The sequence below is a fragment of the Nostoc sp. PCC 7524 genome (genome assembly GCF_000316645.1).
Classification (GTDB): domain Bacteria; phylum Cyanobacteriota; class Cyanobacteriia; order Cyanobacteriales; family Nostocaceae; genus Trichormus.
This window is the reverse complement of record NC_019677.1, coordinates 1-54669: the sequence shown is the minus strand read 5'-3', so window position 1 is coordinate 54669 and position 54669 is coordinate 1. Positions and strand designations below refer to the sequence as shown.

The 54669-nt window shown below is 40.8% G+C and carries 57 protein-coding genes, 21 tRNA genes and 2 CRISPR repeat arrays; of the genes, 50 read left to right on the top strand and 28 right to left on the bottom strand.

Annotation, left to right across the window (positions count from 1 at the left end; genetic code table 11):
• Positions 1-133: 133 nt before the first annotated feature.
• Positions 134-424 (bottom strand): hypothetical protein, encoded by a 291-nt coding sequence (locus tag NOS7524_RS27495; protein WP_015116167.1) that lies wholly within the window; start codon positions 422-424, stop codon positions 134-136.
• A gap of 117 nt (positions 425-541) precedes the next feature.
• Complete coding sequence (locus NOS7524_RS27490; RefSeq protein ID WP_015116166.1) at positions 542-925, bottom strand: helix-turn-helix domain-containing protein; 384 nt, start codon at positions 923-925, stop codon at positions 542-544.
• Positions 926-1176: 251 nt separating this feature from the next.
• Between NOS7524_RS27490 and NOS7524_RS27485 the strand changes: the two genes are divergently transcribed.
• From NOS7524_RS27485 to NOS7524_RS27460, 6 genes are all read left to right on the top strand, one after another.
• On the top strand, positions 1177-2001 hold the full coding sequence (locus tag NOS7524_RS27485) for a MarR family transcriptional regulator (RefSeq protein ID WP_015116165.1): 825 nt from the start codon (positions 1177-1179) through the stop codon (positions 1999-2001).
• A complete protein-coding gene (gene dnaB, locus NOS7524_RS27480) occupies positions 1998-3371 on the top strand; it encodes a replicative DNA helicase (protein WP_015116164.1) in 1374 nt (457 codons plus the stop codon). The genes NOS7524_RS27485 and dnaB overlap by 4 nt, the downstream gene beginning before the upstream one ends.
• A gap of 6 nt (positions 3372-3377) precedes the next feature.
• Entirely contained in the window at positions 3378-4496 is a 1119-nt protein-coding gene (locus NOS7524_RS27475; RefSeq protein WP_015116163.1) for a hypothetical protein, read from the top strand.
• A 78-nt stretch (positions 4497-4574) separates the two neighbouring features.
• On the top strand, positions 4575-4874 hold the full coding sequence (locus NOS7524_RS27470; protein ID WP_015116162.1) for a hypothetical protein: 300 nt from the start codon (positions 4575-4577) through the stop codon (positions 4872-4874).
• 201 nt (positions 4875-5075) lie between these two features.
• Positions 5076-5342, top strand: coding sequence for an HNH endonuclease (locus NOS7524_RS27465; RefSeq protein ID WP_015116161.1), 267 nt, complete (start codon positions 5076-5078; stop codon positions 5340-5342).
• 128 nt (positions 5343-5470) lie between these two features.
• Positions 5471-5845 (top strand): hypothetical protein, encoded by a 375-nt coding sequence (locus NOS7524_RS27460; protein WP_015116160.1) that lies wholly within the window; start codon positions 5471-5473, stop codon positions 5843-5845.
• Positions 5846-5926: 81 nt separating this feature from the next.
• On the opposite strand, the gene NOS7524_RS27455 is transcribed toward NOS7524_RS27460, so the two are convergent.
• The 5 genes from NOS7524_RS27455 to NOS7524_RS27435 all read right to left on the bottom strand — a co-directional run bounded on the left by NOS7524_RS27455 (position 5927) and on the right by NOS7524_RS27435 (position 9440).
• Entirely contained in the window at positions 5927-7192 is a 1266-nt protein-coding gene (locus NOS7524_RS27455) for an IS701 family transposase (protein WP_015116159.1), read from the bottom strand.
• 132 nt (positions 7193-7324) lie between these two features.
• Positions 7325-7738 (bottom strand): DUF6632 domain-containing protein, encoded by a 414-nt coding sequence (locus NOS7524_RS27450; protein WP_015116158.1) that lies wholly within the window; start codon positions 7736-7738, stop codon positions 7325-7327.
• Between the two features lie 508 nt (positions 7739-8246).
• Positions 8247-8498 carry a hypothetical protein gene (locus NOS7524_RS27445; RefSeq protein ID WP_327084614.1) on the bottom strand — a complete coding sequence of 84 codons (252 nt, stop codon included), beginning with the start codon at positions 8496-8498 and terminating at the stop codon, positions 8247-8249.
• 150 nt (positions 8499-8648) lie between these two features.
• The gene (locus tag NOS7524_RS27440) at positions 8649-8852 is read right to left on the bottom strand and encodes a hypothetical protein (RefSeq protein WP_144050963.1); all 204 of its coding nucleotides are present in this window, start codon (positions 8850-8852) and stop codon (positions 8649-8651) included.
• An 87-nt stretch (positions 8853-8939) separates the two neighbouring features.
• The gene (locus NOS7524_RS27435; RefSeq protein ID WP_015116155.1) at positions 8940-9440 is read right to left on the bottom strand and encodes a hypothetical protein; all 501 of its coding nucleotides are present in this window, start codon (positions 9438-9440) and stop codon (positions 8940-8942) included.
• A gap of 191 nt (positions 9441-9631) precedes the next feature.
• Here NOS7524_RS27435 and NOS7524_RS27430 point away from each other — a divergent pair, with 191 nt between their 5' ends.
• Both NOS7524_RS27430 and NOS7524_RS27425 read left to right on the top strand, forming a co-directional pair.
• Positions 9632-10120 (top strand): hypothetical protein, encoded by a 489-nt coding sequence (locus tag NOS7524_RS27430; protein ID WP_015116154.1) that lies wholly within the window; start codon positions 9632-9634, stop codon positions 10118-10120.
• Positions 10121-10140: 20 nt separating this feature from the next.
• The gene (locus NOS7524_RS27425) at positions 10141-10344 is read left to right on the top strand and encodes a hypothetical protein (protein ID WP_015116153.1); all 204 of its coding nucleotides are present in this window, start codon (positions 10141-10143) and stop codon (positions 10342-10344) included.
• A gap of 39 nt (positions 10345-10383) precedes the next feature.
• On the opposite strand, the gene NOS7524_RS27420 is transcribed toward NOS7524_RS27425, so the two are convergent.
• Positions 10384-10596, bottom strand: a complete 213-nt coding sequence (locus NOS7524_RS27420; RefSeq protein ID WP_015116152.1) for a hypothetical protein — start codon at positions 10594-10596, stop codon at positions 10384-10386.
• Between the two features lie 208 nt (positions 10597-10804).
• On the opposite strand from NOS7524_RS27420, the gene NOS7524_RS27415 reads away from it, so the two are divergent.
• Positions 10805-11113, top strand: coding sequence for a YciI family protein (locus NOS7524_RS27415; protein WP_015116151.1), 309 nt, complete (start codon positions 10805-10807; stop codon positions 11111-11113).
• Positions 11114-11140: 27 nt separating this feature from the next.
• Here the strand turns inward: NOS7524_RS27415 and NOS7524_RS27410 are convergent, their stop codons facing one another.
• The 10 genes from NOS7524_RS27410 to csx18 all read right to left on the bottom strand — a co-directional run bounded on the left by NOS7524_RS27410 (position 11141) and on the right by csx18 (position 28749).
• Positions 11141-13009 (bottom strand): 3'-5' exonuclease, encoded by a 1869-nt coding sequence (locus tag NOS7524_RS27410; protein ID WP_015116150.1) that lies wholly within the window; start codon positions 13007-13009, stop codon positions 11141-11143.
• Positions 13010-13238: 229 nt separating this feature from the next.
• Positions 13239-14768 (bottom strand): hypothetical protein, encoded by a 1530-nt coding sequence (locus tag NOS7524_RS27405; RefSeq protein ID WP_015116149.1) that lies wholly within the window; start codon positions 14766-14768, stop codon positions 13239-13241.
• A complete protein-coding gene (cmr6, locus tag NOS7524_RS27400; protein WP_015116148.1) occupies positions 14765-16681 on the bottom strand; it encodes a type III-B CRISPR module RAMP protein Cmr6 in 1917 nt (638 codons plus the stop codon). The genes NOS7524_RS27405 and cmr6 overlap by 4 nt, the downstream gene beginning before the upstream one ends.
• A gap of 5 nt (positions 16682-16686) precedes the next feature.
• Positions 16687-17082, bottom strand: a complete 396-nt coding sequence (locus NOS7524_RS27395) for a hypothetical protein (RefSeq protein ID WP_041556003.1) — start codon at positions 17080-17082, stop codon at positions 16687-16689.
• A gap of 20 nt (positions 17083-17102) precedes the next feature.
• Positions 17103-17882: a type III-B CRISPR module RAMP protein Cmr4 gene (gene cmr4 / locus NOS7524_RS27390; protein ID WP_015116146.1), complete on the bottom strand. Its 780-nt coding sequence runs from the start codon at positions 17880-17882 to the stop codon at positions 17103-17105.
• Between the two features lie 9 nt (positions 17883-17891).
• Complete coding sequence (locus NOS7524_RS27385) at positions 17892-18998, bottom strand: type III-B CRISPR module-associated Cmr3 family protein (RefSeq protein ID WP_015116145.1); 1107 nt, start codon at positions 18996-18998, stop codon at positions 17892-17894.
• Positions 18998-21958: a type III-B CRISPR-associated protein Cas10/Cmr2 gene (gene cas10 / locus NOS7524_RS27380; RefSeq protein ID WP_015116144.1), complete on the bottom strand. Its 2961-nt coding sequence runs from the start codon at positions 21956-21958 to the stop codon at positions 18998-19000. The genes NOS7524_RS27385 and cas10 overlap by 1 nt, the downstream gene beginning before the upstream one ends.
• A gap of 307 nt (positions 21959-22265) precedes the next feature.
• Positions 22266-26870: a CRISPR direct-repeat array (repeat unit 36 nt; unit sequence GTTTCCATTCAATTAATATCCCCAGCGAGTGGGAAT).
• A gap of 184 nt (positions 26871-27054) precedes the next feature.
• Positions 27055-27336, bottom strand: a complete 282-nt coding sequence (cas2, locus tag NOS7524_RS27375) for a CRISPR-associated endonuclease Cas2 (RefSeq protein WP_015116143.1) — start codon at positions 27334-27336, stop codon at positions 27055-27057.
• A gap of 8 nt (positions 27337-27344) precedes the next feature.
• The gene (cas1, locus tag NOS7524_RS27370) at positions 27345-28334 is read right to left on the bottom strand and encodes a CRISPR-associated endonuclease Cas1 (protein ID WP_015116142.1); all 990 of its coding nucleotides are present in this window, start codon (positions 28332-28334) and stop codon (positions 27345-27347) included.
• A 139-nt stretch (positions 28335-28473) separates the two neighbouring features.
• Positions 28474-28749 (bottom strand): CRISPR-associated protein Csx18, encoded by a 276-nt coding sequence (gene csx18 / locus NOS7524_RS27365; RefSeq protein WP_015116141.1) that lies wholly within the window; start codon positions 28747-28749, stop codon positions 28474-28476.
• 218 nt (positions 28750-28967) lie between these two features.
• Here csx18 and NOS7524_RS27360 point away from each other — a divergent pair, with 218 nt between their 5' ends.
• The 4 genes from NOS7524_RS27360 to NOS7524_RS27345 all read left to right on the top strand — a co-directional run bounded on the left by NOS7524_RS27360 (position 28968) and on the right by NOS7524_RS27345 (position 31876).
• A complete protein-coding gene (locus NOS7524_RS27360; protein WP_015116140.1) occupies positions 28968-30176 on the top strand; it encodes a helix-turn-helix transcriptional regulator in 1209 nt (402 codons plus the stop codon).
• Positions 30177-30278: 102 nt separating this feature from the next.
• Positions 30279-30716: an arsenate-mycothiol transferase ArsC gene (locus tag NOS7524_RS27355; RefSeq protein WP_015116139.1), complete on the top strand. Its 438-nt coding sequence runs from the start codon at positions 30279-30281 to the stop codon at positions 30714-30716.
• A gap of 62 nt (positions 30717-30778) precedes the next feature.
• On the top strand, positions 30779-31189 hold the full coding sequence (locus tag NOS7524_RS27350) for a hypothetical protein (RefSeq protein ID WP_015116138.1): 411 nt from the start codon (positions 30779-30781) through the stop codon (positions 31187-31189).
• 204 nt (positions 31190-31393) lie between these two features.
• Complete coding sequence (locus NOS7524_RS27345) at positions 31394-31876, top strand: DUF4174 domain-containing protein (RefSeq protein ID WP_015116137.1); 483 nt, start codon at positions 31394-31396, stop codon at positions 31874-31876.
• A 202-nt stretch (positions 31877-32078) separates the two neighbouring features.
• Here the strand turns inward: NOS7524_RS27345 and NOS7524_RS27340 are convergent, their stop codons facing one another.
• On the bottom strand, positions 32079-32405 hold the full coding sequence (locus tag NOS7524_RS27340) for a putative quinol monooxygenase (protein ID WP_015116136.1): 327 nt from the start codon (positions 32403-32405) through the stop codon (positions 32079-32081).
• Between the two features lie 287 nt (positions 32406-32692).
• On the opposite strand from NOS7524_RS27340, the gene NOS7524_RS27335 reads away from it, so the two are divergent.
• On the top strand, positions 32693-33043 hold the full coding sequence (locus NOS7524_RS27335) for a hypothetical protein (protein ID WP_041555994.1): 351 nt from the start codon (positions 32693-32695) through the stop codon (positions 33041-33043).
• 18 nt (positions 33044-33061) lie between these two features.
• On the opposite strand, the gene NOS7524_RS27330 is transcribed toward NOS7524_RS27335, so the two are convergent.
• Positions 33062-33541, bottom strand: coding sequence for an SRPBCC family protein (locus NOS7524_RS27330; RefSeq protein WP_015116134.1), 480 nt, complete (start codon positions 33539-33541; stop codon positions 33062-33064).
• Between the two features lie 566 nt (positions 33542-34107).
• Here NOS7524_RS27330 and NOS7524_RS27325 point away from each other — a divergent pair.
• On the top strand, positions 34108-34971 hold the full coding sequence (locus NOS7524_RS27325; RefSeq protein WP_015116133.1) for a DNA/RNA non-specific endonuclease: 864 nt from the start codon (positions 34108-34110) through the stop codon (positions 34969-34971).
• 76 nt (positions 34972-35047) lie between these two features.
• Here the strand turns inward: NOS7524_RS27325 and NOS7524_RS27320 are convergent, their stop codons facing one another.
• Positions 35048-35449 (bottom strand): nuclease A inhibitor family protein, encoded by a 402-nt coding sequence (locus NOS7524_RS27320; RefSeq protein WP_015116132.1) that lies wholly within the window; start codon positions 35447-35449, stop codon positions 35048-35050.
• Positions 35450-35736: 287 nt separating this feature from the next.
• Here NOS7524_RS27320 and NOS7524_RS31060 point away from each other — a divergent pair, with 287 nt between their 5' ends.
• From NOS7524_RS31060 to NOS7524_RS27300, 5 genes are all read left to right on the top strand, one after another.
• Positions 35737-35859, top strand: a complete 123-nt coding sequence (locus NOS7524_RS31060; RefSeq protein ID WP_268742015.1) for a hypothetical protein — start codon at positions 35737-35739, stop codon at positions 35857-35859.
• Positions 35860-35924: 65 nt separating this feature from the next.
• Positions 35925-36443 (top strand): hypothetical protein, encoded by a 519-nt coding sequence (locus NOS7524_RS27315; protein ID WP_015116131.1) that lies wholly within the window; start codon positions 35925-35927, stop codon positions 36441-36443.
• Positions 36444-36470: 27 nt separating this feature from the next.
• Entirely contained in the window at positions 36471-36992 is a 522-nt protein-coding gene (locus tag NOS7524_RS27310; RefSeq protein ID WP_015116130.1) for a DUF3122 domain-containing protein, read from the top strand.
• Positions 36993-37197: 205 nt separating this feature from the next.
• Positions 37198-38283, top strand: coding sequence for a tyrosine-type recombinase/integrase (locus NOS7524_RS28990; RefSeq protein WP_015116129.1), 1086 nt, complete (start codon positions 37198-37200; stop codon positions 38281-38283).
• A gap of 89 nt (positions 38284-38372) precedes the next feature.
• The gene (locus tag NOS7524_RS27300) at positions 38373-38612 is read left to right on the top strand and encodes a hypothetical protein (protein ID WP_015116128.1); all 240 of its coding nucleotides are present in this window, start codon (positions 38373-38375) and stop codon (positions 38610-38612) included.
• A gap of 227 nt (positions 38613-38839) precedes the next feature.
• Here the strand turns inward: NOS7524_RS27300 and NOS7524_RS27295 are convergent, their stop codons facing one another.
• Positions 38840-39151: a hypothetical protein gene (locus tag NOS7524_RS27295; RefSeq protein ID WP_015116127.1), complete on the bottom strand. Its 312-nt coding sequence runs from the start codon at positions 39149-39151 to the stop codon at positions 38840-38842.
• Between the two features lie 58 nt (positions 39152-39209).
• Positions 39210-39413: a hypothetical protein gene (locus NOS7524_RS27290; protein WP_015116126.1), complete on the bottom strand. Its 204-nt coding sequence runs from the start codon at positions 39411-39413 to the stop codon at positions 39210-39212.
• Between the two features lie 105 nt (positions 39414-39518).
• Between NOS7524_RS27290 and NOS7524_RS27285 the strand changes: the two genes are divergently transcribed.
• The 4 genes from NOS7524_RS27285 (at position 39519) to NOS7524_RS30345 (ending at position 43955) form a co-directional block, all read left to right on the top strand.
• Complete coding sequence (locus tag NOS7524_RS27285) at positions 39519-39698, top strand: hypothetical protein (protein ID WP_015116125.1); 180 nt, start codon at positions 39519-39521, stop codon at positions 39696-39698.
• Positions 39699-39714: 16 nt separating this feature from the next.
• Positions 39715-40062, top strand: coding sequence for a DUF6009 family protein (locus NOS7524_RS27280; RefSeq protein ID WP_015116124.1), 348 nt, complete (start codon positions 39715-39717; stop codon positions 40060-40062).
• 77 nt (positions 40063-40139) lie between these two features.
• Complete coding sequence (gene arfB / locus NOS7524_RS27275) at positions 40140-40553, top strand: alternative ribosome rescue aminoacyl-tRNA hydrolase ArfB (protein ID WP_015116123.1); 414 nt, start codon at positions 40140-40142, stop codon at positions 40551-40553.
• Between the two features lie 417 nt (positions 40554-40970).
• Positions 40971-43599: direct repeats of the CRISPR family, unit length 37 nt; unit sequence ATTGCAATTAACCTTAATCCCTATTAGGGATTGAAAC.
• Between the two features lie 203 nt (positions 43600-43802).
• Positions 43803-43955, top strand: coding sequence for a hypothetical protein (locus tag NOS7524_RS30345; protein WP_171815426.1), 153 nt, complete (start codon positions 43803-43805; stop codon positions 43953-43955).
• 19 nt (positions 43956-43974) lie between these two features.
• Here the strand turns inward: NOS7524_RS30345 and NOS7524_RS27270 are convergent, their stop codons facing one another.
• Positions 43975-44163, bottom strand: a complete 189-nt coding sequence (locus tag NOS7524_RS27270; RefSeq protein WP_015116122.1) for a hypothetical protein — start codon at positions 44161-44163, stop codon at positions 43975-43977.
• 61 nt (positions 44164-44224) lie between these two features.
• Here NOS7524_RS27270 and NOS7524_RS31055 point away from each other — a divergent pair, with 61 nt between their 5' ends.
• Positions 44225-44359, top strand: a complete 135-nt coding sequence (locus NOS7524_RS31055) for a hypothetical protein (RefSeq protein ID WP_015116121.1) — start codon at positions 44225-44227, stop codon at positions 44357-44359.
• Between the two features lie 242 nt (positions 44360-44601).
• Here the strand turns inward: NOS7524_RS31055 and NOS7524_RS27260 are convergent, their stop codons facing one another.
• From NOS7524_RS27260 to NOS7524_RS27250, 3 genes are all read right to left on the bottom strand, one after another.
• The gene (locus NOS7524_RS27260) at positions 44602-44886 is read right to left on the bottom strand and encodes a hypothetical protein (protein WP_015116119.1); all 285 of its coding nucleotides are present in this window, start codon (positions 44884-44886) and stop codon (positions 44602-44604) included.
• Between the two features lie 708 nt (positions 44887-45594).
• The gene (locus NOS7524_RS27255) at positions 45595-45984 is read right to left on the bottom strand and encodes a hypothetical protein (RefSeq protein ID WP_015116117.1); all 390 of its coding nucleotides are present in this window, start codon (positions 45982-45984) and stop codon (positions 45595-45597) included.
• The gene (locus tag NOS7524_RS27250) at positions 45981-46451 is read right to left on the bottom strand and encodes a hypothetical protein (protein ID WP_015116116.1); all 471 of its coding nucleotides are present in this window, start codon (positions 46449-46451) and stop codon (positions 45981-45983) included. Before NOS7524_RS27250 ends, NOS7524_RS27255 begins: the two co-directional genes overlap by 4 nt.
• 175 nt (positions 46452-46626) lie before the next feature.
• On the opposite strand from NOS7524_RS27250, the gene NOS7524_RS27245 reads away from it, so the two are divergent.
• Both NOS7524_RS27245 and NOS7524_RS27240 read left to right on the top strand, forming a co-directional pair.
• Positions 46627-46950: a hypothetical protein gene (locus NOS7524_RS27245; RefSeq protein WP_015116115.1), complete on the top strand. Its 324-nt coding sequence runs from the start codon at positions 46627-46629 to the stop codon at positions 46948-46950.
• Positions 46951-47462: 512 nt separating this feature from the next.
• The gene (locus NOS7524_RS27240; protein ID WP_015116114.1) at positions 47463-47834 is read left to right on the top strand and encodes a hypothetical protein; all 372 of its coding nucleotides are present in this window, start codon (positions 47463-47465) and stop codon (positions 47832-47834) included.
• A gap of 216 nt (positions 47835-48050) precedes the next feature.
• Here the strand turns inward: NOS7524_RS27240 and NOS7524_RS27235 are convergent, their stop codons facing one another.
• Positions 48051-49625, bottom strand: coding sequence for a GMC oxidoreductase (locus tag NOS7524_RS27235; RefSeq protein WP_015116113.1), 1575 nt, complete (start codon positions 49623-49625; stop codon positions 48051-48053).
• A 533-nt stretch (positions 49626-50158) separates the two neighbouring features.
• On the opposite strand from NOS7524_RS27235, the gene psb34 reads away from it, so the two are divergent.
• From psb34 to NOS7524_RS30315, 23 genes are all read left to right on the top strand, one after another.
• Positions 50159-50329 (top strand): photosystem II assembly protein Psb34, encoded by a 171-nt coding sequence (psb34, locus tag NOS7524_RS29760; RefSeq protein ID WP_015116112.1) that lies wholly within the window; start codon positions 50159-50161, stop codon positions 50327-50329.
• 587 nt (positions 50330-50916) lie between these two features.
• Positions 50917-51453 carry an HNH endonuclease gene (locus tag NOS7524_RS27220; RefSeq protein ID WP_015116111.1) on the top strand — a complete coding sequence of 179 codons (537 nt, stop codon included), beginning with the start codon at positions 50917-50919 and terminating at the stop codon, positions 51451-51453.
• 202 nt (positions 51454-51655) lie between these two features.
• Positions 51656-51729 (top strand) — tRNA-Asp (locus tag NOS7524_RS27215).
• A gap of 3 nt (positions 51730-51732) precedes the next feature.
• Positions 51733-51809, top strand: a tRNA-Glu gene (locus NOS7524_RS30340).
• Positions 51810-51814: 5 nt separating this feature from the next.
• Positions 51815-51889, top strand: a tRNA-Ile gene (locus tag NOS7524_RS27210).
• Positions 51890-51892: 3 nt separating this feature from the next.
• Positions 51893-51964, top strand: a tRNA-Trp gene (locus NOS7524_RS27205).
• 127 nt (positions 51965-52091) lie between these two features.
• Positions 52092-52190, top strand: a tRNA-Glu gene (locus tag NOS7524_RS30335).
• Between the two features lie 600 nt (positions 52191-52790).
• A tRNA-Arg gene (locus NOS7524_RS30330) sits at positions 52791-52885 on the top strand.
• Positions 52886-52891: 6 nt separating this feature from the next.
• Positions 52892-52965 (top strand) — tRNA-Phe (locus NOS7524_RS27200).
• 9 nt (positions 52966-52974) lie between these two features.
• A tRNA-Asn gene (locus NOS7524_RS27195) sits at positions 52975-53049 on the top strand.
• 5 nt (positions 53050-53054) lie between these two features.
• Positions 53055-53131 (top strand) — tRNA-Gln (locus NOS7524_RS27190).
• Between the two features lie 5 nt (positions 53132-53136).
• A tRNA-Gln gene (locus NOS7524_RS27185) sits at positions 53137-53212 on the top strand.
• A gap of 6 nt (positions 53213-53218) precedes the next feature.
• Positions 53219-53322, top strand: a tRNA-Leu gene (locus tag NOS7524_RS30325).
• Between the two features lies 1 nt (position 53323).
• Positions 53324-53400 (top strand) — tRNA-Pro (locus tag NOS7524_RS27180).
• A gap of 3 nt (positions 53401-53403) precedes the next feature.
• Positions 53404-53477: transfer RNA gene (locus NOS7524_RS27175), tRNA-Leu, on the top strand.
• A gap of 7 nt (positions 53478-53484) precedes the next feature.
• Positions 53485-53556: transfer RNA gene (locus tag NOS7524_RS27170), tRNA-Lys, on the top strand.
• A gap of 4 nt (positions 53557-53560) precedes the next feature.
• Positions 53561-53633, top strand: a tRNA-Lys gene (locus NOS7524_RS27165).
• Positions 53634-53637: 4 nt separating this feature from the next.
• Positions 53638-53711, top strand: a tRNA-Leu gene (locus NOS7524_RS27160).
• 102 nt (positions 53712-53813) lie between these two features.
• Positions 53814-53887: transfer RNA gene (locus tag NOS7524_RS27155), tRNA-Thr, on the top strand.
• A gap of 82 nt (positions 53888-53969) precedes the next feature.
• Positions 53970-54068, top strand: a tRNA-Val gene (locus NOS7524_RS30320).
• Between the two features lie 6 nt (positions 54069-54074).
• A tRNA-Arg gene (locus NOS7524_RS27150) sits at positions 54075-54149 on the top strand.
• Positions 54150-54152: 3 nt separating this feature from the next.
• Positions 54153-54226, top strand: a tRNA-Ala gene (locus NOS7524_RS27145).
• Between the two features lie 6 nt (positions 54227-54232).
• A tRNA-His gene (locus tag NOS7524_RS30315) sits at positions 54233-54307 on the top strand.
• The last annotated feature ends 362 nt before the right edge of the window (positions 54308-54669 follow it).

The following is a 54669-nucleotide window of genomic DNA, read 5'->3' as shown; positions in this document are numbered from 1 at the left end:
CCATTCCAAAAGAACTTGAGGTCAGGCGATCGCACCATTCAAAATAAGTAGATGAGATGTTTGGGGAGCGATCGCCAAAGCGGGGCATAGCCCATCGCCCCACTTCTCCCAGAACTAAAACCTGTTAACAGCTTTATTTTGAATGTTGATTTTTTTCCGATTTCATAAAATCGGCTAAAGCTTGAAAAACTGTTTCCGGGTCAAATTCTGAAGTATTTTGAATGATGGCAACACCAGAATTAAGACAGATAAGTGAACCTGCTACCACAGTTAATCCTGAGCCTGCAAGACCGAGAACCTTTGCCCTAGACTCCGCCGGCAGTGCCTGTAATTGCTCTGCTAGCAAAACTTCTTTCTCTGGAACCGGCAACATACTCAACACGCGGCGAACATCGTCTAAGCAAATACAAAATATCTCTGTCATACTAAGTATGATGTTAATGTCATGTTAATAACATGATACTGCGATGGCTTTATCAACATCCTCAGTATGAAGCTAGGGCAAACACTGATTTTTCTCAATGTTCAGCATAGCTAAAATCTATACTGCGATCGCTTGATCAACATCCTCGTTGTGGATGCGTCCAAGGCGCAATTGCTTCCACTTGCGACCAATGGCAATCATCGCCGCTTCCATTTCATCATCGTTAGCAGCTTCAATCATTTTCACCAAGCTTTTAGCAGCGTCTTCTTTTTCACCTAGCTGTTCCCCAGCAAGCAACTCACAAAAGTAGCGTTTTGAACCAGGGCTAAGTTGCTCCATGCCTTCTAGTAAGCTTGTCAAGGTTTCCTGGCTAACCCACTTTTTCCCGTTGCGAAAATCAGATAAGTGATTAGGACTAATGCCAACCATAGCTGCAAGCTCTTTACCCTGGACTCCATAACGATCCATTGCCTTTTTGAATAGCTGGTAAATCTGAGCCATAAGTTTTTTGTTGACCTACAATTAAGCTGTGAGTATTATTATATATTATATTAAGCTATTAGGTTAATCAAATTAATCTAATAGTTGATTTGATTATATCCAGACAAAATTGCCCCAGCAAGCAAACTTACTAGGGCATCTTGATAAACCTATTCAAATGTTATGACAATTGAGCATCTTCCACAAACGCTGAAAGACGGATTTTTAGCGGCTGATTATGTCACATTTGTAACTCTGGTAAGGGGGCAGATGTGAAGATAGACGGTAAATTCTACCCACTACAAAACTCTGAATGGGTAAAAATTTGTAAAAGCCTTACCAAATCCCAAATCAGTATTCTTTACTATGTGCGATCGCTTGATCCTTATGGCAATGGCATGAAAATTAGAGCCTCCAAGATTGCTGAGGATTTGGGAATTACTAAACGTGCTGTTAATGCAGCGATCGCAGTGTTAGAGGAAAAAGGCTACATCAATTTAGAAGACATTGATTACTCGGTAAAAGTTTCTGCTGGTGGGTGTTTGTGTCTTGAAAAGTTGGGAGCGGAGGAAACCTCTGAGCCAATTTTTGACTGTGACACTACGCCAACTGTCACACAAGTGGGAACAGAATTTCCCACCCAGGAACAGAATTTCCCACTTGAGAAAAAGAATTCCCACTTGGGAACAGAATTTCCCGACCGGGAACAGAATTTCCCGACCGAGAACAGAATTTCCCACCAAGAGCCTGAAGTGCCTACTGAGCAAGAACCGCAGGACTCTAAGATTAATAAGACTTATTCAGAATTTATAAATACTCTCTCAGAAGAAGAGCGAGCGAATTTTTTGGAATTTTGTGAGGAAAAAACCAAGAATTTGAGCAAGCCAGTAAACGATATTGAGGCTTGGTTAGCACACACCAATAAGGCTGGGAAAAACCGTTGGGAGGTTTATTACGAAAAATTTGTAGCGGCTACCCAAAAAGCGCAAGAGCCAGAATATAGAAGCGGTCGGGGTAGGGAAATGATGCAAAAGTTTCACGAGGAACTTGAAGAACAACGTCGGCAAGCTATGCGAATGTGTGGGAACACAGTATGACTGAAGAACTAAGTTTTCAACGGTTAAGTCATGACCGCCTGCCACCTCAAAACATTGAGGCGGAAGAGGCTATCTTGGGTGGAATCATGCTAGACCCAGAAGCGATCACTAGAGTCAGCGATCGCTTAATTCCAGAAGCTTTTTACATCAGCGCCCACAAAGATATTTATCAAGCAGCTGTGCTACTCCACAGTCAGGGTAAACCCACAGACTTGCTAGCGATTACCAACTGGCTTGCTGACCACGATTTACTTGTCCGTATCGGCGGCAGAAATAAGTTAGCAGCTTTGGTAGACCGCACTGTGTCAGCTGTTAACATCGATGCCTTGGCAGGGTTAGTAATGGATAAATATCTGCGACGGCAGTTGATTAAAGCCGGCAATGAAATTGTGCATCTAGGTTATGAGACGGAAACTGAGTTACCCAAAATCATGGATCAATCAGAGCAGAAGGTGTTTCAGGTTGCTCATCAAACCATTAATTCCAACACCGAACATAACAGCACAATTAATATTGCTGCCTACGAGCAATTAGATACAAATAACCCCATATACCCTACAGGACTGCATGAGCTTGATGATTTATTGCTGGGATTTGAAAATGGCACACTCACCATAGTTGGCGGCAGGCCATCAATGGGTAAAAGCCAGATTGCTTTATTTTTGGCACTCCAAATGATTCTTCTCCACAATTTACCAGTGGCTATTTTCTCCTTGGAGATGACTAAAAAGCAGTTAGAGTACAGGTTATGGAGTTTAATTAGTGTCACTGATGCCTACAAACATTTAGGTGTAACGCCACTAAGAAGCGATCGCATCCGCAGACATCGTTCAGGTAATAAACCCCTAGCAGACTGGGAATTCGCCACCATTGCCAAAATTGTTAACATTGCCTCAGAACTGCCTCTATACATGAATGACTCCAGAGGCATCACTGTTTCTGGAATTGCTAGTGAATGTCGTCAAATTAAAGCCAAACAAGGAAAGTTAGGTTTGGTTGTGGTTGATTATCTGCAAATGATGGCAGAGGACTCTGGTGGTAATCGCAGTTATGAACTAGGTGATGTGGCCAGAGGACTTTACAAAATGGCTGGGGATTTGGATGTACCTGTACTAGCACTATCACAAATATCCAGGGGAGTAGAAAGTAGGCAGAATAAACGTCCGATGATGAGCGACCTGAGCCAGTCGGGAATCCTAGAAATGGTAGCAGACAATATTATCTTGGCCTACCGCGACGAATACTATAACCCAGATACTACAGACCAAGGAATTTTAGAACTAATTGTGGCTAAGGCACGGCATGGTGAGACAGGTACAGCCGCCGTTTTCTTTGATAAGACCTACGGAATTATTAAAAATCTTAGGTGATGAGCCATGACTAAGACGCTTGTTGATTCAGCTAAAGTCTCTTCTAAAGTTAAAAGTTCTGGTGGCAACTATGAAATTGGCTCGTTTCAAGTAGGCGAACGCATTATTGCCCCTGGTGGTCATTTGGGTGAAGTCACGAGTGTACACAACAAGAAAATCACTATCACCTGGGAAAACGGTTTATCTGCTGAATACACCCCCAAGCAAATGCAGGCTTGGAATTACAAGAAATTAGAGCATAAAGAGACTTATTCAGTAGGCCAACGCGTAAAAGTCGCCCATCACAAGGAAAAATATTACTCAGATTGGAACTGGGGAATTATTACCAATATTTCCTCTAAGAAAATTGATGTAAAGATGGGCAATAAATTTATCATTGCCGTAGACATTGCAGATATACAGCCAGATACCGAGCAATTCTGGCGTGCTGCTTCTGGTTTGCATCCTGTACCCTCATCATTAGGGATAGATGAGAATGATCCGTGCTTTATTCGCTGTGATATTTTGCCTATTGAGGAGCAGATTAAATTATGCCAACAGAGGATTTCCCGACAGCAATGGCGCATTGATGATTTAATAGCCAATTGCAAGCATAAAAAAGAGAGGGATACTGCGATCGCTTCTTCTCAATCAATTATTGAGGAAGAAAATCTTAGAATACAAGTTTTACAATCCCACCAGCTTGAGTTGCAGCGTACACCGCAAATTCAAGATGTACATTGCCCTAGCTGTGAATCACCACTACTCAAACTTGAAGATGGTTGTGGCGTGTGTGGATGGACACCAGTGAATTTCTTAGAGGAAAGTCAGCCGCAGCCAGAAGCTGTGCAGAAGTCTAAAGGCAGACAGCGCAAGGGATGCTTGTACAAATATCTTGAAAATAAGAAGTTGAAGGATGGAACAATTGCCAGCTACCCCCGTGTAATTGGTAACAGAAAGCCTGATAATCCTACTCATTGGAGATGGGGCTTCAATTGGGAAGAGAAGATAGACGGTGAGTGGAAGGGCAGAAGTATTGGCAGTATTCCTGTGGGTGCGATCGCAATAATTCAATCAATGCAGAAAGAGGGTGTGCCACTTGAGGAGATTATTGGTTTTATTAGGAGGGCAAAGAGTAAGAAATAAATCCCTTCTGCCTTCTGCCTTCTGCCCTCTGCCTTTCTTTGATAATGTTAAAATCCCTTCAGAGGGATTGATTAAAATATGCAGACAGAAAGAATAATCGTAATTATTCCAGAGGCTTTGAGGCAAGGATTTCTCAAGCCTAGTAGAGAGTTGAATATTTGCTTTACTGATTCTCTAAATCAGGCTAATTTCTTACTCTGGATTTTGCAAGAAGGTGGTAGCAATGGATTATCTACAAGCCAGATGGTACACCGTTCTGGTTTGAATGATAATACTTGTAAATGCTACTTGAGAGAATTTGTAAAAGTTGGCTTAGTGAAAAAAGAAAAGGAACATCATAGCGAAGCAGTTTGGTTTTATAAGGAGAAAAGTAGATGATAAAAAACAAGGTAGTTCAAGTTACTTATTTTTATGGTATTTATTAATAATAGATGCTTTAAGTAAGTCGGTGGGAAAAAACAAAACTGAGTTAAGAAAGGTAAACAAAGCTATAACCCTCTTCCCTTCTGCCTTCTGCCTCCTGCCTCCTGCCTTACCATAGCGATAATTTTTAACACTGAGCTACTTATTTAATGCTTAATGTATCCTGACGATTGGAAAGAAATGGCAACCGAAATTAAGCAGCAGGCGCAATGGTGCTGTGAAAAATGTGGTTTGCAGTGTACTAAACCAGGAGAAAAACTATTAAGCAGAGTTTATACATTGCAAGTCCATCATTGGAATAGAAACCCTGCTGATAATCGGCGTGAGAATTTAATAGCTCTTTGCAGTGCCTGTCATCTTTATTATCACAGGGGTGGTAAATCTAATATTTCCCCTGGTCAATTATCATTATTTGATTCTTAGAGGATGAAGGGCGATGGCGTAACCGCCCGTTAGAGGCGATCGCAATCAATGGAGAAAGAAGCGATAGACCAGAATATGCTCAAGAAGTAGCCCTATTTTTTATATGGTATTTTTCTTAGAGGAAAAAAATGATGTTGCTAACACAACCTGAAATCCAACAAGTTTTAGAGCGGGTTAAAGTTGCTTTTCCCAACTTTACCAACTGGGAATACAACAATGAAAAAAACGGTGAATATTTTGGCTTCTCGGTGTGGGGTGAGTTTGAAATTAAGACCGAAGAACTAATGATACCCCGGCGGTTTTTTATCACACTTGATACTAATCATGAAGATAAATGGCAAGGATGTTTAACTATAGGGCTACACAGCTATCTGTGGTCAGGTGCTGATGTGGGTGATGCCCACTTAGTCAATACAGACCCTTGTGAAAGTCTAGAAGAAGCAATTACAGCACTCAAGGCAAAAATATCAGAACTATTCCAAGCTTTCTTGGCAGGAAATTAAAACGAGTAAGTAAAAAGCGATCGCCTCCGTAATAGCGTTACGTCATTGGTTGGTTTTCCTCTAACGGGACTTAGACAAAAATCAAGCCCAAATGTAACCCAAACTAGCTTTGTAAGCAGCAAACACGTCACGATTTAAGTTCAACCAATCAATAAATCGAAAAGACATGGCTGTTCTGAAAGCTTCTAAAGCTTCAGTAAAAGTATTTAAAGGTTTGTTTGCCCACCGTCGTCTTAATCCTCCAGTTAACTGATGCCAAAGAATAAAAGTATAGGCACAGAAAACCAAAATAAAATGGCGCAGTAAACTCCTTTTATCACGAACTTGATATTCTTTAAGTCCTAACCATCCTTTAGCTTCCCTGTAAAAAACTTCTACCCAATTCCTTTGAGAATATGTATCAACTATCCATTGTGGTGTAACAATTGATGAAGATATATTAGTGATGAAGTAGTCAATATCGGTGGCTGCTGAGAAAGTAGAAGCATTCATGACGATAGCAATATTTCGCTTTCCAGTTAAACTTGATATTTCCACTTCACAAGTTACTACCCATAATGTTTTGGGTTTATCCAAATCTGTTTGAATTTCTGTGAAAGCCTCTTTGGGTAAGCTCTGGGCTAATTCATCTAACCGAATTGTTTGTTGAATATTATCTGTTTGATTAACTGTTACTTTTCGATTTTTAGCTAATCCTCCTAAATATTTTAATTGCCGTTTTTCCAACTCTAATAAAAATGATGTATTGTTGCCATATCCAGCATCTACAATTACTATCCCAGGTTGATATTTTCTGTTTAGGGCTTGATCTATTAACTTGATTGCTAGTTCTGGTTTTTTCTCAAATAGAGGATCTTGTTTTCCTTGAGCTAAAGAATCAGCGTGTTGATATAACTCTATATCTAACGGTAAGCTTTTTCTGCCATCATATAAATGCGTTGTTACTACTACGATTCCATTATCTGTTTTGCCAATTTCTCCAATATACTGTCTCCCCACACCAGCAGTAAAATTACCACTTTTTCTATGACCAGAATCATCAATTATTAAGCTAAAACCTCTACTAATTCTCGTTTGACTGCACTTATTCATGATTTCCAATCGACGCTCATTCACCTGCCCACTAGACCAAGGTGCTTCGGTCAAAAAGTGATGTAATCGGTGGTAAGTTACACCTACAGCATTATCCGCCATTTGAAACAGGTTTTTTCTCTCACTTTCCCCCAGTAATCCCCCTATATAGTGTCTAAACTCTCTTTTTTGAGCTTTATGAGTAAACACATCATCAAATCTTTGACACCATCTTTCAAAGCACGGGGGCATCGCTGTGGGAGTGGTTTCTTTCATGAGCTTTTTCTAACGTGAAAGCTATGTTAGTTAAGCATTATACTCTTTTTGGGCTTAATTTTTGTTTAAGTCCCGCTAAGAATGGCATGGAGCGGTCGCGTTGTTGTAAGGCACTCCCCTAAACTATACTTTTCAGGGTAAATGAACCTTTGGGGCAGTTTCACTATCAATTACACTAGACACCACTTTGCGCGGCGTAAGGAAAGCAAGGACAATTGCCACCAATAACAATGCTGGAACATCACCAAAGAGGTGTCCACGTTCAGCAGGATCAATTACTGCGTGTACCGCCATAATTAGTCCGTGAACTAAACTTGACCAAACAGTGAACCAGATTAAACTGAGGTTCGCTTCTGGTTGCCTTGAAGCCAACAGCAAAAAGACACCAAGCGTTGCATAAACACCAATAATCATTTGTTCATATTCGTACTGACCAGGTTGCCATAACCAGCCTGATGGCCAGATTTTTGTTAGCGGATAGATAAGTAAAAAGGCAATTCCGACAAGAATGAGAGCGATTTGTAAGTAACGATGACGCTCATCCATTGCTCTAACCTCTGCTATTTATCGGTGTAGTCTCTATCAAAAAACCGCTTAGTTTGTAATGGTATCGCCACTGGTGATACTTCAGTTTTGGAGTGTTAGAAATTTTAATGCTATATTCATTGTTTTGGAGTTCGTTAACACTTCTTTTCGCTGTGTCTGTGTACACAGAATTTTATTCCATCAATTGAATGTGAATATATTTCGCATTGGCAGAGCTTTATTAGTTAACTAATAAACCTACCACCAGCACAATTTGAAGTTACAAATAAAAAGCTATTTATTCATCTAACAAAAGTTATAGGAAAATATCTGTGAATGGTTGGCTCACAAATTCAAGATTTATGCTTCTTGAGTTCCCCAGCCGGGGATAAACCAGTGCTTTCCTCGTTTCCTCGTCATCTTAGAACATAAATGTAAATTGTGTAAATTAATACTGGTAAATATCTTAGCGACAGTGTAGAGCGATGCCTACGGCGGTAAACTACGCTCAAAGCAAAAATTCTTTGCGTCAAGAGGAACTTGGTTCATCTCTACCAATACCTAATTCTCTTAGCTTGGTTTTGACATCTTCCCATTTTTGACCGCAGTAGTAGTATTTTTTATCTCGCAGGTTTGCTAAATAATACCCAGGCTTACCGCCATTAATACGGAACAATTCGATGGCTACATTCTGATCCGTTGTGCCAAATTGCTCGGCTCTATTGGTTAATTGCGTAGGCTCGTCAGTGGGGTTGTAAAAAACTCTCCCGTTTTCTTTCACAAACCAGTCAACACCCGATCTTCTGTAAATTAGGTAGTGAAACGGAAAAACAATTTTAGACATAGGCTAAACTAAAACTAAGAATTAAAAGAGAAAGGAGAAGCCCCCAAGGGCTAGTTGAGGGCTTCTTTGATTTAGTCTAGGTCGAGGTTAGGATTCTTCATCTTCATCCTCGATTCCTAGATCCTCACGGACTTCTTCGCCAAATACGATCCGGCGATCGCCTGTTTCCCCATCTTCCTCAACCCATCTGTCTTGAGTTGTCTGGGTATCCTCATCAAGATGTTCATAAGTTTTCTTGATGTCTGGATCTTGGCTGTGTCCGTTTCCACCTGATTGAACTACTTTTATCACCTCCCGAATTGAGGGTATCAATTTTGCCCTCATACTTGTAATTATCACTTATTTATCTAAATTCGTAAACCATTTTTTGAATAAACGTTAACCATAAATTGGATGAGATTGATTCATGATTTCTATGATTTCGGTAATAGGAACTTCACTTGTGAAACATTCAGTCCGACCATCAAAGTCGTTAACCGGTCGGTAAGAGAACTGTGCAAAGTGCTGTAAAATTAATTCCTCCTTTTGAAGAACAGAAGTAAGTAAATCTTCAACTTGATGTATTACATTAACTTGATAATTTTTACCAGGAAACCTTTTGTTGATGGGAAGCCCTGTAACACCAATCTTTATGAAAGTCTCATCAGGAAATATAAATTCTGCTAAATAAAGATATTTTCTGGTAGTCTTTTCAAGTTTTCGATCCTTATGAATCAAAATAATCTTTTCTGTTGCGATCGCATCTAGCAACTGTCCTGTAGAACCTTCGTTATCGTATATGTAGCCTAGCTTTTTAGCTATTTCTTTTAGTTTATCTGCTGTTCCAGGGTCTACCCTAGCATGAATATTAGTACGGTCAAGCTTCTTTCTGCCTACCATAAATTATCAATAAGTGGTTTACAGATATTGTAACAACATTTTTTTGCTTTGAGGTGATAGCGAACTGACAAGTCAGTTCTAGGGGATAATCTACAAGTTGGTAAGCTAGCCGTAGTACCTTGGAAGAAAATCAGCTAAACCTATTTTCAGACTTGACCCCTACACCAGCACGTAGAACAGAAACACTGGTGATGAGTGCTGATGCCTTGCTGAAGTGGAAGGCGCAGATTTTACAGTATCAGCAACGGGTGAGGGAAACCAAGCCAGTGCAGCAGGCGACATTATTTGACCTAGCTCCAGTGCATTGTGACCCAGACAGGATTGATCCGTTGCAGTTGGAAGTGCGATCGCTCTCTTTTTGGAGGATGCCAGCTGATAGCCCCGGCGATGCGTGTTTGTACTTTGTTGTTGACTCTGCGGCTGGCTTAATTTTGTATGTGGGGGAAACCTGCCGCAGTAACAAGCGGTGGAAAGGGATTCACGGCTGCAAGGATTACATTGCAAGCTATCAGGATTTACATTATCGCTATGAGATGAAGACAGCAGTAAACATCACGTTTTGGTGGGATGCTCCGGTGGAGCGACGCGCACGGCAGCAGCTAGAGTTGAGCCTGATTCAAAAGTGGCGCACTCCATTTAACAAAGAAAATTGGGAGCGATGGGGACAGCCGTTTAAATAGAATGTTTTGTGGTAATTACAATGTCTAATGATTTTCCTTTCCAAAATCCTGACCAACTACAGCAATGGCATCAAGGTATAAAAGACGCTAACCGCAATAATATTTTCTGTCACTGTCGTAGTTGCGGTTATGAATGGATGGATTCAGAATTTGATGTAACTTGTATTCAATGTGGTAGCAAAGATGTAGAAAGTATTTCATCTTGGCAGTTTCCAGATGATTAATCTGTTAGTTGAATAGGGCGATCGCACCTTCTCCTAAAACTAATCCTCCCAAACTGCCATAAATTCTTCCCACTCTTCATCAGTCTGGGGTGGTTTGTCTTGTGTCAGTCCCACCAGCCGCGCTATTTTCCTGGCTTGCTCTGGACTTTCACCAAGTTCTATCAACTGGTGTTCTAAGTTGGAGTCGTAGCCTTGGGTTAGTAACTGGGTGTATTCAGTATCGGTTATGCCCAGGTTGTGGATGTTTGTCATGGGGTGTTGGGGTGTGGGGGAGAGGGGGCGATCGCTCCTATATTTTCCTCTAAGAATAAAAAGCGATCACTCTTTTCCTCTAAGAATTTCAAGATTTTCATAATGGTGAGGAACGCAACTATTATGAGGATTCCCATTTGATGGGTTGCAATGGACTGCGCCCTAAAAATACCATTACACAAGCAGATAAATCATTTAACAAGAGCATATGTCTAAACTGTTTGCCGTTGTCGTAGCCACTGTTCCAGAGTATTACGAGTATAAAAAGGTTCACCCAGAACATGACCAAGACCAACTGGCTTGGTTTCGTGAGCAGCAGGAGAAAGGAACACTACTGTGCTGTGGCCCGTTTTTTCCTCACGATGGAACGGGGCTGTGGGTAATTCAGGCGGAGAATTTAGAAGCGGCTCAAGCCATTGTCAACAGTAGCCCCCGTGTACGCGATGGAATGTTAGCTGACTCTGCTAGAGTTGTGGAGTGGCAGGTTCACATTGGGCATGAGCGTTTTGAGAGGTAAAGCGATCGCTTACGCTTAGGTTTTCCTCTAAGAATTATGTTGTAATACTGCCTCCAAACGCCGAGTAAATTGGGAGGAGCGATCGCAAGTCAGAATCAACTGCTCAATCGCCCTTGTCATTCCCACGTAAAGTAACCGCGCTTCTTCTTCTGGTGTGCTGTGTCCGTACTGGTCAGGCATAAAACCAATGCCAGGAATTAACACCATTGGGAACTCTAGCCCTTTAGATGAGTGCATAGTCATGAGTTTAATGCTTGGCTCATCTGGGTGATAGTTGCGACTTTCACTGTTGGCATTTACCCATTCGATGGGGATTTGCATTTTTTGGAAGTGGTTGTATATGCGATCGCCCATGAATCTAAGGCGATAAATAATGGCTATTTCGTTCCAAGCTGTACCACGCTCATGCAATTGTTGCACCCGTTCGGCTAGATAATCTACCTCATGTTTAAAACTGGGAAGTTTAATTAAATCTGGTTTTGCTCCTTGTCTTCCTGCACTAGCTGGTTCTATTAATACCACTTGGTCATCATCCCCGGTGCTGGGGGTCATCACTTCCTTAGCAAATTCGTAGGCTACCTTTAACACCTGTTCTGTGTTGCGGTAGTTGAGTTTTAGTATGGTGGTGCGTCCTTGTGCCTGGATGCCTACACTCTTAAAACTAAATTTCTTGTCGCGTTTTTCGCCGTAGAGGTTTTGAGCATCGTCATAGAGAATAAGCAAAGAATTGGTTTCTGGATTGACCATCTGTGCAACCAGTTTTAACCACTCCCCTTTAAAGTCGTGGCCTTCATCTAGCATCACAGCGTCATAAGTTCCGGCTGGTATTTTTTGAGCGTCAACGGCGGCGATAACTCGGTTTACCAGTTCGTTGATGTAAGCTTCACCTTGATATTCTCTAAAGTCAGGTTTGGGGATACGGTATTTCTTGAGTAAATCCATGCACCAGCCGTGAAAGTGTCGTACTTTGATGCGGCTGATTTTGTTCGGGTCTTCTTGAACCACCTGCCTTAGTTTGGCAGCAAGAGAGACATTGAAACACAGTACCAATATGGGCTTATTACCAACTTGAGCAAGATGCTGACAACGGTAAGCTAAAATCATGGTTTTACCTGAACCAGCTACACCATGAATTACCCGATGCCCGTCTCCCAAACTCCTGGCTAACTGTTCCTGTTGCAAGTCCATAATTTTGAGAATATCTGGGATTTGCAACTGTGGTGATTCTTCAGTGGTGGTGTCTACATCAAATAAAGATAATTGTTTGGCACTGATGCGTAAATCTGGGAAGATATGCCACCGGATTCTATCTATTTGGCTGCTAGTAAGGGTCTTGCCAAATTGATATGCTGATAAATCCCAAAGCCGTTGTTGAAACTCACCTGCATCGGTGCTAGGTAGCATCTCATCTTTGCAGATAACCAAGTGTGACTCAAATACGGCTGGTAGTTCACTTTCATTGAATGCTTTGCGGGTAATGTTAGTCAATACCACACCGTAACCGTAGGGGATGATTAGTTTACCTTGATAATTACCTGCTTGCTGCACCAAAAGAGCATCTTTTTCTAGCATCTTGTTGACTGCTAGGGCATAATCTCTGGCCTGTTGTAGTGGGTGTTGAACTTCCTTGACCCCATCCTCAGTAATGATGGTGACTGTGGAGGGGTTGATACTTTTAATAGTGTCGAGTTTCCAGTCTTTCACCTCAAGGATGAACAAGCCCCGGCTGGGGTGCAGCACAATAAAATCTGGATGTAGCTGCTTTTTACCAACTGGTACGTCATACCATAGCAGGTAATCATCCTCTAATTTTTCCTCCAAACGCTCGGCTAACCTCCTCTCGCCGGGGGTCATTCGCATTGAGCAGCTATTAAATGAGGGAATTAGGGTAGCCATAGGTAGATGTTTACAGGGGCGGTTCTACTGGTAGTTTGCCCTTTACAGGGGCGATCGCATACTTGATTTTTCCTCTAAGAATTTGGTTGGAGGCGATCGCTTATTGTTATAGTTGCGTTTTCTCAAGATGCAGCATGGGAAATGTCTAAACTCAGGTTGACCCTTAATCTTTGATAAATTTGCAATGTACAATTAGTAAAACTAACTCTATGAGCATTCAGGTAAAGTATTAACTAGCATCTTGAAGATAATTCAGCCCCCATTGATATAGCGATCGCATCAACAATTGATCCAAGCTAGGAGGTGTGCTAATTTCTTTGAGTACATCCATCATCAAGTTCTTAATGACTTCTGCTGTTTCTGGGTATTGAACAGGGAAACCATTATTAGCCCAGATAGCACGAATTATTCTTGGTGTGATAGATTCACCTTTATGAATAATTTGATTACGGTTTTGCCGAATATCGTACAACAGTTTAGACCATTTACTATCTTGATTGAATCTTTTATACTGACACCAACCTTGCATTAATTCTGCTAGCGATGGGTCATTACTTTTAGCTAATATCCAACCTTTAGCAATCCAATTGTGTGTTATTGATTGGATATATAATAATCGTTCTAAGAGTTGAGCAAACTGAATAAATGCTGTTGTATAAGTTTCTCGTTTCAGACACAGTTCTAAGATAATGGTAGATTCCCATAGATTAATAGTTTTGTCAGCTTGCATTTTTTGAATTTGGGTTTTCCAAGTTGTAACTTGTTCTGCATTAACTAAGTTACTCACATCATTAGAACCTATCCAATCTTTGAGTTTGCTGTAAAACTCATCATTTGATTCACAATTGCTATATTGTGCTAAAAAACCAGCTAATTTATATAAAACTTTATGACGATTTTGGTGGACTGATAACCAAATTTGTGCTTCAGAAAAATCGCCTCTTTCCCAAGCTGATTTAATACGTAGTTTTTCCAATGACCAAAAATATTCTGCCATTGGAATTAATGTAAAACTCTGAGAATGATTAGCAGTTACTAAACCATTTTCTAATTTAGTAAAAAATTCCTTTGGTTCATCAGGACTGGCATTAAATACTTGATATTGACGGACTAAAGCTGCTGCACAAATTTCTACATTAGAAGCAATTACAGGGGTACATCCTTTTGTTTGTATCCAGAGTACAAATTCTTCATCTTTAGTAGGTGAAAAAGCATTGATAGCTTCTTTTAAAACTAATTGTTCTAATTCTTGCCGAATTGCTTCGCTATCATTAGCGTTGATTTTTGGTGCATGAATATCAACTCTAACATCAGGAAATAAACTTTTAATTTTACCTGCCATTAATTCTGCTATCCACAGTGTATCAAGGCGGCGATAATTCCAAGGAATGTTTTCTGGTTGGTCTGTACCCCAAAGAATAATATGTTTTAATCCTTGTTTAATTCCTGATCCAATAATTGTTTTATCTAGCAATAATTCAATATTATTAAAATCACCACCTAGCCATTCTTTACAATATTCATAGTAGCGTTGTCCTAAATCTCGACCACTCCAAGGATAGGTTGTATCACCTTCTAGATGATTACCTCGTTCTATTCCTAATTCTTGATATAATTCCTTGATATGGGCTGGATAGCCAATATTACCATCTGCACCAAAGGAACGGATGATGCCATCTTTACAACGCCAACCTATTTGCCTAGTTCCTACGGTGATGATGAGAGTATTAACATGATTCGTGCTATTTGTTGTTTTCATAGGGGAAAGATTTGGAGTTTGTTTTGTAATTTTTCTAAATAATTTCTACGGGGATTTTCACTAGCACCAAATACGGTGACTACTTGGTAATCACCTAAATCTGCAATCCATACAGGGGAAGGTTTGACTTCTCTACCTACTTTTCCGCAAAGATTACCGTCATAATTATCATTGAACTTTAATTCTTTGCTATGGAGAACTGCTAACGCATAAGGTTTACCCAACACTTCTTTTCCAGAACAGACAATTATCCGACAATTAGCATCAATAGCTTCTGTCCATTGGTGATTACTAACTAAACCACAATTTCTTGTCTGACGATAGTTAAAATTTATGCCTAAACCTTGTATTGCTTGATAGAATGCTTCTATTCTTTGTCTGAACAATCTTTGAAATTTTTGAGTATTTTCAGGTAATTCCCAAAATGAATCTTGACTATCAGCTATCAAATTTGAACCACGCCACCAGGGGGCATATTGGCGATTTCTGCGAGAATAACATGGTCTTCTTGCTCCTTGCCCAATACCACCTAAATGAAACATTAGCCAAGTAAGATTTGTAATTAATTTTTGGAAATTATCTTTTTGATTATTGGGTGTTCCGGGTGAGTAATTTAATGTTAAAATTCCGGATTGTTCACCAAAATCATCATCTCTGTTTAGAGAATTATCTCTAATGGTTTTACCTTCTAAAACTCTGACCATTAACCAGCCATATTCTTTACTAGGATTAATTCCACCAAAGATTTGATTTTCCCAGTATTGAACTGTTTCAGGTTCTAAAACTCCTAATGCAAAAGTTCTAAACCAATAACGTAGCATTGATTTGAATGCAACGGGACGGACTTCTGCATGATTAATTGTATCTGGTTTTAAGTTTCCCTTGTTATCAGTTCTCAATTTACCTTCTTTGTCTTTTTGATAAGGCTGGTTAACATTTTTAAACTTTTGATGACCATGAATTAATTGACCTTCTACAATAAAATCGATTCTGAAAAATTCACTTTTAGGAGTAACTTTACCTGCGGGGTTTAATTGACCATACCCAGTGTTAATCTGAGAGCCTACTCCAGCTTGTAAACCTCTAATTAACCAATGTTTAACTTGTTCTAGAATTTGTTGATTTTGGTAACCATTGGCTAACCTTAATCCAATAATAAACATGGGTTTTTCTAAATTTAGAAATGGATTGGGATTAGGACTGTATTTTGGTGAATTATTCTCCCATTGCCAAATATTATTAGCCATATCTACAGCTAATACATTTTGATTTTGATTGGCTAAAGGATAAGCATCTAAAAATACAACTTTCCCTGAGCGATCGCTTGGATTTTTAGCATCTAAAGACCCAAACCAAGGTGCAATTTGTTTTTCTGCATCTTTCCATTCAATATTTTTTTGTGCCATTATTTCCCTAATAGCTTGCGTTCTGGCCACACCGCGCAGGGTGCTAGAGGGAATATAAGGAATACCCAAAGCATCAAAAGCAGGTAATAAGATACTTTCTGGTCCTCGGTGTCCTCCAACTCTAATTCTCCAAGGACATTGAACCCTAAAACTATTTTGGGCTATTAATTCTGTGCGTTTTGTGAGTTCTTGTAATCGCTTTGAATATTTTGCCCCCTGTTCCGCCATTTGCAATATTTGCACTTTCGTTGGATCTTTGTAGTGACTATCGGGCGATCGCATCCAACGCAAATATTCTACAAAACTGGCTTCTGAATGTGGCTGAGGTGGGTTTTCTGGATTCAACCAGGGAGACGGTATAGGAGGTTGATTGTTATTACCATTACCACGATTACCACCACCGTTATCAACCCCAACATTAATTACTCTTCTGGGTTGATTTATATTTGGTGTTGCATTTGCAGGTGATTGAGGTTTTTTAGGTTGATTAGGTCTTTCAAATACCATAATTTTTAGTCTCCCTCAATACCTGTATAAATTGCAGTAGCCCAAAAACTAAACTCTTGTGCTAAAGCTAGCCCCAAACCCGTTAAACCTAAATATTCATCTGTATTAAGATTCCTCAAAGTTGTTAAACCTTGTTGACCAGATAGATTTGGTATTCCTGAAATAGTTTGTAAAGATTCAAAAAATTTTTCTACTACTTGTTTTTTACCCTTCATTCCTTCAGGTAATGCCATCTCTTCAGCTTTTAACCGCATCATTCCCCAAGTGGAAAGATAAGTATAGAGTTCCACTGCTTGACTTTTTTGTTGTTTCAAACGAGTGTCATCTTGATTGGGTAGAGAACGCAAATTATTTAAAGCATCGTAGATAGGTGTGGCAATTGTTCTAGGGTCAAATGTCATATTAATTTCCTTAAATACTTTTACATCCATTGTTGGACAAATCCCCGCCCTAAACTTTCTTGTCCCCCAATTTGTAGTATTTCATTGGCTGCTAATAAGTTTTTGAAATTATTGTAAGATTTTTGTGATATTCCATTAGCTTGAGATGTAATTCCCCAAGGTAGATACATTAATGTATCTGGTGGAATTGCTTCTTCATAACGGAAACCACCATCTACTGATTTGTGTTCATCTAATTTGATTTTTACTTGTCGCCATAAACTCATTTGAATTAATGTGGCACAATGCTTATCAGGTAAAACTAATAAACGATTTACAGAACTGGTTGCTGAAGATTTAGGTACAAATTCTTCTGATGTTGCCCAAGTTTGTAATTGATTAGCTTGAATAATTGCATCTTTGAGATAAACAGCAGAACCATTGGCAAAGTTACAACTATATTCAGGCGGTATGGGTAATCTACCACCTTGTAAACGTTGCCAACGTTGTAATAACATGGGGCAACTAATCCAAACTACGCTATGACTTAATGATGGTACTGGCAACCATAATATAGAAGCGTCACCAATCCAAATATTTCCTTGTTCTAATTGTTGACCATCCTTTAAGTCATTGCCAAATAGTTGATATTGTGTGTCTTTATCTGTGACAATTGACCGCACTTTACCACGAAAGGTACTGGAAGGAATATACGGAAAATTAGTATGAGATTCACGGGCAATCCCTAATAAATTACCTTCTTGGGTTGTACCCCCTGTATGTAATGGTGAAAGCAGATATAAGTAGATGTATTCAATCATGTATTTTTCCTAATTCTTTTGATATTTAATCCACAACATTTCTGAATAACCCAGTTTTCTCCAATTATTTACAGGAGATTCTGGATTATCCTGAAACAATCCTTGAGGTTTATTCAAATAGTATAAACTTCCCGGCGGTGCTGCAAATACTTGCGGTGCAGGAATACTTTTATTATCCTCACCCCTAATTCGGCAACTAATTGGCACTGGTTTTTCTGTGGACATACTCACAAAATTACCATCTTTTATTTTCCATTCCCACGGATAAGGACGACATAAATTGATTCTTTGCTCGTGCTTATCTTTATGTGGTCTTTCAAAGACTCCAGGGGTCACTAAATAAGCTATTGATGTACTATTAGCTTGAAAATTATTATTTGATATTGTCTGTAGTTCTTGCCATTGTTCTTTCAATTCTGGACAAGATTGTACAATTACTCTGTGTCCTTCTCCCCCTAACCTAATTGTAGTAGGTGCTTCTATCTTATGGTTAACTCCTAGAGCAAAACTCCAATTTTGATGTAATCTAATAGCATTTTCTACAAAGTAACCATCGGCATCTTTGACTTGTTTCGTTCCTTCCTGAATACTATTATGTGAACGGGTTTCTATTGTCCAGGGTTTATCTTCATGAACCCCATCAATTACTACCCAATTATTTTTATCAATTTCTCCAGTTTCTAAATAGTCTTTAACGACAGAAAAAGGTAAATATTGTCTAAATTTTTTCTCAGAAATAGCCTCATATTTATTATCTTCCTCATCTTCATCTTTAGAATTATGAGGTTTAACTAATGGGCAAGGTTGGCTTTCATCACGCAAGGCATTATATAGATAATGAGAATCTTGTTCCCAAGCTAAAGGTACAAGGGGAGTTGATTTCACAAACCCCAACGGACGCGGAAGATATAAGGTGTTTTCTGTGCTTTGATAACATAGAAATGGCCCAACAATGCTAAAGTGTTGCTTTTCTCCCAGTAAACCCCGCAATGCTCCGGCGATAGTATGACCATTGGGAGGAAATACACTACCCGCCCACGCCCTTTCCTGTGGTGAAAATGGTTTGGCATCCCTTAACATCAGTATGTCTAATGGTGTCAATTTGTACCAATACATTAATTAACACCTCCTAGTTTGATTTCACGGTTGCGTTTAACGAAAGCTGCAAGTTTTAACCAGCTTTGAATTTCATTGTCTAGGTCTTTGGTTTGGGTGGTGATAAACAATGCTTTTAGGAAGTCTGCGAGGTTTTTCTGAAACTCTTGTTTAGCGGATTCGTTGTTTTGGAATTGGTCGCGGCGATCGCAAAATACTTTAGTCCAAGGTATGATGGCTTCTAAGCTGGGTGCTGGGTGTTGACTCCACAAACTCGCTGCTTGTTCAAATATCGCGCTATCTAATTCACCTGTGATTAATTGTTGCCACTGATAGAAAACATCAAATTTGGCGGTTGATTGTAAGGTGTTACCGTTGCCGTATAGTACCCGCACTTGTACAGCGTCTTTTTGATCACCATTAGGGGATGTATGTTCTTTGGCTTTTTCTTCAGCTTCCCAGAGACTTTCCAGAGCGATCGCTAACGGTACGGAATGATGAGCAATAACGATACCAAAGCTGATAGTGGCTGCGCTGCCCATTGTGAATAGGGGACGGTCTACTAATTGATCACTTTTACCTTTATATTTCCAGTAGTCCCCATCATTACTAAATTCATTGTGTGGGTCTTCAGCACCTCTAAAACATTGACGAATATCCCACAACCAGTTATCCCATTCCCATAGATTAGGATATGCTAAAACATCATCACCACCACTATAAATTAATCTACCAGCATAACGGGTTTGAGTGAGGTAAGGAACAAGTTGATTAGAAAAGTCCAATAATGCCCGACTTAATGCGCTATGGGTACTCGGACCCATTCTTTTAGTTAGTTCTAAGAAGTCTCCAAATTTGGTTAATGGTCTTCCACTTTTAGCAACTTTTTCGGCAAAACCATCGGGAATATAATCACCATATTTTTTGAGTTTTGTCCCTTTTAACCATTCACTCATACTATCACCATCTCCGGCTGCTAACACATACCAGTTCGATGGGTTGTTATTGGGATAGTATTGACTAATAACGTCATTAATTAATTTGGTATATTCTTCCTTTAGTTCGTCACTATTTGGTAAATCTTCCAATATCCAACCAACATTTAGTAAGCGGGGATGATATTGTTGAGGAATAGTTTGATTATCTATCCAAGGAATACCCCATTTTCCCTGCATTTCTGCGAGTATTTTCTTGGCTTCTGGAAATTTATCAACTATTGCTTTACAAGCATTTTCAAAGTTGCGTTTGTGTTTAGTATCTGTTTGATTAGCTTTCAAATACCCAGCCACACCAGAAGTTAAATCTGGATAAGATACTGTAATATTTTCCTCTCGTATCCCTAGCAGATCAGGTAAAATTTTGTGTAGACCCCGCTTCACTACTTCGGTCGCGTTTAGCTGTTCTCTACCATCAAATAAACCTGCATGATGTTTCCAGTAGTTCTGAGTTTCTCCTTCAGTAATCCAGTCTTTTCCATCCTTACCAGGATGAATAACCGAACCAATACCAGAAATCGTAGAACGTGGTCCAAATGCTGTGGGCATTTCCCAATTTCTCGCGTTTTTAACTGATGCTAAAGCAGCACGGGTAGCATCAAAAATATAACCCCACCACGAACCAACGTTAACACTAAACTTTCTACCTTGTTCTTCTAAACGTTTATTGTAGGCTTCTCGTAAAAAGTCTAATTCTTTCTTTTGGAATAGTGCTTGTTGTTTACTAACATTATATGCTTGATTTTGCTGGGTTAGCCACGGTTGTATCAGTTCATCCAAATCTTCAGGAATTGCTGCTGTTTTAAATTCTTTACCTTTGCCAATTGGTAGTGCTGTCCAGTAAAATTGCCACTGGGATTTTAACCAACCTTTCCAGGTGGTATGATTAGGGTCTAAATCTTTCATCCAATGACGTTTATTTTGTAATTCTTTTAATACTAAATCCCCAATTTTTAACCATTCCTCCAATAAAGCTTGCTGGGCAGTTTGCATAGCTGCTTGTACTCTGCCTTCTGGTAACACCAATACTATAATATTAGGGAATCCTGCGGTTAACAATGATTCTGGTGATACTTTTCCAATAAATTTTTCAAATTCTGGGTATTTCTGTAATAACCAATGGTCAATTAATGGTTGTTGATAAAGACTAGGATAAAGTAAAGTATCCGGTCCATATTGGTTAGCTAAAACCCAACAAACTTTAGCTGATAGATAATGGAGTAACCAAGAACCTGCCCAAAAATCGCGCATTTTGCGACTCGATTTAATTAATTCTTGTACTGGAGTAAAGCTGAATACTGCTAAATATGGATGAGAAATATCTTTGTTGCTAGGCCATTTTTTCACTTCCTCTAATGTTAAATCATAGCCAGCAAAACCACCTGCTAATGCTGCGGTCATGCTAACATGACTCCAAATGGAAGCGTCGGGAATGCGGGTTTCTGCTGGCATTAACATTAAGGAGCTATCACCAAATAATTCACAGGTTGCTTGGGGTAAGCAACGCCATAACCACCAATATAGTTGTTTAATTTTAGGCAGATTTTCCTGAATGATAGGGTCTTGTAATTCTGCTGGTATTATTTTTAATAATTCTTCTTCTTTACCAAATAGAAAATCTGCACGTTTACTACTAATTAATTGCTCATGAAAATTAACTTTAAAATTCTGCTTTTTTGCAGATAATAAATGTGTAATTTGTAACCCTTGTTCTGGATTTGTACTGGGAGCATAGTTAACAAAGGTGGTGGTACTACCTATGGCGGATCTATCACTCGCTGAAGTTAAATAATCTGCTATTAGCAAGTGTTGACACAAAAAGCTTTGTGATGACCCCGGTATTCTGCCAGCTTCAATCCAAGGCTGCATTACTTGTAATTGTTCAAAAAAGCTGTTTCGTCCCCGTCCACTATTATTGTGTAGTGCTTTTAACATCGGGTCATGAAGTAAACCCCAGATTTTAGCCCGCCAATATTCTTCTGACACCAGTAATTTCCTTATGTAGCTGATATGTGCATTGTATTAAGGGATTTCAGTATTTGTCTAGGAATATAAAATATCTCAACATTTGCCAAAATCATCCTGAAATCATTGATTTGTAAGCTTTACCTCTTTATATGAGTTCTATCACAAATATTTTCTTATGTTTGACATCAGTTATTATTTATGAATTGACCAAACTATAGGTTTTCCTTGTTCATCTGTGATAGTTCATGTGTATTTCTTTGATTTTGTAAGTATGTTTTTATACTTCAAAAGTATATACTCCTTTTTAGGAGTCATATCTAAAAGCGTTTCCATTCAATTAATATCCCCAGCGAGTGGGAATAGCTAAATTTGTGCGCCAAATCATTGAGCGGGAACACGAATCTCCGTCATTCAAGTTTCCATTCAATTAATATCCCCAGCGAGTGGGAATGCCACTTTTGGGCGAAGTATCAGCACCACCGCATGGTTGTTTCCATTCAATTAATATCCCCAGCGAGTGGGAATAAACAAGTAACAAAAGTAGAATTGTTAGAACGTCAAAAGTTTCCATTCAATTAATATCCCCAGCGAGTGGGAATCAGCTAGGCAGAGAACTCTCCTAGCTGATCTAAGTAAAAGTTTCCATTCAATTAATATCCCCAGCGAGTGGGAATAAGGATGATGGCATGACCCAAAGCCACCTGGTCATTGGTTTCCATTCAATTAATATCCCCAGCGAGTGGGAATCATAAAATGCTTCTGGCTTGTGCTACAGGGCATGATAAAGTTTCCATTCAATTAATATCCCCAGCGAGTGGGAATTTAAGTTAAGCATAGGAAAGTTGTAGTCTATCTCCCAACATGTTTCCATTCAATTAATATCCCCAGCGAGTGGGAATTCTAATCTAGGAGTTTGTCATGTTTAACTTCACTGAAGAAAGTTTCCATTCAATTAATATCCCCAGCGAGTGGGAATATTGACGATAACGGACGAGACGAGCAAGGCAACCAGTGTTTCCATTCAATTAATATCCCCAGCGAGTGGGAATTTGGTTCGTGGTATGTTCCCGACACTTTAGTTGATGAGTTTCCATTCAATTAATATCCCCAGCGAGTGGGAATCTGGATGAAGCTTAGGATGATGCGATCGCCCTTCCTCCAGTTTCCATTCAATTAATATCCCCAGCGAGTGGGAATCAGCTTTGCATGAGTTTTTGTATGTTAGTTATTAATGCGATGTTTCCATTCAATTAATATCCCCAGCGAGTGGGAATTTTATCAACAAGTTCAAGGGGCGCAAAACAAATGTTATGGGTTTCCATTCAATTAATATCCCCAGCGAGTGGGAATATGATGCCATTATTGATGCCTTAGATAACCATCTAGTTTCCATTCAATTAATATCCCCAGCGAGTGGGAATGATTTGTACTCGCGATCTAAACCTTGAAAACTTAATACCAGTTTCCATTCAATTAATATCCCCAGCGAGTGGGAATAGGAATTATATGCTAAAAGTTCAAATCTTTGTCGGTTTCCATTCAATTAATATCCCCAGCGAGTGGGAATGGTAGAAAAAATAAAGATGGAGGTTTTAAGTAGAGAGTTTCCATTCAATTAATATCCCCAGCGAGTGGGAATTGTAGTGCTGCTTGATCCGAGAAACAGAATAGCCCCTGTTTCCATTCAATTAATATCCCCAGCGAGTGGGAATAGAGTTAACCATTTGGTTAGCGGCACTGAGAGAACGGTTTCCATTCAATTAATATCCCCAGCGAGTGGGAATTAGAACTTATTGACCAGGGTGAATTTGTTAGTGATTTGGTTTCCATTCAATTAATATCCCCAGCGAGTGGGAATTATACACTCGATTCGACAAAAAGAATCAGCCGATGTGTTTCCATTCAATTAATATCCCCAGCGAGTGGGAATGTAACACTGGTAGATAGATTCTAGTATCACAGATTCTGTTTCCATTCAATTAATATCCCCAGCGAGTGGGAATTAAAGTCCTTCTCCCGTGGTGCGTGTATCCTCTGTACGTTTCCATTCAATTAATATCCCCAGCGAGTGGGAATGGCCAGCGATAACCTTTAATCTCAGGAGAATAGTAAAGTTTCCATTCAATTAATATCCCCAGCGAGTGGGAATGCTCTGTATCTTATAGCTCATAGGTTTTTTCCTTTGAGGTTTCCATTCAATTAATATCCCCAGCGAGTGGGAATTTTCTAGGCGACGGTAATCCCATGTTTTCCGGTCAAGTTTCCATTCAATTAATATCCCCAGCGAGTGGGAATCCCCGTATTGCATTCCGTCAATGACAAACTCTAAGTTTCCATTCAATTAATATCCCCAGCGAGTGGGAATCAGAAAGAGAGGTAAAACAGTGGCTATCTAGTGACATTGTTTCCATTCAATTAATATCCCCAGCGAGTGGGAATAGAACAATTAGAAATTCCTTTCTTCATTAATACTGAAGTTTCCATTCAATTAATATCCCCAGCGAGTGGGAATATATCGTTAAAGCAACTGTTGATGATTGGGTAACGGCGTTTCCATTCAATTAATATCCCCAGCGAGTGGGAATCTCAGTATGTTACTTTAATTCTTTTTATGGTTGTTTTGTTGTTTCCATTCAATTAATATCCCCAGCGAGTGGGAATCTGAATTAACCATTACTTATTCATTTATTTCTAATAAGTTTCCATTCAATTAATATCCCCAGCGAGTGGGAATATTTTAAAAGGAGAAAGCTCTATGGATATTTATGATGTTTCCATTCAATTAATATCCCCAGCGAGTGGGAATTTATCAAAATCAAATTAGAGAAAAAACAATGAAAACATCAATGTTTCCATTCAATTAATATCCCCAGCGAGTGGGAATGGGGCTATTAGGATAGGCTCTTTGCGCCCATTTGCGTTTCCATTCAATTAATATCCCCAGCGAGTGGGAATCTGCTGCCACACATCATAAGGAGTAGTGCCAGGAGGTTTCCATTCAATTAATATCCCCAGCGAGTGGGAATCGATCGTGATGAGCTAGACGGTAGCAGCCTTGAGCTAGTTTCCATTCAATTAATATCCCCAGCGAGTGGGAATGTATGGCAAACAAAGCCCCCGGTCTTAGTTCTGAATGTTTCCATTCAATTAATATCCCCAGCGAGTGGGAATCGGGTATACCTTTAGTAAAGATGGGATACCCTTGAAACCGTTTCCATTCAATTAATATCCCCAGCGAGTGGGAATTATCTTAACTATCCTTGAGGAGTTTATGGAATGATAGAGTTTCCATTCAATTAATATCCCCAGCGAGTGGGAATGCTCTAGGCAACCTCCAGGCACAGCTAGACAAGATTGAGTTTCCATTCAATTAATATCCCCAGCGAGTGGGAATGTGTACGGCGTGCAGCACAAAAGTGAAACAATTATTTTGGAGTTTCCATTCAATTAATATCCCCAGCGAGTGGGAATGTCGGGGTGAATTGCTCTATCCATACTTTTACCCCTCATTTTGTTTCCATTCAATTAATATCCCCAGCGAGTGGGAATCCGATGATCAAAAAGTTGAGCAAATGCAGTTAAGTTTCCATTCAATTAATATCCCCAGCGAGTGGGAATGCAAAGTTTGCATGAGCGACTTATTTCTAGAAGTAACGTTTCCATTCAATTAATATCCCCAGCGAGTGGGAATTCGCCAACGTTTAGCGGCTTTGGTTGGCGATTCTAGGTTTCCATTCAATTAATATCCCCAGCGAGTGGGAATATCGCACCTCTAAGATAAAAGATATGCGAGTAACTGCGTTTCCATTCAATTAATATCCCCAGCGAGTGGGAATAAAGAATTTATTGATGGTAATAAGGAAGAAGGGTATTCATGTTTCCATTCAATTAATATCCCCAGCGAGTGGGAATGCGTGAACGCATTCATTACTACCCGCACGAGGAACAAAGTTTCCATTCAATTAATATCCCCAGCGAGTGGGAATATTTGATCCTGTAACAACCGAGATTACTTTCCCTGAGTTTCCATTCAATTAATATCCCCAGCGAGTGGGAATTTTTAAATCCTGCTGGAACACATACTGTAATTGAACTGTTTCCATTCAATTAATATCCCCAGCGAGTGGGAATTTTGCTCAATGATCCAACCTTCCAAGATGCTGACAGGATGGTTTCCATTCAATTAATATCCCCAGCGAGTGGGAATAAAAATATGCGATCGCCTATCACTTTGATTTGATTAACGTTTCCATTCAATTAATATCCCCAGCGAGTGGGAATTTGACAACACTAAATCAAATTTACGCGCAAACATCAGGTTTCCATTCAATTAATATCCCCAGCGAGTGGGAATTGTTAGTTGCATAGCCATCTACTTAACTCTCTTTCGTTTCCATTCAATTAATATCCCCAGCGAGTGGGAATTTGTATATGGCAATGAACCTTATACAGACTTAAGGAGTTTCCATTCAATTAATATCCCCAGCGAGTGGGAATTTGGCTAACCACTCGGCAACATCTAGGGATATTTGGTTTCCATTCAATTAATATCCCCAGCGAGTGGGAATCAGTTAGATAAAGGAGTCAGGGATAACATTGTAAAGTTTCCATTCAATTAATATCCCCAGCGAGTGGGAATGCAATGGCTGCTAAAAACCTCCTGACTGGAGAAGCAGGTTTCCATTCAATTAATATCCCCAGCGAGTGGGAATTTGAAATCCATCAAGGTAAAATCCTGTTGATAGGAAAGTTTCCATTCAATTAATATCCCCAGCGAGTGGGAATTCTTCTATTGTCCAAGAATTCTCTTGTAAGTTATCTGTTTCCATTCAATTAATATCCCCAGCGAGTGGGAATAATCATCGTTTTTACCTTATCGACCTGAAGGTATTTTGTTTCCATTCAATTAATATCCCCAGCGAGTGGGAATCCCTAGATTTTAAATCATTACTCCGTAAGAAATCCAGAGACGGTTTCCGAAGGTCAGGAAAAACCACCGCCAAACAGCCCACAAAGCAACCATTTAAAACCCCGTAACCTTTATCCAACAAGCTACCGAAGGTCACAACCAAAAAATCAATACTCCAGCTACTTCACCCAAACCTCGGAAACAGCTAGATAATAATTGAACTAGGTGGTTCAATCACGGGTATTCCTACACCCCAAGTTTCCACCTGAGACAGAGTATGCCTAGATAACGGATAAAACCTTACGTTATCCTCTTCTAACTTCAGTTGTTTTCTTAACCGACGACGCAAATCTTGATACTTTTCTGTATTTAACTGACATTCAAACACGGAATACTGCACACGCTGTCCATACCCTTCTAATAAGTCAGCCACCTTTTTACGACGTTTATCACAAGGAATATCGTAGGAAATTACATACAAAAACATAGTAAAATTTAATCAATTTTGTAAGGCTGATAATGATGACTAGGATTGTAGACAAACTGTTTAAAAGCTTTGACTTGTTGAGTTAGTAAATCCCATTTAGGCTGGGTTCCATCCTCAGTTTGTATTTGCTCAGTCATTCGCTGTACAAAAGCCCGTAGAAATTTCTTTCTCCCCGAATCATTCAAATAGCACCCACCATTTTTGAAATCGAAATCAGCTTCAGCACTAACAATTTTGCGATTAATTAACCACATCACTAAAGAATCTACTAAAGGTGCGCGAAATTCCTCAATTAAATCAGAAGCCAATGCCGCATGACCATCGTGACCTTGATGTAGACAAGCATAATAGGGGTCTAAACCTTGAATTTCAATTAATGCTAATAGATGATTCCACAGAACTTGATAACCAAAACTCAGCATAGCATTTACTGGGTTTCCAGGAGGGCGACGACTACGACCAGAAAACACAAAATCAGGATTAGTTAAACATTCACTAAAAGCAGAGAAATATTGAGCAGCACCAGCACCTTCAAACCCCATTAACCTCTCCCAAGTATCAGCTTCGGCGGCTTGGCTAGCTAAATAATCTAAACTTTGTAAAACCCGTTCTAAAATCTCTGACTCTTTCTTTTTCCTCTGTCTTCGCAACAGTACGCGACTGTTTTTCAACTTGCCTTTTACAATAGCCCTAGCAGTAACCAATCTTTCAATAGGGGACAGCTGTTGTTGATAACGGGATAACTGCCTATATCCCCTAGAAATTGGCAAAATTCTACCATAGCAATAACCCATCCGTGATAAATAAGCAATGGGAATATCTCGCCATAAACAAGCACGAATGACTTGTGTAGTCACCTGAGAGCGCCCAAAAATCAGAATTTGCTCTAGCAAAGGTAACTGCACTTCCACATATACAGTTTCCCCTTGTTTAACTAGCAAAGTTTCTTTCTGTAAAGACACATAGCAGTTTTGCTCAGAAACATAAAGAGTTTGCATGAAATTACTAATGATGAAGGAACTGTTAAGACCAATGCGTAATAGCCTGTGGCAGTTTGCTACGCCTATGTAATTTGTAATTCAAAAACTTCTTCATCAGTCCCTATTCCCTGTTGCCTATTCCCCAATCAATATATTATTAACGCCACCATCGTTGTAAATGAGACTTGCGTGTAGAACGATGTTCATCTTCTCCAGAAGAAGCTAATTCTGCCCTTTGTTCCGGTTCTAACCACAAAACTATCCTATCCGCCATACTAGAAATTATATAAGTAGAAACTGTAACTAATAAAGTATTAATAATTACTGCTGCTAAACCCAGAGGCGCAATTAACAAAATTACTAAAGTAATACCACCATTAACAGCAGATACAGAAATATTTCTGGCAGTAGCAGCACGTCGAGAGATATACATAGTGTAGATAGGCCTGACTTGAAAGTGATGATGTTGACTACGATAAACCCTGAATTACTGAAAAGCCAGAAAAAGGAGATAAACTAAATTATTACAGCTATCTGCTATAAACCAATATTGACAATACTTGCAGCTAATTTCCACTAGCAGTCCAAATATTTTCTTTTTGTAATCGGATGAGTTTCCTGTAAATACAAACCTGCGTAATTACTTGAACAATGCCTAAAAAACCTGCTCACCCTTACACAGAACGTTTAGCTTTTGAACGTTTGCTACTGTTAATTGCTACCTTTTTAAAATATCCAGGTATAGGTAGTCCTGATTTTATTGACTCTAATAATAATGAAAATCATGATGCACTTAGTTCGGTACGGATATATTTACAGGAATTAGCGAAAGAATTAAATATACAATTACCAGATGGTTATCCGGCAACTCCTACCTTACGAAAAGATTTAGAAACTCTCAGAAATTACGGTATTCTTGACCGTCGGATGTATCGCTGGGGATATTATTTAGGAACTGGTGCGCTTTCTACCACAGAATTAAAAGTAGCCTTTAACGCACTAGCGTCTCAAGCGCAATATCAAGGTGATGCCCAAGTTAGACGCATTTATGAAACTCTCAGTAAAAGATTACGAGGGTTAGATATGGAACTCAAAGGCGAATTTTTTTACCCTACTCGTCAACATCTCAACCGTGCCATTAATTATACAGATCCAGAAGATATGGCAGCAAGGGGACAACACCAAGATACGCTATTTCATCAATTACCATTATTAGAACAAGCCGTTAATCAAGGACAAGCAATTGAAATTTCTCGCAGTCGTGACCTTTATAATTCCAATCGCATTGGACGTTTTCAAGTCTTTCCTTTACAGTTAATTTACTATGATATTGCTTGGTATTTACTATATGAAATTTATGAAACCGGGCATTTAGTAATGGGACGTTTAAATCGTTTCAATAGCCACTGCTACCCGTTGAAAATACAACCACGGGGGTTAGAAAAACAAAGAGAAAGTTTAGCCAAAGCCTATAAATTATTTGAAAACGGTTGGGGTTTTAATTTAGGAGAACCAGAACCACAACAATTAGAATTAGCTGGGAAACTGGCATTCATTCCTGTTAAAGTGCGATTTTTTTCACCAGTATCAGCTTTTATTTTAGAAGGAGAGCGTCGTCATCTCCGTCAAAAAATTACTAAAGGACCCATAAACAAAATCACTGGAGAATATACATTTGTAGAATATGCTGTAGATTTACCACCTCGTTCTTTAGATGAGTTTAGTTTGTGGGTTTATCGTTATATGGATAAGGTAGAAGTCTTATCTCCTCCTGAATTAGTGGAAAAACATCGTCAGGCTGCACAACTTTTATTTTCCCGCTATTTTCATGAAATAGGCGATCGCCCCTCCGATTCTTAGAGGAAACCCCATTGCAACCATGTGAAAAGTAGCCTAGATATCTTGCCAATTACCCCATTTACCAGTAAAAAGCTCGTAGGCTTACTGAATTTGGTCAACTCAATGAATAAAATCTTATTCTTGTGTACAGGCAACTACTACCGCAGCCGCTTTGCCGAACATCTTTTTAATTGGTTGGCTACCAAACAGGGTTTAGATTGGCAGGCTGACTCTAGAGGGTTAGCACTTGAGCGCGGTGTTAACAATGTGGGGACAATTTCCCGGTATGCGGCTGAGGCTTTAGCAGTGCGATTGGTAAACCTACCTGATGATGAACGGTTTCCACTAGCAGCCAGTGAGCAAGATTTTCAATCAGCTACTAGAGTTATTGCATTAGATGAGTTGGAACATCGTCCATTGATGAATGAACGCTTTCCCCAATGGGCAGATGCAATTGAATACTGGTTAGTCCATGATATCGATCAAACCTCTGCTACAGTTGCCCTTGGGCAAATTGAGAAGCATATACTGCAACTTATAGAACAATTAGCTCAAAGTTAGTAGCTGCAAAGTTACTTGCACAGACTATCAACTCAGTTAAAACTACAGATAAAATCGTAATCATGAGCGTAGAAACCCAACATTTAGATGTTCTACAGAATATAGAGTTTGTCATCATGCAAGTCTATCAAGAAAGACCGGATTTGATTGATGCTGAAGTCATGACAGCAATTGAATCATTAATCCGTGTTTATAGTGCCGAAGCTCAAGGTAGGTCAGGCGCATCACGTCCAATTAGAGGAATATCAGCCCAAGTCGCTACACAAGTAAAGGCAATTTGTGAATTACACTTAGGACGAACCTCCATTTCAGACAACACAATTCAAACACTTGACGAACAGATAACACCCAAGACTGTGGCAGAAATCGTAGACTGCCTCAAACGAATTCAATCGTCAATTAAACTGTGGACTAATAGAGGTGGACGACAAGGATATCTCAACTTCATCAAGCAGTTTTTTCAATCTCAATGACGCACCCCCAGAAAATTCTTAGAGGAAAAACCAAACTATAAGCGATCGCCTGTCTCCTGAAATTCTTAGAGGATAAACACCAAAGCAGCGATGCCGTCTATGCTCTTGTGGGTAAGCATTACACTTATTCAATCATCAGGTAGAGTCAGAGCGGGGAAACTAATGATACTTTGAAATGATGGAAAGTTCATCTCAAACGCCGAAGTGAATAACTCAGTATTAATCGCCCTGACCCTCACCGCGTCTATAGCCCTATCGCCAGTCAGCATTGGTGGTACTGCCCAAGGTTCAACCCAAGCCATCAAAATGTCTTCATTTAACCTCAGTTCCCAAAAATGGCAAAACCGCGTGCTATTAGTATTTGCACCGTCTGTTGATAACCGTACATATCAGCAACAGATGCAGTTATTTGAGCAGCACCAAAACGGTTTTACAGAACGGGATTTAGTTCTGGTTCAGGTTTTGGCAACAGATAAAAGCTATGCCAACGGACAGTTAATAGATGAATCTTCTGTGGCCAATTTGCGCGATCGCTTTGGAGTTGACAAAGATAATTTCCGCGTTATTTTGGTAGGCAAAGATGGTGGTGTTAAGCGCAGTGATACTACACCAGTCGAAGCGACAGCAATTTTTGAGCAAATTGACGCTATGCCCATGCGCCAGCAAGAAATGCGCTCTTCGAGGTAGAAAGTAGCTATAAAATCAAATTCTTAGAGGAAAAGTCTCCACTGTGCGATGCCTACGGTGGACTATCGCCTACGCTTGGGTTTTCCTCTCTTCTCCTGTCGGAGACGCTCCGCGAACGAGACGCTACTTGCGATCGCTCGAATTAAGAGTGTAGTTTACCGCCGTAGGCATCGCCCTCAAGCCCCGACAGTGTTCTATACAACTATTCCGCCAGTGGGATACTAGGAATCCCAGCCAAAAGAGAATAACGGCGGATATCTGGGGGCGTAGCTATTAATCCTTCTAGCTTGGCTATTGGTACTTGCAGACGGCGTGACGCTAAATGAGTATCCAGTGCTGCCTCGGATTCCCACTCTTCTACAAAAGTAAAATCTGTTGGATCTGATTGATTTTGTAAAAGTTGATATTTAATCACACCTGCTTCTTGCCCAGTTGGTTCAATCAGTCCCAATAATAAAGCTTTGAGTTCTTCTACTTTATCGGGTAAAGCCACAAAACGAGCTACAACATGAATGGTTTGGTTAGTCATTAGTCAATGCTTATTAGTTATTAGTCATTAGTCCATAGCCAACAGTTCATAGTCAATAGCTACTGTGAATGCACCCCCGCCAACAAAATAAAATCCCCACACTTTCGGTAGGGACTCTGTATGGCTTACTCTCAGCAGTTCAGTAAATACAAATGTACTAAAAAATAGTATCCAAAGCAAGCGAACGCTTATCTTGTGGGCAATTCGTCATTGCTTGGCGATATTCTTAGAGGAAAAATTCAAAGAGTGCGTAGGCATCGCTTGTGATAAAGCAGTACACTGGTACTATGCCAAAAATCCCAGAGTGCGATCGCTGTCTCCTATATGCCCATAACCCCCACCTCGTCTGTGCCGTTCACCCAGATGGGGTAGACGGTGATAGTTGCCTAGATTTTCGAGAAGACCCCAACGCCGAAGCAGAAGAACTATGGCAACCAGAAGGGGCAACCTATTACAATGGCGAGTTGATTTTGCAGCCCCAACAGCAATGGACACAACAGCAACAGCTAGAATTGCTAGATACCCATCCTTTATTTACTGGCAAGTGTCCCCAATGCGGCTTTACGTTTGACCGAGATTACACAGCACGGGTACATTGGGATTGCCCTGAGTGCGGCTGGATGGATGATAGCGTGTAGAGCGATGTCATGTTTTTTCTAATATGATTCATTCCTTAAAAGACGTGCATTCAAGAGTTGAGCCATTGCTTTGCCGCCTTGGTGCATGATGACGTTGTGATTCCATTCCATCAAGGGGCGAATGAAAATTGCTAGTAGATTCATCCAAAGTTTGGTAGTTTTCACAGTCCAGGTATAGCGAACAATTGTGCCATTTTCGACTGCTTCTAATTCCCATAAACCCACTCCTTCTACTTCACCGTGGGCAACTGCTTCCATTAAAACAGGAGCATCAATTCTCTGAATGCAAGTGTCAAAGGCCAGTTTATAGGACAGGGGAGTTTTCCAAGTAAAACGCCGAATGTTCCCTACCCCACTCGGTTCACCTACCTGTAGCTCAACTACGCTTTCGACCGCTTTCCAGTAATCTGGCCAGCGTTCAGAATGGATAATTGCATCCCAAACCTTCTCAATAGGCGCATCTAATTGCCAAATAGTCAAAAAGCGGTAGTTTGCCATACTTTCTAGATGAGCCTTACAAGTAGCGATCGCGATTATTTTAGCTGATAGTACAGCCTATCTCTTGATGAGTATAATCATGAACCTCAACTTGAGTAAATCCTGCTGGGAAATTTAGTTTCTAGGCGTTAGCGTAGCTTACCGTAGGTATCGCTGACTTTTCCTCTAAGAAAAGAGCTTACGCCCTAAACCCTGGCGATCGCTCAGGAGTAACAAAGCGATTGCTTCCAGCACTGCGGTTTGCGCGTTGTCCCTGCCTCTCCAAAGGAGAATCGCCGCAACTCTCACTCTACTTATTGCTGACTTCCCTCTAGAAAAATTAGCAATAGGCTACTAGATAATCATCATTTTTTGGACTAAATAACACATAAATTTCTGATAGTTTTTATTATTTTAATTTAAAGCAATCACCTAAATGATTACTAAACGTTAATGTGGCGTTTACTGCTTATTTACCTATTCTTATAAAACCCAAGCTACATTGCAATTGCTAAATTTTACTTAATTTCTGTAACTTTAGCGCAAACAATTGTAGTTAAACAAATAAATACATATAACACTCACAAATGAAGAAGTCTAAGCTTTTCAGAGCTATTCTAGCTATTGCCGTACCAGCAACAGTATTTTTCGCTCTGCTTAATTATCTTCAAAAACCTCTAACTGCCCAAACTTCAAGTGTTCATTTGACAATGGGAAATCCTACGGGTGCTAACACTAGCTTCAGTAATTTATTACTAAGCAAAGCTCAGTATGCAACCTCTCATAACTGTTTTCGAGGAACACCAAATTGGGTGAGTTGGCAGTTAAACCGATCATGGCTCGGAAGTGCGCCTCGTCAAGATGATTTTCGTGCAGATGCCTTACCTTCTGGCTGCTATCGAGTTGTGACTTCCGATTACACAGGTAGCGGCTTTGATAGAGGACATATGGCTCCTTCGGCAGATAGAACAAATACTATCGCCAATAATTCTGCTACATTCTTTATGACAAATATAATTCCTCAAGCCCCAGATAATAATCAGGGAGTATGGGCGAATCTAGAAAATTATTCTAGAAGTTTAGTAACCGGACAGAATAGGGAACTCTACATCATTTCAGGTTCCTATGGCACTGGTGGTACAGGGTCGAATGGTGACAGAACCACAATTGCTGGTGGCAAAGTTACCGTCCCAGCCCGAACTTATAAGGTGATTGTAATTTTAGATAGACCAGGTTTGGGAGTGAGTGGTGTAACTACTAATACCAGGGTAATTACTGTTGATATACCCAATACGCAAGGTGTGAGAAATGCGGATTGGAAAGATTATAGAATTAGCGTTGACACTCTAGAAGCAAGACTTTTTAAGACAACTGGAACTACCTATGATTTTCTTTCTAACGTTTCTTCCTCTATTCAAAATGTAATTGAGGCTAGAGTTGACAATTTGTAAGGTTAAAAGATAGTTATTTCAAGTCAAACCTAAAGCCTGTCTGTATTTGCAGACAGGCTAATAATTAAAGAATAGATTAGGTTTCTATAACTTTAGTAGAAATTCCTGCTAAATCACCAGATGGAGTTTTACCAACAATATAGACATCAATATCTATCGTACCTAAACGATAAACTTTGATGTCTGTGAGATTATCCTTTAGTGTTGTAACAAGTGTTTGAAATTTCTGCACATTTTGTTTTTGCACTTCATCGTGCCATTCTTTTTCTACAGCACAGTTACGAAAGAAATAATCGAGGTCTACGGTTTCAACTGATGTTTCTGGGGAATGTCCTGTTAATTGCAGCAGTTTTTGATTTGTCAACGGTTCTTGTGCCTCACCAGACCACAAAAACACTTCAAAAGGATATTCTGATTCACTCATCATTAACAAACCATCGGAGGCTTGTTTAAGTTTTTCCACAATCTCGTTAGTCATAAAATTTATTGCGATCGCTAGGGGAGATTTAACATAATCAGCCTAAAAAAACTACGACATCATGGCAAAAAGTTACTGAAATCGTAACACCAGCCCATTCGCCAGTCTCGACAATAAGACAATTATCCCAATACTTTCTACAAATCAATAACCGCTCTGGGTTAATCATGTCCCAAAGCGGTTGCTACTGTATATTTACTTCTTCTATAAAAAGTGGATCTGAGGAGAGTTGAACTCATGCACCAGCTTGGGCATTAACTCCCTATTCCTTCACAACAGACCCTAACTTGATTGTGCATCATGCCGAACCCTATGACTGTACGGCAGACTCGACACCATCGGTAGAGGTTTCCTCTCCCGCTTGTTATCAACGTATATGGCGATCGCCTAGTTTTCCTCTAAGAATTTAGCGGATCGCAATCAGAAGACCGCTTTTACTCTACAATCAGTTAATTGCTATCAAATTTGATATCAAATGACTGACCACAAGACCCCACCCAGTGAAATGATTCGTGTGCCTACTGCTTTAATTCCAGCAGTTAAAAAACTATCTAAACTACATCGTCAAGGTCATACAATCGCCTTGTTGCAAGGCTTAGAAGAATTGCTCACCCAGTTTGATAGCAAAATTGATAGCGATATTGCCCCTAGTAGTTTAGCAGTTAAGCAGCTAGAACAGAAGCTAGAAACCAAACTAGATACAATTACCAAGAAGCTGGAACTCATGGAGAGGGCTATTACTTCTGGGAGATACAGCAACAACACCAGACCGCGCAGACAAGCGTACTCATACCAGCAACCCCAAATTGAACTACAGCCCAGAACAAATGAAAGTTTAGCTCAAAGACTTGGTGTTAGTCCCCAAAGCCTGATTGTAGAAACAGAGAAACTAAGCCCCAAAGAATTTATCAGTTGGTCGCGTAATCGTGACCCCATGAGCGTGGGGTGGGAATGGGATGTTAGAACTGAACTTTACCATCCAGTGAAACAATAATTTTAGTAATATTTATGTACTAACAAGATGTGTCACTTGCAGCGAAAATTTCTACAATATTTCTGGCACTGCGCCCTAGTAGTCTTTCTAGCTTTGACTTTTAGTGGATGGGGTGTGGAACCAGCTGTTGCACTGCTACGGCAACATCATGATTCCCCTGGTGTTTTGCGCTACCACTCCCAAGTATCTATTAAAGATAAACAAGGTTACGCTTGGCAGGTGCTACTGTTCAAACAAAATTACAACAATCCAGTTCGAGATTTAAGGTTACGCTTGGTAGGGTTTCCGGGTGTAGTTGAAATTGCCCACCCCCAACCATTAGAAATTGAGGCAACATCAGGAAAATTACTCAGTGCATCCGATGCTTACGCTTTAACTGCACCAGCCCCCAATGTCGGGGAATATGAATTAACTGATGTTTTACCCAAACTGCCAACCACCGATGCACTCAAACTGTATGTACCAGTTCAAGGCGAAAAGCCATTGGTTCTCAATATTCCTCAATCCGTAGTCACCGAGTGGCAATGGCTAGTAACTGAGATTGACTAACCCTGGCAACTAACAAAACTTTCAGGCTGAGTGGCTCACTCAAAATGCTACACCTAAATCACAACCAACCCCAAAGCCAAAGCATTGGTTAAGCGTTCTCTTCATACCAGCACATCCACTTAAGCTTTAGAATAAAATATAAGCTTCCTGAAACGGCACTTCTAGGAAGCTATATATTGCTCATGGCGTAATCCTTATTTCTCCAATGGATGTGACTAATATTGAGGTTAGCTCCGTAGAAGTTCTCCCTACCAAATTAGGAGAAGTTGTAAAACCAAATACTTCAGCGCAAGTAACTCCAGAATTGGTATCGGAGGTCATTCGCCAATATTATTACCGCACACCTGCTGTGAGTAATGATGAGGAGTTAATCTTAGCTTGGGCAGGCAGCCAAAATCGGGAGCAAACTAAGCGAAAATACTATCGTTTTGGTCAAAAATTACTTGATTGGGTACGTCATCAAGGTATACCCGATTTCAGATTAATCCAGCAGCCAAAGTTACTGGAATTTATCGCTAGTTGGGGTGAGGTTTCCCCTTATACTAAATCAAACCAGATTTTGATGTTACGCTCTCTTTGGAGTTATGGGAGTGGAGAAAATGTTGGTTACTTTTTGCGGAATATAGCAAGTACCATAAATTACGATAATTTCAGTAATTTACCCAAATCAGAGCGTTATCTAGAAGATTGGGAAATGAAGAAACTAGCCCAAGCTGCCCAGCAGTTGGGGGGTAAACACTGGCTAGTTTTTTGTTTGCTTTTTTATAGTGGAATGCGCGTTGGTGAAGTGGGGCGGGTAACGATTCCAGGTGATGAACCAGGACAACCCAAAGAAGATTATCCGGGGTTATATTGGCACAACTTTAAATGGCAACCAGACCCAGCACCAGAAGATAGACAGCGTGGGTATTACACAATTAAGTTTCGGGGTAAGGGTGGGAAGTACCGCGAGATTGGCTTAGACCATGAAACTTCAAAGTTGCTCAAAAAGTACCGGGGTATGGCTAGTGATAAGATGCCAGTATTCCCCAATATGTCACCCGACCCGAAAAAGCGCGGGTTGCCATTGAGCGATCGCGCGATTAAAAGATTGATTCAAGATATCTCTGAGGTAGCCAAAATAGAATTTTCTTGTCACTGGCTCAGGCACTCTCATGCAACGAGGGCAGTGGAGATTAAACCACTGTTTGATGTGCAAGACCAATTGGGGCATACCAAGTCTGATACTACCAAAACTTATATTCGTCCCAAAAAGGATGCAGGTACGGGTACGGTACTGCCGAGATTTTGAGGTAAATGTTAACCAACTGACTAATAGTAGTGGGTTGTATTTGCCTGATGATGATGATGAGTAAAGGGTGATTAGCTCTGGAGAAAAATATGAAAGTTGCATTTGAAAAAACTTACCCAAATATTGCTCGTTGGGTCAATGAGGATGAAGGCTGGATTGAAATTGGTTATGACGTAGATAGTCCTCTCAATTCTTTTATACGCGCACTTGATTGTGGTGGAATGCTTTGGCAGGGAAAAGCAAGTTATGATAGTTTGGATGCAGCATTGCAAGATTTAAATGCGGGGCTAGAAGCTGTATTAAAAGATATTTATGGCTCTGGGAGTTAGTTCTCTGTTTCCTCACCTGGGATATTTATGAATTTGGTTAAGCTTTTGTATTGCTATTGGCATGACAATTTTCAAAGCTTTAGTTTGGGCAGTTATCGTTGTGGTGAATAGTCACTAGCACAGAGTTACAGTATGGACGATGGCAGCGATCGCTCCTTTTTCCTCTTTGAAATTGCAGATGCAAGGGCGATCGCCTCCAGCACTGCGCCCCTACAAAAATGCTTCATTCAAGAGTAATTTGGTTCATCCCGCCCAATGCCTAATTCTTTGAGCTTGGCTTTGACCGAAGCCCACTCATCACCACAGTAGTAGTAGTTCTTATCTCGGATATTAGCTAAGTAATAGCCAGGTTTACCACCGTTGATTCGGAATAGCTCAACCAAAACTTTCATTTTAGTTAACCCGTTTCTTTCGAGCGTCGATTCTAAATCGGTAGAAATGTTATGAGCATTGTAGAAAACATTGCCAGGATGAAAAAACCAACGCGTTCCTTCACGCTCATAAATTTGAAGATAAAGGGGAGAATAGATTGTAGACATAGATACGATAAGATTGAAGTAAGAAAGCCCCTAGGGGCTAACTAGGGGCTATTTAGGTTTATTCAGTCTCGGACGAAGGTGGATTATCTTCCTCTTCGTCCTCATCATTCATCTGGCCAAGAATATCGTCTGTAGTGGTTACATCGATACGTTCTCCCGTTTCAGGGTTTTTCTCATACCAGACATCGGCATCAACGTACTCGAATTCAACTTCTGGGTTGTATTCTTGATGTCCGTTTCCGCCATCTTTCGATTGAGTCATTTGTTTCACCTCCTGATGAGAGTGTAGTTTTTTTTAACTCTCATGCTGGTAATTATATCATGATAAATATCATGATATAATTACCAAATTAATGAAAATGAAGCCATGCCCAGAAAAAAATTAGAGCGAAAAAAAGACTATATACAAATTGCGATAGAACCAGATGATAAGGCTGCTTTTGACACTTGGTGTCTGGCGAATGGTATCACAATGAGTGAAATTATTCGCAAGGAAATAGCCCCTTACATTGCCAAAGGTAAGAAGCTTTTGGAAGGACAAAGCTAATCTTTTAAATGAAAATATGATAGACGAAAAGATTGTTCAGTATGAGAAAAACATCGTTTGGCTGGTTGACCCAAATGATTACCGTTGGGTGCGAGAAGATATGGCAGATTTTTGTCAGACACAAGGAATTTCTAAATCTCACCAGATGCGAATTGAAAAAAGAAGAAAATTGATTGGTTATGCTGACCTAGAATACAACGCACCACCTAGTTATATTCTAGGAACTAAAAAACATTACTTTCGCAGAGTGTTTGTAGTGCGTGACGGTGATTATCAGGTTTATCAATATAGTCATCCCGCCGAAGGTGTAGACCCATTGAAAGTAAAACCCAAGGTTAAGGCAGCAGTTCTAAGAGGAAGTTAGATTTAGGGCTTGAGCAGCGAGACGCTCGTTGACTCGCTACCGCTACGCGATCACCCTAATAACGCTATATATAAGTTATGCTGCAAATCTCTAATAAAATTATTATCCCCGATAGCGAACTCGAAATTAGCGCGATTCGTTCTCAAGGAGCAGGGGGTCAAAACGTCAACAAGGTTTCTACTGCCATTCACTTACGCTTTAACATTGAGACTTCATCATTACCCACTTTCTACAAAGAACAGCTTTTGAAACTGAATGACCGACGCATTACCCAAGAGGGGGTTATTGTCATCAAGGCTCAAGAACATCGCAGCCAAGAGCAAAACCGTGAGGAAGCTTTAGAACGACTCAAAGAACTTATTAAAAGCGCAGTCGTACTTAAGAGAAAACGCAAACCCACCAAACCAACTCGCAGTTCTCAAAAAAAACGTCTTGACAGTAAAACTAAGCGAGGACAAATTAAGTCAATGAGAAGGCAGATAGTTGATTAAAGTATGATCCTCTTAAACCAAAAACCCAGCCGGGTTGACTGGGCTTTTGTTGGGGTTATATTCCCTCCTAGGTAATTTATAGAAGTTATTGATAAGTCGCTTTAGTAATAAGAACTACCACGCCTAGATTGCCAATTCCAGAAAATTAGAACCTTTGTTAGAGTTGAGATACACAATATTTTTTGGCTGAATGCGCGGATGGGTAGGTGTAGAAATTCTCTCTTTTGGACAAATGGCTGTATTCCTTGTAGGACGGTCTTTTGCAGAAAAATTAAATTAAAATCATCCGCGCACCTTACCCAGTCTAGGTTTCAAGAATTTCATGTAAATCGACTGACATTTTCGCGTGTTATAATCAACCCATCCGCGCAACTGAACCTTGAAAATCAAATACAGATTAGCTTTCAGCCTGCCGCGATTGCAATTAACCTTAATCCCTATTAGGGATTGAAACACGGCAGTGGTGATGCTGAGAGCAATCGCCGTGTATTGCAATTAACCTTAATCCCTATTAGGGATTGAAACTTTGTGGCTTTGGTTCTGGTTGTGCCTTTGGTGGTGCGATTGCAATTAACCTTAATCCCTATTAGGGATTGAAACATAGTGGGTTTGCAATATTTATAAACTCCCCTAATTGCAATTAACCTTAATCCCTATTAGGGATTGAAACTTGGGATGATGTAGACCGGATTTATTTGACTACCATTGCAATTAACCTTAATCCCTATTAGGGATTGAAACGGCATATGCGGCTAGTTCTGCATCGACTTGTTCTTGATTGCAATTAACCTTAATCCCTATTAGGGATTGAAACGCTGGAGATCCTAATGCGATCGCCCAGGCTGTACATTGCAATTAACCTTAATCCCTATTAGGGATTGAAACGAAAAATTCTGCGAAGAAGTAGCAAAAGTATTGCTTATTGCAATTAACCTTAATCCCTATTAGGGATTGAAACAGTATTCATATTTCTAATTGCTTCTATCCAAGTATATTGCAATTAACCTTAATCCCTATTAGGGATTGAAACAATTTATTTATAAAGATACTAGCTAGCTATCATAATTGCAATTAACCTTAATCCCTATTAGGGATTGAAACTATAACCTATTAAATGTAGGGTTTTTCTACTGCTTTCGATTGCAATTAACCTTAATCCCTATTAGGGATTGAAACCGAATGCTATAGTGAGTATACACCTTACTTTGGTAGATTGCAATTAACCTTAATCCCTATTAGGGATTGAAACAAAGCTACCCTTTGCGCCGTTTTCCCCTGCTTTATTGCAATTAACCTTAATCCCTATTAGGGATTGAAACTGTGGTGGGTAGTGGAAACTGAACTACCTAGTTTTATTGCAATTAACCTTAATCCCTATTAGGGATTGAAACAGCTTATGCTTTGCAGATTATCAACCATGATTTATTGCAATTAACCTTAATCCCTATTAGGGATTGAAACTTTATAGAGGCATCGTACTTTATCAATATCGTTATTGCAATTAACCTTAATCCCTATTAGGGATTGAAACTGGCAAGACTGAACGGTACTCAAGAGGATGAAGTCTAATTGCAATTAACCTTAATCCCTATTAGGGATTGAAACCAAGCTGATCGGCAACCCCAAAGATGGCTATAGCGGGATTGCAATTAACCTTAATCCCTATTAGGGATTGAAACCAAGAGAAAGATATTCTTGATGGACACCTTATTGGTATTGCAATTAACCTTAATCCCTATTAGGGATTGAAACGACCTTGCTACTGGCGATCGCTACTGGGAGAATGTAATTGCAATTAACCTTAATCCCTATTAGGGATTGAAACTTAATGCTAGCTCTAGCCGCTACAGTTGCCCCCATATTGCAATTAACCTTAATCCCTATTAGGGATTGAAACAGGGCTGCTTTTATCGATGCCTTGAGCCTTGACTGATTGCAATTAACCTTAATCCCTATTAGGGATTGAAACGACATACTAGGTTAACCATGTGATAATACTTAAGGGGGAATTGCAATTAACCTTAATCCCTATTAGGGATTGAAACCAAACTAATAAGCTTGATGAGAACGATGAAAAATTGCAATTAACCTTAATCCCTATTAGGGATTGAAACATATTGTGACACGTATGATTCTTCATCGCTGCCAAATTGCAATTAACCTTAATCCCTATTAGGGATTGAAACGAGAGATTGTTTTAAAGCATGAAGAAACTCACGAGATTGCAATTAACCTTAATCCCTATTAGGGATTGAAACAGCTCAAGGGCAAATCACCTGGAATGAGCTTAATTGCAATTAACCTTAATCCCTATTAGGGATTGAAACGACTTACAGAGGGCAGAAATACTTGCTGATACTGATTGCAATTAACCTTAATCCCTATTAGGGATTGAAACGTGGTGCATAATCCCACCGGGCATCACAGTTATGGAATTGCAATTAACCTTAATCCCTATTAGGGATTGAAACAACAAGTCGGCGTGCGCTGCAAGTAATCTCTCCTCAATTGCAATTAACCTTAATCCCTATTAGGGATTGAAACCCTATCAGCAAGCAATTGGGCTAGGTGCGCGAGCATTGCAATTAACCTTAATCCCTATTAGGGATTGAAACGACTTACAGAGGGCAGAAATACTTGCTGATACTGATTGCAATTAACCTTAATCCCTATTAGGGATTGAAACCAAGAGTACAAGTTTCATACTTAACCTCTAATTATTGCAATTAACCTTAATCCCTATTAGGGATTGAAACGTCAAACAACAGATGATTGCTGCATACACTGAGGATTGCAATTAACCTTAATCCCTATTAGGGATTGAAACAATATCATCTGATCAGCTTGAGACTGAGTTTGTCATTGCAATTAACCTTAATCCCTATTAGGGATTGAAACATAGCCAGGATCTCGGTATGCACTATATTCGCCTTCTATTGCAATTAACCTTAATCCCTATTAGGGATTGAAACGTAACTATCCGTGAACCACGCAGAATCAGCGCATAACATTGCAATTAACCTTAATCCCTATTAGGGATTGAAACTTTACTCGCATAGACATAACACAAAGGTATAGACGAATTGCAATTAACCTTAATCCCTATTAGAGCGATCGCGCTTCGTGTGTTTATCCTGATAAGTGCGATCGCGCTAAAAAACGGATAGTGCATCAAACATCTTGACTGTCGTATGTAGTGAGTGAGGGAATTAAACCCCAAAACATACACTCAATACCATTCACGAAAAAATGAAGAACAGCAAAAAAAACATCAACAATCAAGAGTCCAGACTGTCTCAATTGAGTCCAGAGTCCAAACTTCTCCCAGCAGAATTGGCAATAATTGCAGCAGGGACTGAGGTCAAACCACCCACAACGGTGATTATTCGGAGTCGTTTGTGACAAGGGTGAGCGCACCCCCTCAGCTTCCCTTACCTATCCACTCACGCCCCATCTTTTCTGCGGCTTCAGGCGTATAGTAAAGTTTGCGCTCACCAAACACTGCACCACTGGGACTAATCAACCGGAACTGCCAACAATTGGCCTGTGAATATACCAACAGAGTAGCGTGGTGAATGCCAACAATTAAATGAATTTTGGTGGTTGTCATTAGTGGCAGGTCAAAATCTACTCCTGTTTTATCAAACTATTTTCTTAGAGGATAAAGGGCGATGCCTGCGGCGGGTTGCGCCTACGCTTTTTCCTCTAAGAAATTGCAGATACCTAGTGGTGCGATGCCTACGGCGGGCTACGCCTACGCATTCTTAGAGGAAAATTTAGGAGTAAGGGCGATCGCTAATCATTGACTAAAAAGTGATTATCATCTTTACAAAAAATCAATTCGCATCCAAACTCAACCACATACACCTTTGTTAATTGATACTTTTCTGACCTTTCAGTGAATAAGCAGGTAACTGTCTTTACCTCTTCTCTACCCGAATTACAGTATTTAAATGTCCCAGTAATAGTTCTGGATTTAGTGGGTTTATTGTCACCTGGAAACATGAATTATTCCTATATTCTTAGAGGAAATTGTAAGGCGATATTGCTAAATAGTTTCTCTTGTCTTCATTATATAAAATGGATGAATTAAAACTACCATCCAATCAGTATCAGGGACATTTTCAAGCTCTTTGTAAAATCTAATATCACCAGCATCAGTCCAGTGTTCTACCACTTCTAAATTAGAGTGATAGAAAGCGTTAGCTACTTCACCTATGCTGAGTTGATTATTGGTAATGTATACCCAAGCGTGAATTTGATTTATGTAAGGATATAAAGTGCGAAAATCAGCCGCATCTGCCAAGGCTTCCAAATCAGTAATCGTTGTCATATTTCATCATCTGTTAAATAGTCCTTGAAGAAGGCAGAAGGCAGGAGGCAGAGGGCAGAAGGTTCTTTTCAGGGGGATTCAAACCCCTCCTGAAAAGGAGCCACCAAATTTTCAATTTGGTGGGGGTCTTAAACCCTTGCTCCCGACCGTCGCACAGATGGTTCGGGCAATCAGGGAAGGGATAAATTCCTTCTGCCTAGCCTTGCGGCAACGCTTCCGCGAACTGCCCTCTGCCCTCTGCCTTTCTTGATAATACAAACTTTAATTTTATTACGGCAATACAGAAATTTTGATGATTCAAGTGTGTTCATTTATTTGGATACTCAATAGTGTTATCGTTCAGGTAAATATATAAATAGATATTTGGGATTACTACTAAACCCAGAAAATACATAACTATAGCAGAAATAAATAATATATTTACAAATAATTCATCATTAATCTTAAATTGAAACTTCATAATCTCATTTTTAGCTGTACATTTATAGTTCCCCAAAAATCCTTGATTTTACCAATTAAAAGCATATATCCTCAACTCAAACTAACTGTTTTTCTTAGAGGAAAAAGGCGATCCAGTTGTCATGACTGCGTTGGCAATTTCATAGACAAGGTATCGCCTGATTAATTTCTCTGCTCACTGTACTTTGGGGAGTGCGTTCACTAGGGCATCTCCCAATATTCATCATTCCAGTGAATGGATTTTAAATATTATTCACTATCTATAACCCAAGGTTGATTTTGCTGGATCAACTGGTTAATCGCTGCTGGTTTTACCGGACTGTAATAGCAGTAGATGACAGCATTATGAACTGGTGTAGTTTCGCATGACGGCATATTCCCATTACCAACTAAAACCATCTTTTGCGGTACAAACACCTCATAACTAACCAGCTTCCATTCATGTTCGGGGTTGTTTTCGTAACCAGCAGTCCAGACGATAGATTCAATCTCAGTAATTGCCTCATCTACTCCACTACAAACCTCCATTCCCCCCGTAAGTTCATATCCTGGTGCATTGAAGCTAGGAAAAGTCTGGATGGATGTTAAAAGTGTGTCGCCTCTTAACTCGTTGAACTGTTCTAATTCTTGTAGGTTCATCTGTTATCTCCAAAAATTGTTTGTTCTCCAGGGAAAATACACCAGTATCCACCACCAACTGCAAGGTGACTTCTTTTGAGTTTTTTACCTATCTTTTTACCAATTTTGTAGCAGTCGGTAATAGTATTAGCCCAGTGAGCATCCCCTAGTTTTGCTGCTTCTATCCCAGAAATCGCTCTACTCTGCAAAGGCTTGGCTGTACCAACCAATCTTTCGGAATTGTTGATTTGTCCATTGGCATCGGCTGCATAATACTTCCCGTTCCTGGTGGATTGCCAGATATAGTAAACAGTGCCACCTACAATAGCAACCCCAACTAACACACATCCTACCCCAGCCGTACCAGCACAAAAAGCGGCGGGTGCAAGTACCGCAGGATTCGCATTCACTGGGCGCACTGGTAAAGCAGTCCCAGCGAGAACAAGGCTTGTTCCTATGGCAATAATTTTTGATTTGAATTTCAGCATATTTTCATGGCTTTGGTCGCCAACTCAAGCACCTTTTTATGTACTTCTGCATCCTATCAAGATTGGGCGTACTTGTACCAAATTTGGGTCAATATTGGGATAGAATATTTGAGTCATCCTTTTTTGTGCCAATTCTGGGGCAGATTTGGAAAAATAGAAGCACTTAGGTAGCAATATGAATGCAGTAGGTTTGCCCAGAAAGGATGAAATGCCCAGAAAAGATGAAAGGTTAGCAATTCCCGCACTAGGCGAGTATGACAATGATTTACTCACTGTGGATGCGTGGCTCAACAACCGCTCTAAAGTTGTGCAGGCACAGTCTCTTTTATGTGTCCAACTTCAAGAACGGGACAAATTGATTAAAGAGCGGGTTGAGTACCTAGCTAAAAAGCGGGGTATCACCTTTGATGAGATGTGGGAGCAAATTCTTAATGGCACTGCTCAAAAAATGACCCCTGGTGAGGAAGGACTAGAGTATAAATCAGGGGATGAGGGCTAGTTTATATAAGACGAAAAGTTTACAACAGATTGATGTGCGGTGGTAAACTACGCGGCTGCACTTAACTAACAATTTTTCAAAAGAGGAAAAAGGCGATCGCCTACGCTCTGGTTGTGGGGGGCGATCGCTCAGGCTCTTAACTGCAATTTCTTAGAGGAAAAAGGCGATCGCTTGGTGGGTGGGGTGCGATCATATTGATGCAGTTGAGAAGAAAATTTCTTAGAGGAAAAATGAGGATATAAACGATAAATCAAATTATTTGGAAGGTGTTTATTGTGTGTAAATAATACTTCTGCTGTGACTAAAACAATTGTTAATTCGCTGCTTTTCGCTGCTTTTCGTCATTAAAATGCGCCACCATCTAATTTAATTATTTGTATGACATTTTTCTTCAAAAAGCTGCTTCTTAAACCCTGCTTTAATAAATGATTATCTTCAGATAATATCAGTGCATTAGCTAGTGAATAACGAAATCTCTGTATTAGTTTTTCGATTTTTGTGAGGTCAAGAAAATGAATAAGTTCACTTGTGCGGTGGTGGTTGGGACAGTATTGTCGATTAGTGCGCCAGCATTGGCTGAAAGTCGTGCCGTTAATATCAGTATTGGCAGTATTGGCGGTTCTCTAGATAATGCCGCTTTGCGAACAGCTCGCCAAGTAATCGGGTTTGCGGTCGGCACTGGCACTGTCGATAAATTTATTGTCTATAGTCCCAGGAATGGCTCTCCTATTCCCATCGAAGGAGGTTTATCTGCTTGTGCTGAAGCTGGCTTTGGCATCAGTGATGCCAGATTTAAAGCGTTTATCCAGCAGTTGCGTTCTATTACACCCCGTTCAGGAACTTTCTTTAATTTAGAACTGACCGCCAGTTGTAGACTCAACTAAGGTAGAACTAGCCTTTTCAAGGTGGTGAAATTCTTGCTCACCTCTATTAACATGGGCGTTTAAATGAGTATCACCACCTCCTGTAAGTAACTTGGCTTAACTGTTATTCCCAACAATAGAGTTCCACAAAAAAATTTGTGAGGGTTAAGGGCATAAAACAGGCGATCTCCTACACTCTAGTAGTGGGGGCGATCGCTATAGGGTTGAATCCCCAAGTTATATTTTTCTACGTCTAGGAATCCGGTTGAGAAATTGATCCATACTCCGTTCTGCCAAAGCAGCAATAGTCAGCGAGGGATTTGAGCAGGCTGTTGAACCAGGAATCAGCGCACCATCAACCACAAACAAATTAGGATAACCAAACACCTGCCCATGAGTATTGCATACTTGCCCAATTGTTGCACCGCCAAGTGGGTGTGCTGTAAAACTGTAGTCAGGCGGTGCAGCAAGACTTGTACCATTGGCTTGGTTGAGCCGTTGATAAGTATACAAGAGAGCCTGAGCATTTCTTTGACTATCGGCTGAGTTGTTAGGCCAGAACAAATCTGCTAACTTAGTAGCTGTATTGTAGGTAAGATAGCCCTCCGGTTTGGAAATTCCCTGACCAAGAACAGGAAGAATACCTTGTGGTACAAAAGGAAGTCCGTGAAATGCTTCAAGTATCACTGGGGCAATAGGGTTGTCGAGATGCTCAACTGCGATTACACCCGGATTCCCTGGTGTTGGATTCGTTTCGCCAGCATTAATCATTAAAGTAGTTGAATCGGAATTTGTTCCCCAAAACTTTCCTACCTGATTATTTAGTCGGCGCAAAGTACGATTGGTTTTAGCACGCAGCAATAGTTCAGTAGTGCCAATCGAACCTGCCGCCAAAAATAGATAGCGACAAACAAAGGATTTTTGGACAAGCACTTCTCCTTGCTCATTAATTTGATTGCAAACAACCCGGTAACGCCCACGATCTGATTCTCCAATCATAGTGACTACGTGTAACGGTCGAATTTCAATGTTACCAGTCGCCTCTGCCATACTGAGGTAGTTGCGATCTAAGCTGTTTTTCGCCCCACTATTTGTACCGTAATAAACTTGACCATTAATAATGGAAGCAACCTTTTTACCTGCTATTTCCTGACGAACAATATCCCAATCAATGGCTGCGTCAATCTTGCGTGTATTCAAACCAGCCTTACGGGCTTGCTCCATGAGGATGCGGCTTGCTAAGTAGTATTCAGTTTGAAGAATATCGTCTGGGATGGGGGATGCTTTGAGGATGGAACGCACCCGTGGGTAATAAATCCGATCCAGTCTGGTGTAGTTAATAGTGCGTGGAAAAACTTTATAGAATAGTTCTTCCGTCGGTTGATAAGTGATAGCACCGTAGACAAGCGAACCACCCCCAACACCTGCACCACGGTATACATTGATACCATTACCTCTTTTGACATCAAGAACGCCAGTATATACATCAATGGGGATTTCTGGAACTGGTGGAGGTAAAACCGTAGTGGGACTGAGCCATGCAGCACGACCATCTGGGTTATCTGTTGTAGAGAAAGTATCACCTGAATCAGTAATTTGCCATCGTCGTCCCCGTTCCAATACGATTGTTTCAATTCCAGCCTGACCAAGACGCAATGATGCAACTGCACCGCCAAAACCACTACCAATGACTATCGCCTCAACATACTCGTCAACACCACCAGCAGAGGTGCGAATAGTGGATACACCTATGCTGGCCGCCGCCGCCGCCGATGCCTGAAGAAATCGACGACGATTTAGCATTTGGGACATACTTTATCTCCTATTTTTCGCTTGGCATATTTGCGAGGTTGTAAATCGTAGGTAGTTAGTCAGTGACTTAACAGTTTTTGGTATTTGCAGCTAGAAATTCTTTAATTCGGGCAATTTTAATCGATTTACAACAATCATTGATATGAGTATCAGATTTAATAGCCAGTAATCAACAATGCTTATTTCAGTAAAAATATGGAAATGTTTTGTTAAAGAAAAGGTTAAATTTTGACAGGTTTTCATTGCAAGTATCTATGGCACTTCCTCTAAGGATAAGTGGCTCTCTAGCTGGGAACTGGCGATACCTACGGACACCCAACTACGCTCCTGCGTGAATGATGCAATAGCACTCGCGCCCCTGGTAGGCGATCGCCTTCAAGAAGCGGAGCATCGTCGCTGTTTTCCTCTAAGAAAATTCCCCAGATAAGTAGTTCTGATTACAGTCATCCACTATTATTTGTCAAGTCATATTGACTTTTTGTAACAATATTGTTAAATTAGTTTACATAAAGTAACAAATACAGGAAAACATTATGTACACCACCATTAATGAAGCAGGCGTTTTAAATAACTACGCAACTGAACCCCAGATGTACTATGCACAGTACCCCAACCAAGAGCAGCAAAATCGTTACAAGTTTCAAGGTGCAGTTGCTACCCTACTCGTCACTGCTCTAGTTTTGGTTGCTTTTGGCGTTAGCTAATATTTGTAGATTTCGGTATCGGTATCACTCATCGTCATTTGGACTTCTCCCCTTTACCTCGGTTAGTTTCGCCGGGGTTTTTTGCTGGGATTGAGACGAGCGATCACCTGGGCGTGGGCGGAACGCCATCGCTCAGGCTCTTAACTGCAATTTCTTAGAGGAAAAAAGGCGATCCGGTCTTTGTGGCTGCGATCGCTCGTTAGACTTTCCCCCACATCTGTGCAGTAGACAAACACATACTACACCTGTATTATTGAAATTAGTCTTAATTACAAATACTACAAACATTCAATGACCACCAGATTCTCTTCAAGCATGAGTAGCGCAGCGCATTGCCAACCCAACAAGGGTTTAGGCAGAGTAATTGCGCTATTTGCGTTTGAGGGAATTTATCTGTTCATTGGCGATAAATCTATAAACATTGGCTTTTTTGGAGCGTTAGCCTGTTGGCTGAATCCAGAGCAACTGAAGCAAAGCGGGAGGTGCAAATGTCTCATAGCACCGATATAGGGCAAAAAGTATCAACTACCTGACCCCCGCTTCTTTTCACCAGAGGCGGGGGTTATTTTTTAGGAGTGAATTAACTGATGGAAGCTCAACCACCTTTTCAGCAATCCCATATACTACAAAATTCAGTTGTAGTCTTCTCTAAGAACTACCTACCACTAGCACGCATCAACATTAAACGCGCAATCGTGCTGTTAGTTACAGGTCAAGCAGAATCGTTGAATTTTGGTACTACAAAACAGTGGGAAGTTCGTTCTCCTAGTGTCGTACTACAAGTACCTGAACACATTCGCTTAACCGTTGGCAATCCTGAACGGCATTGGAAAGTCCCGCCAGTAAACCGTCGTGAGGTTTTGAGGCGAGACAACCACACCTGCCAATACTGCGGTAGCACCAAGCATTTAACGCTTGACCACGTAATCCCCCGCTCCAAAGGTGGACAGCATACCTGGGACAACGTTGTCACAGCGTGTGAGAAGTGTAACTCAACCAAGAGCGATCGCTTGCCGCATGAAACTGGAATGGTATTGAAAACCAAGCCCAAAGCCCCAATTCACCCAGCAGTAGCATTTGCCGAACAGTTCTGGAACTCACAACGCCTAACTGAAGCTGAGTAATTTACTCAAACCTAGCCAGAGAGGGCAATACGACGATTACACAACACTGCCCTCTCATTTCTGAAAAAAAGTTTGTAGTACGCCCTTGACACCTTTGTAGCATTTGTGTAGTATAAATGTAGTGAAGCAATCAAGCCTCCCAAAAAGGCACAGAGCAAGCACTATCAGAACCATGAAAACTAAATAAATTGCCACCCAACGTGGGGGTGTAACTCAGTGGTTAAGAGTGCCTGTCTGTCGAACAGGAAGTCGTGGGTTCAAATCCCATCATCCCCGTGTAGCCTTGTGGACAAAAAGATAAGTCGCTGTGCCTCTCAAGCACGGAGAAGCGGGTGCAACTCCCGTCGAGGCTTCCAAACATTGCAGTGTAGCTTAACGGCAAAGCCCCAAGCTCATAACTTGGTAAATGTGGGTTCAACTCCCACCACTGCGACCAAATGCAGGGATGGTGTAATTGGCAACACTACAGTCTCCAAAACTGTTGTTCTGGGTTCAAATCCTTGTCTCTGCGTTGCCGTGTCCTAACCGAAAAAGCTTACATACTCGCCTAATGGTAAGGCAACTGTCTCTAAAACAGTCTATGCAGGTTCAATTCCTGTGTGTGAATCAACAGCTTTTTCTACTTACACGGCATACATGGTGCAGAAGCGAAGTGGCCGAGCGGCAAGTCTTTCAAGCTTGTAATTAGCGGGTACCCTCCGGGATGCCTACGGCTACGAGTCCCGTCTGCACTACCAAATTTATGGGTCGGCTCACCAAAAGAGTGTAGGTAACGGTCTGTAAAACCGCCGCGTTCAGTATTGCTGGTACCCTACCCTTCGGGAACGCTCCGCGAACGGGAAGCAAGCTACAATTCCAGCCCGACCCATTACGGAGAGATTGCTATTGGCAGGGCAAGCTGTTTGCTAAACGGGGAGAAAGTAGCGAAGCTGCTATCAGCCGCCATGCAACGGCTGAAAACGCTACCCAGAGAGAGTTTCAGAAAAATTTTTCACCTTTTACCCTAAAATGAGACTTTGACCCATTGGATGCACACTTAAAGGTGTACCATTTAAACCTCACTGATTTTTACAGCCTGAAACCCGCATGGCTACGTTACTAAATGCCGTACCAAATAGCCTAAGCTTCAATTGGCACAGCCAAAACAAGCTTTTTTGGCGATTTTCGGGTTAGAGAGCAATTTTATTTCTGTAATCCTTTTGTAGCAAAGCTTTCAGACTTTACGTGGCGGCTGATAGCAGCTTCGCTACTTTTACGCCTAAACAGTCGTGGATGTAAGTCCACTGTGGGTACTGCTTCGCAGAAGCAAGCTACAACTCCCTCTCTCTCCGCCTTATGAGAACGTGGTGTAACTGGATAACACATCGGTCTACGAAACCGTTCGCGTAGCGTGGCGTAGCCAAAAGTGAAGGTTCAAGTCCTTCCGTTCTCGCCTTATCCCCTGGTAGCTCAGTTGGTAGTAGCGTCTGTTTGAAAAACAGAAGGTCGTCAGTTCAATTCTGACCTGGGGGGCTGGCACATTGCCCTATAGCTCAATGGCAGAGCAAGCGGCTGTTAACCGCGAGGCTGTAGGTTCAAGTCCTACTGGGGCAGCCATTTATTGCCGAGTGGACGACTGGGAAAGTCGCTGTGACTCTGAATCACGGAGATGTTGGTTCGACCCCAACCTCGGCAGCCATTTATTGCCCTGTGGTGTAACTGGCAACATCCCTACCTTTGAAGTAGAAGATTCCAGGTTCAAATCCTGGCAGGGCAGCCAAATTATACTCCTGTAGCCCAATTGGAAGAGGCGGCTGTCTCAAAAACAGTCTGTGTACGGGTATCCTTCGGGAAGCCGCTCCGCGTCTACAAATCCCGTCAGGAGTACCAACGGGGTGTGGCGCAACTTGGTAGCGCGGCAGCTTTGGGATCTGAAGGTTGCGGGTTCAAATCCTGCCACTCCGACCATTTGCCCTTGTGACGAAACTGGCAAACGTGCTGGTCTTAGAAACCAGATTTTGTGGGTTCAAATCCCACCAAGGGTACTGACTTGGGTCGTTGGCAGAGCGGATATGCAGCCGCCTTTTAAGCGGACTTATCCAGGTTCAACCCCTGGGCGACCCACCTTGGGCTGTTAGCTCAGTTGGCAGAGCAGCTGCCTCTTAAGCAGAAGCGCATAGGTTCAAGCCCTATACAGCCCACCTTGCCCCTGTGATGCAATTGGTAGACATGACCTGCTTAAAACGGGTTTTCTACAGGTTCAAATCCTGTCAGGGGTACTCGCGGAGATGGAGCTATGGTGCGCTCTGAGGTCTCATAAGCCTTCACGTAGTGGGTACCCTTCGGGAAGCAAGCTACAAATCCCACCTCCGCTATCAAATGCTGGTGTAGCTCAATGCGGCAGAGCAACTGACTTGTAATCAGTAGGTTGTAGGTTCAACTCCTGTCACCAGCTTCAATGCGGGTGTGATGTAATGGCTAGCATCTGAGTGCGCCACACTCAGCGTATGGGTTCAAATCCCATCACTCGCTCTCGTAGCCCTGTAACTCAGTTGGGAGAGTGCCTCTCTTACAAAGAGGAAGTCGCGGGTACCCTTCGGGAACGCTTGCGCGAACAATTCCTGCTGGGGCTACCAACTTATGGGAGTGTCGCCTAATGGATGGGCATCGATCTTCTAAATCGAGCGATGTAGGTTCGAGTCCTACCACTCCTGCCACATGGGTCTGTAGCTTAATTGGGAAAGCGTCTGCCTTGCAAGCAGAAAGATGTCGGTTCAAATCCGACCAGTATCCACTTATGGTGTCTGAAGTCGAAGTGGTCGAGACGCTAGCCTGTGAAGTTAGTCGATAGCGGGTTCAAGCCCCGTCAGACACCCCTTTAAGGAAGATGCCGCTAAATGGTCGGCAACCGGTTTTGAAAACCGGGGTGGGGTAAAACCCAGGGGTTCGATTCCTCCATCTTCCGCCTTCCACCAGAGGCTAAAAAGTGAAGCACCGTGCTGATAACGCGGCAACAGGAGGGGCAGTACCTCCCTGGTGGATTAACTTTTCCATAAATTCAATGCCAACAAGAGTTTCCAAGAAAATGGCTGAATGTGAGCGTTCGCCTTTCTTTGAGTTTTCTGACCCAAAAGCGTTATAGTCTTAATTTGTGAAAAATGTACTCTCCCCAGTTGTATAACCGTTAATCCAAAGCTACAATCTGCCGTATTAGAGGCATTTTTAATTACAACTGAA

Excerpts from the sequence above, each read along its gene's own strand:
- NOS7524_RS27495 (WP_015116167.1), bottom strand. The coding sequence starts at position 424 with ATGACAGAGATATTTTGTATTTGCTTAGACGATGTTCGCCGCGTGTTG.
- NOS7524_RS27490 (WP_015116166.1), bottom strand. The coding sequence starts at position 925 with ATGGCTCAGATTTACCAGCTATTCAAAAAGGCAATGGATCGTTATGGA.
- dnaB (WP_015116164.1), top strand. The coding sequence starts at position 1,998 with ATGACTGAAGAACTAAGTTTTCAACGGTTAAGTCATGACCGCCTGCCA.
- NOS7524_RS27475 (WP_015116163.1), top strand. The coding sequence starts at position 3,378 with ATGACTAAGACGCTTGTTGATTCAGCTAAAGTCTCTTCTAAAGTTAAA.
- NOS7524_RS27470 (WP_015116162.1), top strand. The coding sequence starts at position 4,575 with ATGCAGACAGAAAGAATAATCGTAATTATTCCAGAGGCTTTGAGGCAA.
- NOS7524_RS27465 (WP_015116161.1), top strand. The coding sequence starts at position 5,076 with ATGTATCCTGACGATTGGAAAGAAATGGCAACCGAAATTAAGCAGCAG.
- NOS7524_RS27460 (WP_015116160.1), top strand. The coding sequence starts at position 5,471 with ATGATGTTGCTAACACAACCTGAAATCCAACAAGTTTTAGAGCGGGTT.
- NOS7524_RS27455 (WP_015116159.1), bottom strand. The coding sequence starts at position 7,192 with ATGAAAGAAACCACTCCCACAGCGATGCCCCCGTGCTTTGAAAGATGG.
- NOS7524_RS27450 (WP_015116158.1), bottom strand. The coding sequence starts at position 7,738 with ATGGATGAGCGTCATCGTTACTTACAAATCGCTCTCATTCTTGTCGGA.
- NOS7524_RS27435 (WP_015116155.1), bottom strand. The coding sequence starts at position 9,440 with ATGGTAGGCAGAAAGAAGCTTGACCGTACTAATATTCATGCTAGGGTA.
- NOS7524_RS27430 (WP_015116154.1), top strand. The coding sequence starts at position 9,632 with ATGAGTGCTGATGCCTTGCTGAAGTGGAAGGCGCAGATTTTACAGTAT.
- NOS7524_RS27425 (WP_015116153.1), top strand. The coding sequence starts at position 10,141 with ATGTCTAATGATTTTCCTTTCCAAAATCCTGACCAACTACAGCAATGG.
- NOS7524_RS27420 (WP_015116152.1), bottom strand. The coding sequence starts at position 10,596 with ATGACAAACATCCACAACCTGGGCATAACCGATACTGAATACACCCAG.
- NOS7524_RS27415 (WP_015116151.1), top strand. The coding sequence starts at position 10,805 with ATGTCTAAACTGTTTGCCGTTGTCGTAGCCACTGTTCCAGAGTATTAC.
- NOS7524_RS27410 (WP_015116150.1), bottom strand. The coding sequence starts at position 13,009 with ATGGCTACCCTAATTCCCTCATTTAATAGCTGCTCAATGCGAATGACC.
- NOS7524_RS27405 (WP_015116149.1), bottom strand. The coding sequence starts at position 14,768 with ATGAAAACAACAAATAGCACGAATCATGTTAATACTCTCATCATCACC.
- cmr6 (WP_015116148.1), bottom strand. The coding sequence starts at position 16,681 with ATGGTATTTGAAAGACCTAATCAACCTAAAAAACCTCAATCACCTGCA.
- NOS7524_RS27395 (WP_041556003.1), bottom strand. The coding sequence starts at position 17,082 with ATGACATTTGACCCTAGAACAATTGCCACACCTATCTACGATGCTTTA.
- cmr4 (WP_015116146.1), bottom strand. The coding sequence starts at position 17,882 with ATGATTGAATACATCTACTTATATCTGCTTTCACCATTACATACAGGG.
- NOS7524_RS27385 (WP_015116145.1), bottom strand. The coding sequence starts at position 18,998 with ATGTATTGGTACAAATTGACACCATTAGACATACTGATGTTAAGGGAT.
- cas2 (WP_015116143.1), bottom strand. The coding sequence starts at position 27,336 with ATGTTTTTGTATGTAATTTCCTACGATATTCCTTGTGATAAACGTCGT.
- cas1 (WP_015116142.1), bottom strand. The coding sequence starts at position 28,334 with ATGCAAACTCTTTATGTTTCTGAGCAAAACTGCTATGTGTCTTTACAG.
- csx18 (WP_015116141.1), bottom strand. The coding sequence starts at position 28,749 with ATGTATATCTCTCGACGTGCTGCTACTGCCAGAAATATTTCTGTATCT.
- NOS7524_RS27360 (WP_015116140.1), top strand. The coding sequence starts at position 28,968 with ATGCCTAAAAAACCTGCTCACCCTTACACAGAACGTTTAGCTTTTGAA.
- NOS7524_RS27355 (WP_015116139.1), top strand. The coding sequence starts at position 30,279 with ATGAATAAAATCTTATTCTTGTGTACAGGCAACTACTACCGCAGCCGC.
- NOS7524_RS27350 (WP_015116138.1), top strand. The coding sequence starts at position 30,779 with ATGAGCGTAGAAACCCAACATTTAGATGTTCTACAGAATATAGAGTTT.
- NOS7524_RS27340 (WP_015116136.1), bottom strand. The coding sequence starts at position 32,405 with ATGACTAACCAAACCATTCATGTTGTAGCTCGTTTTGTGGCTTTACCC.
- NOS7524_RS27335 (WP_041555994.1), top strand. The coding sequence starts at position 32,693 with ATGCCAAAAATCCCAGAGTGCGATCGCTGTCTCCTATATGCCCATAAC.
- NOS7524_RS27330 (WP_015116134.1), bottom strand. The coding sequence starts at position 33,541 with ATGGCAAACTACCGCTTTTTGACTATTTGGCAATTAGATGCGCCTATT.
- NOS7524_RS27325 (WP_015116133.1), top strand. The coding sequence starts at position 34,108 with ATGAAGAAGTCTAAGCTTTTCAGAGCTATTCTAGCTATTGCCGTACCA.
- NOS7524_RS27320 (WP_015116132.1), bottom strand. The coding sequence starts at position 35,449 with ATGACTAACGAGATTGTGGAAAAACTTAAACAAGCCTCCGATGGTTTG.
- NOS7524_RS27315 (WP_015116131.1), top strand. The coding sequence starts at position 35,925 with ATGACTGACCACAAGACCCCACCCAGTGAAATGATTCGTGTGCCTACT.
- NOS7524_RS27310 (WP_015116130.1), top strand. The coding sequence starts at position 36,471 with ATGTGTCACTTGCAGCGAAAATTTCTACAATATTTCTGGCACTGCGCC.
- NOS7524_RS28990 (WP_015116129.1), top strand. The coding sequence starts at position 37,198 with ATGGATGTGACTAATATTGAGGTTAGCTCCGTAGAAGTTCTCCCTACC.
- NOS7524_RS27300 (WP_015116128.1), top strand. The coding sequence starts at position 38,373 with ATGAAAGTTGCATTTGAAAAAACTTACCCAAATATTGCTCGTTGGGTC.
- NOS7524_RS27295 (WP_015116127.1), bottom strand. The coding sequence starts at position 39,151 with ATGTCTACAATCTATTCTCCCCTTTATCTTCAAATTTATGAGCGTGAA.
- NOS7524_RS27290 (WP_015116126.1), bottom strand. The coding sequence starts at position 39,413 with ATGACTCAATCGAAAGATGGCGGAAACGGACATCAAGAATACAACCCA.
- NOS7524_RS27285 (WP_015116125.1), top strand. The coding sequence starts at position 39,519 with ATGCCCAGAAAAAAATTAGAGCGAAAAAAAGACTATATACAAATTGCG.
- NOS7524_RS27280 (WP_015116124.1), top strand. The coding sequence starts at position 39,715 with ATGATAGACGAAAAGATTGTTCAGTATGAGAAAAACATCGTTTGGCTG.
- arfB (WP_015116123.1), top strand. The coding sequence starts at position 40,140 with ATGCTGCAAATCTCTAATAAAATTATTATCCCCGATAGCGAACTCGAA.
- NOS7524_RS30345 (WP_171815426.1), top strand. The coding sequence starts at position 43,803 with ATGAAGAACAGCAAAAAAAACATCAACAATCAAGAGTCCAGACTGTCT.
- NOS7524_RS27270 (WP_015116122.1), bottom strand. The coding sequence starts at position 44,163 with ATGACAACCACCAAAATTCATTTAATTGTTGGCATTCACCACGCTACT.
- NOS7524_RS31055 (WP_015116121.1), top strand. The coding sequence starts at position 44,225 with ATGCCTGCGGCGGGTTGCGCCTACGCTTTTTCCTCTAAGAAATTGCAG.
- NOS7524_RS27260 (WP_015116119.1), bottom strand. The coding sequence starts at position 44,886 with ATGACAACGATTACTGATTTGGAAGCCTTGGCAGATGCGGCTGATTTT.
- NOS7524_RS27255 (WP_015116117.1), bottom strand. The coding sequence starts at position 45,984 with ATGAACCTACAAGAATTAGAACAGTTCAACGAGTTAAGAGGCGACACA.
- NOS7524_RS27250 (WP_015116116.1), bottom strand. The coding sequence starts at position 46,451 with ATGCTGAAATTCAAATCAAAAATTATTGCCATAGGAACAAGCCTTGTT.
- NOS7524_RS27245 (WP_015116115.1), top strand. The coding sequence starts at position 46,627 with ATGAATGCAGTAGGTTTGCCCAGAAAGGATGAAATGCCCAGAAAAGAT.
- NOS7524_RS27240 (WP_015116114.1), top strand. The coding sequence starts at position 47,463 with ATGAATAAGTTCACTTGTGCGGTGGTGGTTGGGACAGTATTGTCGATT.
- NOS7524_RS27235 (WP_015116113.1), bottom strand. The coding sequence starts at position 49,625 with ATGTCCCAAATGCTAAATCGTCGTCGATTTCTTCAGGCATCGGCGGCG.
- psb34 (WP_015116112.1), top strand. The coding sequence starts at position 50,159 with ATGTACACCACCATTAATGAAGCAGGCGTTTTAAATAACTACGCAACT.
- NOS7524_RS27220 (WP_015116111.1), top strand. The coding sequence starts at position 50,917 with ATGGAAGCTCAACCACCTTTTCAGCAATCCCATATACTACAAAATTCA.